Annotated in this window: 48 protein-coding genes (3 of these 48 running past the window's edge); 16 read left to right on the forward strand and 32 right to left on the reverse strand. The window is 48.1% G+C overall.

The window, feature by feature from the left end; all coding sequences use genetic code 11:
- Positions 1 to 1040 carry the 5' portion of a bifunctional 3-deoxy-7-phosphoheptulonate synthase/chorismate mutase type II gene (locus ACKU35_RS00315; RefSeq protein ID WP_319762008.1) on the reverse strand. It extends 52 nt beyond the left edge of the window, so only the first 1040 of its 1092 coding nucleotides appear in the window; it begins with the start codon at positions 1038 to 1040; its stop codon lies off the left edge, out of view.
- Between the two features lie 499 nt (positions 1041 to 1539).
- On the opposite strand from ACKU35_RS00315, the gene ACKU35_RS00320 reads away from it, so the two are divergent.
- On the forward strand, positions 1540 to 1980 hold the full coding sequence (locus ACKU35_RS00320) for a flavodoxin (RefSeq protein ID WP_319762010.1): 441 nt from the start codon (positions 1540 to 1542) through the stop codon (positions 1978 to 1980).
- 76 nt (positions 1981 to 2056) lie between these two features.
- Here ACKU35_RS00320 and ACKU35_RS00325 read toward each other — a convergent pair whose 3' ends face one another.
- Entirely contained in the window at positions 2057 to 2458 is a 402-nt protein-coding gene (locus ACKU35_RS00325) for an Hpt domain-containing protein (RefSeq protein ID WP_319762012.1), read from the reverse strand.
- 275 nt (positions 2459 to 2733) lie between these two features.
- On the opposite strand from ACKU35_RS00325, the gene ACKU35_RS00330 reads away from it, so the two are divergent.
- The 3 genes from ACKU35_RS00330 to ACKU35_RS00340 all read left to right on the forward strand — a co-directional run bounded on the left by ACKU35_RS00330 (position 2734) and on the right by ACKU35_RS00340 (position 6898).
- Entirely contained in the window at positions 2734 to 4656 is a 1923-nt protein-coding gene (locus ACKU35_RS00330) for an ATP-binding cassette domain-containing protein (protein ID WP_319762014.1), read from the forward strand.
- A 61-nt stretch (positions 4657 to 4717) separates the two neighbouring features.
- A complete protein-coding gene (locus tag ACKU35_RS00335; protein WP_319762016.1) occupies positions 4718 to 6079 on the forward strand; it encodes a potassium transporter TrkG in 1362 nt (453 codons plus the stop codon).
- A 162-nt stretch (positions 6080 to 6241) separates the two neighbouring features.
- Complete coding sequence (locus ACKU35_RS00340; RefSeq protein WP_319762018.1) at positions 6242 to 6898, forward strand: TrkA family potassium uptake protein; 657 nt, start codon at positions 6242 to 6244, stop codon at positions 6896 to 6898.
- Between the two features lie 3 nt (positions 6899 to 6901).
- Here the strand turns inward: ACKU35_RS00340 and ACKU35_RS00345 are convergent, their stop codons facing one another.
- Positions 6902 to 7885: a tetratricopeptide repeat protein gene (locus ACKU35_RS00345; RefSeq protein ID WP_319762020.1), complete on the reverse strand. Its 984-nt coding sequence runs from the start codon at positions 7883 to 7885 to the stop codon at positions 6902 to 6904.
- Between the two features lie 258 nt (positions 7886 to 8143).
- Between ACKU35_RS00345 and ACKU35_RS00350 the strand changes: the two genes are divergently transcribed.
- The 4 genes from ACKU35_RS00350 to traT all read left to right on the forward strand — a co-directional run bounded on the left by ACKU35_RS00350 (position 8144) and on the right by traT (position 16172).
- The gene (locus ACKU35_RS00350; RefSeq protein ID WP_319762023.1) at positions 8144 to 8833 is read left to right on the forward strand and encodes a glutaminyl-peptide cyclotransferase; all 690 of its coding nucleotides are present in this window, start codon (positions 8144 to 8146) and stop codon (positions 8831 to 8833) included.
- On the forward strand, positions 8793 to 13043 hold the full coding sequence (locus tag ACKU35_RS00355) for an acyl-CoA dehydratase activase (RefSeq protein WP_319762024.1): 4251 nt from the start codon (positions 8793 to 8795) through the stop codon (positions 13041 to 13043). Before ACKU35_RS00350 ends, ACKU35_RS00355 begins: the two co-directional genes overlap by 41 nt.
- A 135-nt stretch (positions 13044 to 13178) precedes the next feature.
- Positions 13179 to 15419, forward strand: a complete 2241-nt coding sequence (locus ACKU35_RS00360; RefSeq protein ID WP_319762027.1) for a S1C family serine protease — start codon at positions 13179 to 13181, stop codon at positions 15417 to 15419.
- A gap of 9 nt (positions 15420 to 15428) precedes the next feature.
- Positions 15429 to 16172, forward strand: a complete 744-nt coding sequence (traT, locus tag ACKU35_RS00365; RefSeq protein WP_319762029.1) for a complement resistance protein TraT — start codon at positions 15429 to 15431, stop codon at positions 16170 to 16172.
- Positions 16173 to 16213: 41 nt separating this feature from the next.
- Here the strand turns inward: traT and ACKU35_RS00370 are convergent, their stop codons facing one another.
- The 3 genes from ACKU35_RS00370 to lgt form a co-directional block, all read right to left on the reverse strand.
- On the reverse strand, positions 16214 to 16795 hold the full coding sequence (locus ACKU35_RS00370) for a hypothetical protein (protein WP_319762031.1): 582 nt from the start codon (positions 16793 to 16795) through the stop codon (positions 16214 to 16216).
- Between the two features lie 184 nt (positions 16796 to 16979).
- Positions 16980 to 18968: a FecR domain-containing protein gene (locus ACKU35_RS00375; RefSeq protein ID WP_319762033.1), complete on the reverse strand. Its 1989-nt coding sequence runs from the start codon at positions 18966 to 18968 to the stop codon at positions 16980 to 16982.
- 289 nt (positions 18969 to 19257) lie between these two features.
- Positions 19258 to 20070, reverse strand: coding sequence for a prolipoprotein diacylglyceryl transferase (gene lgt / locus ACKU35_RS00380; protein ID WP_319762034.1), 813 nt, complete (start codon positions 20068 to 20070; stop codon positions 19258 to 19260).
- 109 nt (positions 20071 to 20179) lie between these two features.
- Here lgt and ACKU35_RS00385 point away from each other — a divergent pair, with 109 nt between their 5' ends.
- Entirely contained in the window at positions 20180 to 20926 is a 747-nt protein-coding gene (locus ACKU35_RS00385) for a hypothetical protein (protein ID WP_319762036.1), read from the forward strand.
- A gap of 54 nt (positions 20927 to 20980) precedes the next feature.
- On the opposite strand, the gene ACKU35_RS00390 is transcribed toward ACKU35_RS00385, so the two are convergent.
- The 4 genes from ACKU35_RS00390 to dsrA form a co-directional block, all read right to left on the reverse strand.
- Entirely contained in the window at positions 20981 to 22372 is a 1392-nt protein-coding gene (locus ACKU35_RS00390; protein ID WP_319762038.1) for a cobyrinate a,c-diamide synthase, read from the reverse strand.
- 175 nt (positions 22373 to 22547) lie between these two features.
- On the reverse strand, positions 22548 to 22796 hold the full coding sequence (locus ACKU35_RS00395; RefSeq protein ID WP_407944191.1) for a dissimilatory sulfite reductase D family protein: 249 nt from the start codon (positions 22794 to 22796) through the stop codon (positions 22548 to 22550).
- 66 nt (positions 22797 to 22862) lie between these two features.
- Entirely contained in the window at positions 22863 to 24008 is a 1146-nt protein-coding gene (gene dsrB, locus ACKU35_RS00400; RefSeq protein WP_319762040.1) for a dissimilatory-type sulfite reductase subunit beta, read from the reverse strand.
- Positions 24009 to 24023: 15 nt separating this feature from the next.
- Positions 24024 to 25337 (reverse strand): dissimilatory-type sulfite reductase subunit alpha, encoded by a 1314-nt coding sequence (gene dsrA, locus ACKU35_RS00405; protein ID WP_319762042.1) that lies wholly within the window; start codon positions 25335 to 25337, stop codon positions 24024 to 24026.
- A 374-nt stretch (positions 25338 to 25711) separates the two neighbouring features.
- On the opposite strand from dsrA, the gene ACKU35_RS00410 reads away from it, so the two are divergent.
- Both ACKU35_RS00410 and ACKU35_RS00415 read left to right on the forward strand, forming a co-directional pair.
- Positions 25712 to 26368, forward strand: coding sequence for a YkgJ family cysteine cluster protein (locus ACKU35_RS00410; protein WP_319762044.1), 657 nt, complete (start codon positions 25712 to 25714; stop codon positions 26366 to 26368).
- A 10-nt stretch (positions 26369 to 26378) separates the two neighbouring features.
- Positions 26379 to 26648, forward strand: a complete 270-nt coding sequence (locus ACKU35_RS00415; RefSeq protein ID WP_319762046.1) for a hypothetical protein — start codon at positions 26379 to 26381, stop codon at positions 26646 to 26648.
- A gap of 90 nt (positions 26649 to 26738) precedes the next feature.
- Here the strand turns inward: ACKU35_RS00415 and ACKU35_RS00420 are convergent, their stop codons facing one another.
- Positions 26739 to 27143, reverse strand: a complete 405-nt coding sequence (locus ACKU35_RS00420) for a DUF523 domain-containing protein (protein WP_319762048.1) — start codon at positions 27141 to 27143, stop codon at positions 26739 to 26741.
- A gap of 95 nt (positions 27144 to 27238) precedes the next feature.
- Between ACKU35_RS00420 and ACKU35_RS00425 the strand changes: the two genes are divergently transcribed.
- Complete coding sequence (locus ACKU35_RS00425) at positions 27239 to 28588, forward strand: L-serine ammonia-lyase (protein WP_319762050.1); 1350 nt, start codon at positions 27239 to 27241, stop codon at positions 28586 to 28588.
- A 115-nt stretch (positions 28589 to 28703) separates the two neighbouring features.
- On the opposite strand, the gene ACKU35_RS00430 is transcribed toward ACKU35_RS00425, so the two are convergent.
- The 6 genes from ACKU35_RS00430 to ACKU35_RS00455 form a co-directional block, all read right to left on the reverse strand.
- On the reverse strand, positions 28704 to 30446 hold the full coding sequence (locus tag ACKU35_RS00430; RefSeq protein WP_319762052.1) for a phosphoenolpyruvate carboxykinase (ATP): 1743 nt from the start codon (positions 30444 to 30446) through the stop codon (positions 28704 to 28706).
- 361 nt (positions 30447 to 30807) lie between these two features.
- Positions 30808 to 31935, reverse strand: coding sequence for a sodium ion-translocating decarboxylase subunit beta (locus ACKU35_RS00435; protein WP_319762054.1), 1128 nt, complete (start codon positions 31933 to 31935; stop codon positions 30808 to 30810).
- Positions 31936 to 31944: 9 nt separating this feature from the next.
- Positions 31945 to 32223: an OadG family protein gene (locus ACKU35_RS00440; RefSeq protein ID WP_319762056.1), complete on the reverse strand. Its 279-nt coding sequence runs from the start codon at positions 32221 to 32223 to the stop codon at positions 31945 to 31947.
- A gap of 33 nt (positions 32224 to 32256) precedes the next feature.
- On the reverse strand, positions 32257 to 34077 hold the full coding sequence (locus ACKU35_RS00445) for a biotin/lipoyl-containing protein (RefSeq protein ID WP_319762058.1): 1821 nt from the start codon (positions 34075 to 34077) through the stop codon (positions 32257 to 32259).
- 708 nt (positions 34078 to 34785) lie between these two features.
- Positions 34786 to 34962 carry a FeoB-associated Cys-rich membrane protein gene (locus ACKU35_RS00450; protein ID WP_319762060.1) on the reverse strand — a complete coding sequence of 59 codons (177 nt, stop codon included), beginning with the start codon at positions 34960 to 34962 and terminating at the stop codon, positions 34786 to 34788.
- Between the two features lie 88 nt (positions 34963 to 35050).
- Positions 35051 to 35224: a hypothetical protein gene (locus ACKU35_RS00455; RefSeq protein WP_319762062.1), complete on the reverse strand. Its 174-nt coding sequence runs from the start codon at positions 35222 to 35224 to the stop codon at positions 35051 to 35053.
- Positions 35225 to 35610: 386 nt separating this feature from the next.
- On the opposite strand from ACKU35_RS00455, the gene cbiM reads away from it, so the two are divergent.
- A complete protein-coding gene (gene cbiM / locus ACKU35_RS00460) occupies positions 35611 to 36219 on the forward strand; it encodes a cobalt transporter CbiM (RefSeq protein WP_319762064.1) in 609 nt (202 codons plus the stop codon).
- A 60-nt stretch (positions 36220 to 36279) separates the two neighbouring features.
- Here the strand turns inward: cbiM and ACKU35_RS00465 are convergent, their stop codons facing one another.
- Together ACKU35_RS00465 and ACKU35_RS00470 are read right to left on the reverse strand one after the other, a co-directional pair.
- Positions 36280 to 37650: an MATE family efflux transporter gene (locus ACKU35_RS00465; protein WP_319762066.1), complete on the reverse strand. Its 1371-nt coding sequence runs from the start codon at positions 37648 to 37650 to the stop codon at positions 36280 to 36282.
- 185 nt (positions 37651 to 37835) lie between these two features.
- A complete protein-coding gene (locus ACKU35_RS00470) occupies positions 37836 to 38108 on the reverse strand; it encodes an HU family DNA-binding protein (RefSeq protein WP_319762068.1) in 273 nt (90 codons plus the stop codon).
- A gap of 482 nt (positions 38109 to 38590) precedes the next feature.
- Here ACKU35_RS00470 and ACKU35_RS00475 point away from each other — a divergent pair, with 482 nt between their 5' ends.
- Positions 38591 to 38863, forward strand: a complete 273-nt coding sequence (locus ACKU35_RS00475; RefSeq protein WP_319762070.1) for a co-chaperone GroES — start codon at positions 38591 to 38593, stop codon at positions 38861 to 38863.
- A gap of 46 nt (positions 38864 to 38909) precedes the next feature.
- The gene (groL, locus tag ACKU35_RS00480) at positions 38910 to 40496 is read left to right on the forward strand and encodes a chaperonin GroEL (RefSeq protein WP_319762072.1); all 1587 of its coding nucleotides are present in this window, start codon (positions 38910 to 38912) and stop codon (positions 40494 to 40496) included.
- Between the two features lie 186 nt (positions 40497 to 40682).
- Here groL and ACKU35_RS00485 read toward each other — a convergent pair whose 3' ends face one another.
- The 6 genes from ACKU35_RS00485 to ACKU35_RS00510 form a co-directional block, all read right to left on the reverse strand.
- Positions 40683 to 43115, reverse strand: coding sequence for a glycosyltransferase (locus ACKU35_RS00485; RefSeq protein ID WP_319762073.1), 2433 nt, complete (start codon positions 43113 to 43115; stop codon positions 40683 to 40685).
- Positions 43116 to 43306: 191 nt separating this feature from the next.
- Positions 43307 to 46285, reverse strand: coding sequence for an AIR synthase-related protein (locus ACKU35_RS00490; RefSeq protein ID WP_319762075.1), 2979 nt, complete (start codon positions 46283 to 46285; stop codon positions 43307 to 43309).
- Positions 46286 to 46317: 32 nt separating this feature from the next.
- A complete protein-coding gene (locus tag ACKU35_RS00495; protein WP_319762077.1) occupies positions 46318 to 48804 on the reverse strand; it encodes a diguanylate cyclase in 2487 nt (828 codons plus the stop codon).
- A 28-nt stretch (positions 48805 to 48832) separates the two neighbouring features.
- Positions 48833 to 49801, reverse strand: a complete 969-nt coding sequence (locus ACKU35_RS00500) for a polyprenyl synthetase family protein (RefSeq protein WP_319762080.1) — start codon at positions 49799 to 49801, stop codon at positions 48833 to 48835.
- Between the two features lie 51 nt (positions 49802 to 49852).
- A complete protein-coding gene (gene mqnB, locus ACKU35_RS00505) occupies positions 49853 to 50551 on the reverse strand; it encodes a futalosine hydrolase (RefSeq protein ID WP_319762082.1) in 699 nt (232 codons plus the stop codon).
- Positions 50552 to 50554: 3 nt separating this feature from the next.
- Complete coding sequence (locus ACKU35_RS00510; protein WP_319762084.1) at positions 50555 to 51865, reverse strand: nucleotide sugar dehydrogenase; 1311 nt, start codon at positions 51863 to 51865, stop codon at positions 50555 to 50557.
- Positions 51866 to 52006: 141 nt separating this feature from the next.
- Between ACKU35_RS00510 and ACKU35_RS00515 the strand changes: the two genes are divergently transcribed.
- Entirely contained in the window at positions 52007 to 52216 is a 210-nt protein-coding gene (locus ACKU35_RS00515) for a DUF2065 domain-containing protein (protein ID WP_319762086.1), read from the forward strand.
- Positions 52217 to 52218: 2 nt separating this feature from the next.
- On the opposite strand, the gene ACKU35_RS00520 is transcribed toward ACKU35_RS00515, so the two are convergent.
- Positions 52219 to 52950 carry a ubiquinone/menaquinone biosynthesis methyltransferase gene (locus tag ACKU35_RS00520; protein ID WP_319762088.1) on the reverse strand — a complete coding sequence of 244 codons (732 nt, stop codon included), beginning with the start codon at positions 52948 to 52950 and terminating at the stop codon, positions 52219 to 52221.
- A complete protein-coding gene (locus ACKU35_RS00525) occupies positions 52951 to 53136 on the reverse strand; it encodes a hypothetical protein (protein WP_319762090.1) in 186 nt (61 codons plus the stop codon).
- A gap of 298 nt (positions 53137 to 53434) precedes the next feature.
- Positions 53435 to 55654, reverse strand: coding sequence for a hypothetical protein (locus tag ACKU35_RS00530; protein WP_319762093.1), 2220 nt, complete (start codon positions 55652 to 55654; stop codon positions 53435 to 53437).
- Positions 55655 to 55731: 77 nt separating this feature from the next.
- Positions 55732 to 56130 carry a cytochrome c3 family protein gene (locus ACKU35_RS00535; protein ID WP_319762095.1) on the reverse strand — a complete coding sequence of 133 codons (399 nt, stop codon included), beginning with the start codon at positions 56128 to 56130 and terminating at the stop codon, positions 55732 to 55734.
- 168 nt (positions 56131 to 56298) lie between these two features.
- Positions 56299 to 56700 carry a cytochrome c3 family protein gene (locus tag ACKU35_RS00540; RefSeq protein ID WP_319762097.1) on the reverse strand — a complete coding sequence of 134 codons (402 nt, stop codon included), beginning with the start codon at positions 56698 to 56700 and terminating at the stop codon, positions 56299 to 56301.
- 137 nt (positions 56701 to 56837) lie between these two features.
- Positions 56838 to 57671, reverse strand: the 3' portion of a protein-coding gene (gene cobJ / locus ACKU35_RS00545; protein WP_319762099.1) for a precorrin-3B C(17)-methyltransferase. The gene runs 6 nt beyond the window's last position; 834 of the gene's 840 nt are visible here — the last part of the coding sequence; the start codon falls outside the window, past its right edge; it ends in the stop codon at positions 56838 to 56840.
- Positions 57572 to 57671 carry the 3' end of a cobalt-precorrin 5A hydrolase gene (locus ACKU35_RS00550; protein ID WP_319762101.1) on the reverse strand. The gene runs 932 nt beyond the window's last position, so 100 of the gene's 1032 nt are visible here — the last part of the coding sequence; its start codon lies beyond the right edge, outside the window; the stop codon is at positions 57572 to 57574. Before ACKU35_RS00550 ends, cobJ begins: the two co-directional genes overlap by 106 nt.

Consider the following 57671-nt stretch of genomic DNA (forward strand, 5'->3'; position numbering starts at 1 on the left):
ATGTACTGGAAAATTCTGAGCATGAAATGTTCATCCATTCCGCGCGCAACACCTTCACGGGTCCTTTTTTCAACTGTTTTCTTCCACTGTGCGGGCTGCAGGAGAGCAATGCCGCGTTCACATTTCATTGCGCCGATTTTGCGGCCAAGAGCCATACGTTCAGCCAGAAGCTCAACAATGGTATCGTCGATTTCTTCAAGACGTGTACGCTTGCTTTCCATGCGCAAGGCAAACTCTTCGTCTTCCGCTACAGGATGCTTGACCTCAAGAGCGTCAAGAACCTTTCCGAGATCTTCGGGGGTAAACTGCTGTTTACTGTCACTGAGGGCTACGTCAGGATTAATGTGGGATTCAATCATCAGGCCATCGAAAAGCAGGTCGAGAGATTTCTGAGCCACACTTGGGATGAGTTCACGCTTACCGCAAAGATGGCTGGGATCGCAGATGATCGGCATACCCTCGGTACGGCGGCGCAACTCGATGAAAATTCTCCAGTTGGGAGCGTTACGGTATTCACTTGGGCGAGCGGATGAAAAACCACGATGAATTGCGCCAAGCTTGGTAACCCCAGCCTTATTGATGCGTTCCAGAGCGCCGAGCCAGAGCTCCACATCCGGGTTGATGGGATTCTTTACCAAAACGGGGATATCTGTACCCTTCAACGCATCGGCCATGGCCTGCACTGCGAAGGGGTTTACGGTTGTTCTTGCGCCGACCCAGATAAGATCCACGCCGTACTTCAGGCAGAGTTCAACATGTTCCGGAGTTGCAGTTTCACAGCAGATGGGCAGCCCGGTTTCTTCCTTGGCCTCCACCAGCCATTTCAGACCTTCTTCACCCATGCCTTCAAAACAGCCGGGACGGGTACGGGGTTTCCAGATGCCGGCACGCAGGAGATGCACACCTTTATCCTTAATACCACGAGCGGTTTCAAGGAGCTGATCCCGGGATTCCGCACTGCACGGCCCTGCGATAATAAGCGGACCATCGTTATTAAAACCCCAAGTATCCAAACCAGTTACATCAAGTTGTACGCTCATGACAATGACCTCCGTAATATTTGAAGTTGAAAAGAAGTCCGGGCCGATTTGATGGCGCTAAATGGGAGAGTACTGCAAAAGTGAAATCTGAATATAACAGATAATGCAGAAAACAGCAGGAATAACTCGGCCGGAATAAAAGGTAAGAACTGAACACGGAGAATTTGTATAAATTCCACGTAATCCAAACAAGTTGTAAATGAAGTTTGACTTTACACACTGCCGGGGAGGCAGGTCCGGCAAGACCAGAGTTAAGCGTGCCATATCCTTTATGAAGGATAAGACATCAGGCAGGCCAATCGCAGGCCGGGCCGGATTTACCGGAAAATCTAAAACTTTCCATAACACCACTGGACGGCGGCGTAAACACTCAATTTCCAACAAAGTGCTTTTTTCATTTTTCTGTAACAAATCTTTTATTGATGTTGACTTTAAATCTCAATATCAATACACATCGATTTTACGTAACAAACCTGATTACACTAAAAAGGAGGACAGCATGTCCAAATCACTGATTGTTTATGGTTCCACAACCGGTAACACGGAAACAGCCGCCGAATACATTGCCGAAGTATTTGCTGAAAAGGAATTTGAAGTGGAACTTAAAAACGTAACCGATGCAAGTGTAGACGAACTGGACAACAGCTACGACATAGTTCTTTTCGGATGCTCCACATGGGGAGAAGACGAAATTGAACTGCAGGACGACTTCATTCCACTCTATGAATCCCTTGAAGAGGCCGATCTCAAAAATAAAAAAGTATCAGTGTTCGGTTGCGGTGATTCCGACTACACCTATTTCTGCGGTGCTGTAGACGCGATTGAAGAAAAGCTTGAAAAAATGGGAGCTGTAATCGTCGGCGACAGCTTAAAAATAGACGGAGATCCGGCACGTGCGGCCATCACCGAATGGGCCAAAGAAATCGCTGAAAAAATTTAATTACCCTGAAGCCAAAAACGAGCCCCCGCGCTGTTACCAGTGCGGGGGCTTCAAAATTTTATAATTGCTGCTTATTTTAATTTTCGCCTGCGAGCGCTCGCTGGACGGAAACTTCCAGCATGGTCTTCTGCAACCGTATACTTTTAGTATTGCTGTCGAGCACGTCTTCGGTCAAGGACCGCAACTTATCTACGGACTCCAAAGAAGCCGTAATAATAAGTTCTGTAGGGACCAAACCGTCAGACCGGATCAGTTCCAGAACATTTTCCAGTTTATGGGAAAGCTCCTCAATGACGGTCAATTTCAGAAGATTTGAGCCGGCCTTGATGGAGTGCGCATCCCTGAAAATGGAATTGATCAGCTCAGGTGTTAGCTCTGCTGTACTGTTTTCCAACTGCAAAAGACCGGTCTCGATATTATCGAGCCGTTCCAAAGTTTCTTCCTGAAAAATATCAAGTAATCTGTCGCCGGTACTCATTATATTTATCTGTCCCACCCGTAGTGAAAGCTGAGCCTCAAGTCTGTATGAAAATACGCCATAAAGTCAACGTTACGGGTTATCTGCCTTAAGCTTAGACTTTCGTCAACAAATTGCAATGCTAAAACATCAAATTTAAACATCCCTGAACAGACTTCCCTTTTTGACGGCAAAATTCTACACTGCCGCCCTCAAGCTTTGAATCCAAATAAAAAAAGTCACACATATTTTAAACAATATTATATTTTTATCAAGTATAGCGTGGAGTTAACACAATGGCTTTGATGAGTGTAAGTGATGTTTCCATGACCTTCGGCGGGCCTCAACTGCTCGATAAAGTTTCCTTTCAAGTAGAGGAAGGCCAACGTATATGTATTGTCGGCCGTAACGGAGAGGGGAAATCCACCCTGCTCCGACTCATGAGCGGAGATCTGATACCTGACGACGGAAACATCTCTTATCAGAAAGGAGTCAGCGTAGCCCGCCTTTCACAAAAAGTTCCGGAAAAGCTCGAAGGGTCCATCTTTGAAATCGTGGCAGGAGGCCTCGGTGAACTGGGTGAAGCTCTTACCGGCTACCACACGGTCAGCCTTGAAGTGGCTAACGGCGGGGATGTTTCAAAACTTTCCGAAGTTGAAGAAATAATGGAGAAGCACGGCGGCTGGGAAGCTCTGACGACTATTGAGATGGTGATATCAAGACTTTCCCTCAGTGCTGAAATGCGCTTTGAGACCCTTTCCGGCGGTCTGAAAAGACGCGCCCTGCTGGCCCGAGCGCTTGCCTCAAAACCGGATATTCTGCTGCTCGATGAACCCACCAACCATCTGGATATCGACTCCATTGCATGGCTTGAAGAATTTATTGTAAAAAACATCCGCACTCTGATTTTCATTACTCATGACCGCATGTTCCTGCGCAAAATAGCCACCCGCATCATTGAACTGGACCGCGGCAATCTCGCGGACTGGTCCTGCGATTACGACACCTTCCTCAAACGTAAGGAAGAACTGCTGGACGCAGAAGAAAAAAACTGGTCCGAATTCGACAAAAAACTGGCCCGTGAAGAAACATGGATCAGACAGGGCATCAAGGCCCGCCGCACCCGCAACGAAGGCCGTGTGCGCGCCTTGAAAAAATTGCGGGAAGAACGTCGGCAACGCCGTGAAAGAACCGGTAAGGCCACCATCGAAATTCAGGAGGCGAACCGCTCCGGCAAGGTCGTGGCAGAAACAATCAACGCTTCCTACTCATGGGACGACAAACCGATTTTCAAAAACCTGAATGCGACCATCATGCGAGGAGACCGCATCGGCATCATCGGCCCTAACGGGGCGGGCAAGACCACGCTCATTCAGGTACTGCTGGGTAAACTCAAACCGGATTCGGGCACGGTAAAACTCGGCACCAAGCTGGAAATATCCTATTTTGACCAGCATCGTGAACAGCTTGACCCTGATAAATCCGTACGTGACTCAGTAGCAGACGGTAACGATACCGTTACTATCAACGGCCGCGCCAAACACATAATGGGTTATCTCAAGGATTTCCTGTTTTCCCCGGACCGTGCGAATTCGCCGGTGCGTGTACTTTCAGGCGGAGAACGCAACCGTTTGCTTCTGGCCCGACTTTTCACCCGTCCTTCCAATCTGCTGGTCATGGACGAACCTACAAACGATCTCGACGCCGAAACCCTTGAACTGCTCGAAGACAGGATTATGGAATACCCCGGTACTGTGATCATCGTAAGCCATGACCGTGCCTTTCTGAACAATGTGGTCAGCGGAACTCTGGCCTTTGAAGGTAATGCACAGGTCAACGACTACGTGGGCGGCTATGATGACTGGGCGCGGCAGCGACCGCAGCCGGAGCTGGAAAGCAAACCCAAGGCTCCAAAGTCCAAGCCGAAAAAAACACCTGACGCCCGGCCTGAAAAACTGAGCTACAAAGAGCAGCGGGAATTTGAATCCCTTGAAGTGGAAATAGTGGAGCTTCCCGGCAAGATAGAAAAACTCGAAGCTGCAATCGAAGATATGCAAAACCGCATGGCCGATCCGGAATTCTACAAAAAATCCGGTGAGGAAATGGCAGCCGCACAATCAGAACTTGAAGCCCTCGAAGCCGAACACGAAACCACCTTTGAACGCTGGGAAGAAGTGGAAGGGAAATTAGCCGATTACAAAAAAAGAACCGGAAAGTAAAAAATCATCAGAAAAGACACTTTACTTGCCATCATCAGCCTCCGGGCGTAAATAAAACGACATGAAATCCAAAGCGACTTCTCCTTTCTGGGTGCCGATTTACGCATTCTTTGCCACTATTATGCTGGGCGGACTCCTGCTTAAGCTGGATATATGCCACCCGGGAAAGGAACTTTCATTTATTGATGCCATTTTCACTGCCACTTCAGCGGTCTGTGTTACAGGTCTGGCTGTATTGGATACAGGCACATTCTTCAGCCGTACCGGCCAAAGTATTATTTTAGCGCTGATCCAACTGGGCGGACTCGGCATCATGACCTATGCGAGTCTTGTTATTTACCTGCTGGGCAAAAAAGTCAGTGCTTCAGACCGTATCGCGGTCAGCCAGACTTTAATTCACGACCCTTCATTTAATATAGGTAAATTCGTCGTCGGTGTGGTCACAGCGGTGCTGTCCATTGAAGGATTGGGCGCCCTGCTGCTCAATCGATTGGACCCGGTGGGATTCTACTGGTTTTCGGCTGTTTTCCACTCCATATCGGCATTCTGCAATGCTGGTTTTTCCCTTTATTCGGACAGTCTTACCACTTGGAAAAACAACCTTGGCGTCAATGCGGTTTTCATGACCCTGATTGTCATGGGCGGACTAGGTTTTTATGTTATGTCCGAGGTATGGCAGAAGTTTATAAATCTTTTCCGCAAGCGTAAGACGAAGATGTCAGCCCATTTCATAAGCTGGCATACCCGCACGGTTCTGGAAACCAGCCTTTTCCTGATCATCGCCGGAGGGCTGGCTGTTTTTTTTGCAGAAAGCTTTAAGATACACATCGTGAAAGGTGCGGAGATCAATAAAATATCGGCTCTTTTTCAATCCGTGAGCTGCCGTACCGCAGGATTCAACACCGTAAATATTTCCGGGCTGACCAATATTTCCCTGCTGGTCATGATCGGATTGATGCTCATCGGCGGATCGCCGGGATCATGTGCAGGAGGGTTGAAGACAACTACTTTCCGTACATGGATCGGTTTTATCATCTCCAAGATCAAAGGCCATTCACAGGTCCGGGTGGGCTGGTATGCACTAACTAAGGAGAGCGTGAACCGCGCATTGACCCTTTTGACCCTCGCCAGTGTCATCCTCGGCTCGGCTATCATCCTGCTCAGTATAACCGAAGGAAGCCACCTGCCGCACATAGAAGCTCGCGGTCATTTCATTGAAATCACTTTCGAGGCAGTTTCAGCCTTCGCTACAGTGGGCCTTTCCACCGGGGTCACGCCGGACTTGAGCGGTCCCGGAAAATCAATCATAATAATGTTGATGTTCGTGGGAAGGCTAGGCCCGGTCTGGCTCTTGACTGCAATCAACAGCTGGCAGAAGGAACCCCGCTACAGATTACCGGAAGATGACTTACCCTTGGGATAGCTTGAGGGTTGGTGTGTCTTTACAAAGCGTTTGCGAAAATAAAAATATTTAATTATTTCATCCAACAACTACGAAATAATTTGCATTTGAAAGCATCTTCATTAAATTCCTTGGCGAAAGCTTATTGAATTGTATTGAAGAAGGGCCCCCGGAGGCAGCAGTATGTCAGGAAAGTCAATAGAAGTAGGCGTTATCGGTCTTGGAAAATTCGGTCTGGAATTGGCCTTGAACCTGCGCAGACTAGGAAATAATGTCGTTGGAATTGATACCAGTGAAGAACGGGTCAAGGCTGCCAAGCCATACCTTGCACAGGTATTTCAAGCCGACGGAACCGATCAGCAGACACTGGAGCAGCTGAGCTTTCAGGATTTCAATTATGTTGTAGTCTCCACCGGTGACTCCATGGAAGCTAGCATTCTGGTCGTGCTTAATCTACAGGAAATCGGCGTCAATAAAATCTGGGTCAAGGCCATCAGCTCCGCACATCAGAAGGTGCTCAGCAGAATGGGTGTGGATTTTGTTGTTTTTCCCGAACATTTCGCGGCTAAACAACTGGCCCACAAACTTTCCACCCCGGGCATGATCGATTACCTTTCCCTAGGTAACGATATTCTGATTAAGGAAAGAAATGCCGGAGACTGGGCAGGAAAAACACTCATTGATCTGGACCTGACCAATAACTATCACGCTCAGGTCGTCGCCATCCGCAAAAACGGTTCCGAAGAACTTAACTTTGTGCCAAAGGCTAATGAACCGCTGGACGAAAGCGATGTACTGATTATGATCGGGACAAGGGAAAATCTGCTCAAGGTGCCTTAGAAGCTACAAATCCCCATCCACATTGTAGAGTTCTTTTTCCATCTCCTTCAGCTGTATATCCTCCTCTTCAAGTGCAATCATGCGGTCCCTTATCTCGTGGGTCTTTTCGATGGCATCGTCAAGCTCCACCCCGGCTGCAATCTGCATCTTGCGCAATAGATTGAGGATATCACTACGCAGGGTTTTCCCGTTATTGCCGCCTCCCAGCTCACGAAGCATGCTTTCGTCATCCTCGGCCTTTTTGATCAGGTAATGGCAGAATTTATGCGCTTCCTGCACTCCACGGTTCTTTTCCAGACACATGGTCAGGTAGCGAAAACAATTTTCCCAGTCACCGGCCTCGTAGTGGGTGCGGGCAATGTTGAAATAAAGATTTTCATCGGTACTGTCGAGATCGACCCCGCGATTGTAATATTGAAGGGCTTCGCGATACATACCGTTCTTGCGCATAGAAATGCCGAAATCATTAAACATGTGTTTGTGCTCAGTTCTAAAGGCGGACTTGAGCTGCAGGACTTTTGCAAAGACCTCCTGCGCCCGTTCCACATCGCCCTTTTCAAGATAGGTCATGCCCAGCCCAAAAGTGGCGCGTACATTCCCCTCATCCACGGCCAACGCATCGGAATATTCCATCTCTGCGCTGTAGAGCTCACCCTGTTCACGATGAACCTCGCCTCTTTTAAGCCGGAAATCCTGCTGCTCCATGGCCGGACGGACATGCTGCAGGTAGTAATCGGGCTCAAGGGCATAATATGCGGCAAATTCGCCATCGCTGACGACCTGCGGATCACCGCCGGGAATACGGTTTTCATTCAGAAGCAGTAATTCAAAGCGGTCATCATCAACCTTCGTGGCCAGCCAGTATCTTTTGCCCTTTATTTTATGCGATTCAGAACGTAGAGAAACAACCGTTACAAGGCTTGTTTCCTCTTCCTTTTCCTGATCGCCGGAAGGAGTATAATCAAATAAGGATGAGTCAGCGCCCATTGTTCAGCCTCCAAAAAACCTGGTTAAACCCCTCACACATATTTTATCGGCACTTTCAACCTTCCGGTATAGATTGCCGCCACCCGAAAAATGAATCTTACTACATCTGGAACTTCAAAAAGAAATTGGCTACTCTGCTGCGTGATGAAAACACACCGCTTAATTTTATTCTTCATATGCGCCCTTTTTATTTTGCACTTTTTCGGGCTAAAAAGCTATGCCCGTGAAAATGGAACCGCTCCGACCATAAAGTGCAAAATGATAAACCATTTTCCACATGATGATCAGGCCTTTACGCAAGGATTTATATATCACGACGGCTACTTATACGAAAGTACGGGTAAACGCGGACGTTCTTCACTGCGCAAGGTGGAACTGGAAAACGGCAAGGTACGTACACTGATAAAAAATGATAAAAACATATTCAGCGAAGGGATCTGTTACAGGAACAATAAAATCTATCAACTTACATGGCGCTCGGGTAAATGTTATATATATGATGCCGCATCCCTTGCCCGCAAAAGAATCTTCCAATACAAGGGGCAGGGATGGGGCCTGACCGCTGATGATAACTTCATCTATCAAAGCAACGGATCTTCGGAGATTACCTTCAGGGACCCTTACGATTTTGCGCGTATAAAAAGACTGCGGGTAACGGACGGCCTCGCCAATATCCAAAGACTAAACGAACTTGAACTCATAAACGGACTGATTTTCAGCAATATCTGGAAAGAGGACCGCATAGCGGCCATTGATCCCCAAACCGGCAAAGTAAAATTCTGGCTGGATATATCTTCATTGCGCCCCCTCGCCGGGAAAAAAGCCGAAGCCGCCAACGGCATTGCATGGGACGGTGCAGGGAAACATTTTTTCGTGACCGGGAAATTCTGGAATAAGGTTTTTGAAATTGAACTACCAAAACTTGAACACAAGCCCTCTTCAAACTGACCAGGTGACCATTTCTCTGGGCATCTGTGCCGGGGCGTCTACTGTCAGCATAGTCCTGACTGATAACGTTGACGGGAAAATTGAAGTCCTGAAATCAATTTCACTGAACCACGAAGGCAACCCCGCGCAAGCCGTTATCAAAGGTCTTCAGGAACTCAAACTGCCTAAAAATACCCCCGCGGCGGTAACCGGACGTAAGTTCCGGCACTTACTGGACCTGCCCACCCTATCTGAACCGCTGGCACTTGAAACCGCGCTCAAACATGAAAACTTCGTTAAAGACGGCTACCGTACCGTGCTCAGCGCAGGTGGGGAAACTTTTATGGCCTACCTGATCGACAGTGCAGGTAAAGTGGAAACCGTACATACCGGTAATAAATGCGCATCCGGCACGGGAGAATTTCTAGCCCAGCAGCTTGGCCGCATGGGTCTGACTCTCGATGATATGTCCACCATGCAGGAATGCGAAGCTCACAAGGTTTCAGGCCGGTGTTCCGTGTTCTGCAAAAGCGACTGCACTCACGCGCTTAACAAAGGAGTACCCAAAGAAGCCGTCGTCGCAGGACTGGCCCGCATGATGAGCGCCAAATGTATGGAACTGCTGCGCAAATTACCGGCGGAAAAAGTAGCCCTGATAGGTAATTGTTCGCAGAATAAATTTATGGTCACGGAGCTGCGCCGGGAAATTCCGCAGCTGCTTATGCCGCAGCACGGTCATTGCTTTGAAGCGCTGGGAGCTGCAATATGGGCGGCTGAAAACGGAAGCTGCCTACCACAGGATATCGAGACTGTTATTCGTAAGGGCGACACGGCATTTACATTTTTACCACCGCTTGAAAATTATATCGATTCCGTAAAGTTTCACGAGAGCACGCAAGCTGAATACATTCCCGGAAACAGGCTGGCCCTCGGTCTTGATGTAGGCTCGACAACTACCAAAGGAGTCCTTTTGGATTTGGAGCGGACCGAAATTGTCGCATCCTGCTATCTACGCACGGACGGTGATCCTATCGGAGCTTCACGCCGGGTTTATACCGAACTGGCCGAGCAGGTCCCTGCCGGAACCGTGGCCGAAATAATGGGCGTGACCGGATCAGGACGCAATATCGCAGGATTACATGCTGGTACGGACGGCATCATCAACGAAATTACCGCTCACGCCACTGCCGCAGTACATTATGATCCACAGGTGGATACAATTTTCGAAATCGGCGGTCAGGACGCCAAATATACATGGCTGAAAAATTCCGTTCCCTGTGACTACGCCATGAACGAAGCATGCAGCGCCGGAACCGGATCATTTCTGGAAGAAAGCGCCAAGGAAACGCTGGGCATCGATGTAACCGACATAGCCGCTGTTGCCTTCAAAGGTTGTAATCCTCCGAACTTCAACGACCAGTGCGCGGCCTTTATCGGTTCGGACCTTAAGCTGGCGGCGCAGGAAGGGGTTCCGCTTGAGGATATGGTTGCGGGATTAGTCTATTCCATCTGCATCAACTACTCCAACCGGGTTAAAGGCAACCGCGCAGTAGGACAGAAAATTTTCATGCAGGGCGGCGTCTGCTACAACAAAGCCGTGCCCGCCGCCATGGCCGCACTGACCGGCAAAGAGATAATCGTTCCGCCCCATCCGGGACTCACCGGGGCCTTCGGGGTCGCTCTTGAAGCCGCAAAACGTGCCGAACTGGGAACAATAGGAAAAGGCAGCTACAACCCGGCTGAACTGGCGCAGCGCGAAGTCACGTACAAATCTCCCTTTACCTGCAACGGGGCCGGGAGAGAATGCGATCTCGGATGCACAATTGCCCGCATAGAAGTACAAGGTAAGATCTTTCCGTTCGGAGGCATCTGCAATCGCTTTGATAATTCCAAAATCGCCAAGAAAACAGAAACCGCTGAAGATCTGGTTCTCTGGCGGGAGAAGCGTGTTTTCCGCGATCTTAATGAACCGGAGGAAGGCCGGCCAGTAATCGGCATGAACCGTTCATTGCTCATGAATACATGGTTTCCGCTCTTCAATACTTTTTTCACGGAAATGGGCTTCGGGGTCAGGCTGCCGGAAAAAGTGGACCCGGACGCAATAGGTCAAAAAGGCGCCCCCTTCTGCCATCCTGTGGAACTTGCCCACGGCGGACTAGGCGAACTTCTCAAGCTGGAAACCGATCATATTTTCCTGCCCCACCTGCGCTCCATGCCACTCAAAACCGGGGACCGCTCCTGCACCTGCGTGTTGGTTCAGGGAGAACCATACTACCTGAAATCAGCATTCCCGGAACTGGAAAAACGCTCCCTGCTGACTCCGGTCATCCATATGCAGGCCGGAAAACAATTATTACGCAAAGCCCTGCTCCAGACGGCATCCGAGCTGAAGGTGGACAAAGAACGGGCCGCAAAGGCGTATGAGGCAGCCATTGCCGCGCAAAAAACATTCTTCGCCGACCTGCAAAGCAAAGGCGAAAAATTTATAGCCGGACTGGGTGAAAAAAAAGGGATGGTCCTTTTTGGAAGGCCCTACAATGCATTCAGTTCATGGGCCAATAAATCAATCCCCGCCAAGTTCGCAACACGCGGCGTGGAAATAATCCCCTGTGATATGCTGCCCCGCAGCGGTAAATGTTCAAAAGATCTGAACATGTACTGGGCAACAGGGGAACAGATCATGGACAGTGCCGCTCTAGTAGCGGAAAACCCTGATCTTTTCGGAACCTACATCACCAATTTTTCCTGCGGGCCGGACTCCTTTCTGCTCGGTTATTTCCGTAAGGCCATGGGCCGAAAGCCCTCGCTGACCCTTGAGCTGGACAGTCATACCGCCGATGCCGGAATCGAAACACGTATTGAAGCCTTTCTCGATATAGTTGACGGATTCAGCCGTCTTGGACAATCAGAAGAAAAGACGATTTCCTTCCATCCCGCACGCAGCGAAGTACGGGACGGAGTGACCGGAATTACCGATTCCGAAGGTAAATGGCATGCGGTTAATGATCCGAAAGTCACCCTGCTGATTCCAAGCCTCGGCGAGATCAGCACCGATTTTCTAGCCGCATCCATGCAGCGCGATAACATCCGTTACAAGGTACTCGGCCATGCAAGCGAAGCCGCCTTGAAAATGGGCCGCAATAATTCATCATGCAAGGAATGCCTGCCACTGCAATTGACCGCGGGAGCGTTGCTGGAATATCTGAACAACCGGCCTGAAGGCGAACTGGCCCTTTTTCTAATGCCCAAGGCCAAAGGGCCATGCCGTTTCGGTCAGTATTCAGTATTCATGAATGACCTTATCGAGCGGATGGAAATCCCCGATCTAGCCATATTCGCGCCCAGCTCCACAGACGGATACGGCGGACTTAGCACATCGGTAACCCTCGGCATGTGGCAGGGTATCGTAACAGGATCGATACTTGAGGATATTCACGCCGTGATTTCCACCGCGGCTGAAAACAAAGACTCAGCACTAAAACTTTTCCGGGAAGTACGAGAAGAATTATTAGACGCAATGTCCAGCTGGAAAAAATTTTCCAAAGCCCTGCAAAAAGCGGCCGAAGACCTTTCCTTCATCAAACTGGAAAAACCGGCACACGATTATCCGGTAATCTCACTGCTGGGAGAAATATACGTGCGCCACGATCCATTGGCCCGCCGCAACCTACCGGAAAAACTTACCGAACAGGGATTCATTGTCCGTGTGGCACCGGTGCTGGAATGGATGAAATACACCGACTGGCTGAACCGCAACAACATAGAAGGTAGAGCCGGCCTGAAAACCATGATCACGCAGGGAGTGAAATCCTATTTTGAACGGCGCATCCGGCATATACTCGCAAAAAGCGGCCTTCTTTTTTATCCCGGACCGGACGTACGCAAAGTGGTCAAGCACGGTAAAAAGCATATCTCCGAACAGCTTACCGGAGAAGCTATCCTCACTGTGGGAGCATCTCTGCACGAAATAATGTCCCCTTCCTGCGGAGTTATATCCATCGGTCCGTTCGGGTGCATGCCCTCACGAGTTGCCGAAGCTGTGCTCAGTGAAAAATTCCGGGCCTCTTCGGCAGGTCCCAAAGCGACTTCCATACTTGATGCAGATTCTCGACTGCCCTTTCTTGCCATTGAAACTGACGGCAATCCTTTTCCACAACTTATCGAAGCCCGGCTGGAAGCATTCTGCCTGCAGGCCAAACGACTGCACAGACAGACACGCGAAAGGGCATAACGTTGTAACTCTAAGTTATAATTATCTTATTAATAACCATTATATTTTCTAAAAACACACTATATGGCTTGATATAGCTTATACTATCGTGATATCACCTCTCTGGATTTTTAATCATACATTATCGGGGTAAGGATGAGACCAACACAGAAGATACTATTAATATTATTAATTTTGCTTACCGCGGCCTTACATGGCTGCAACGCAGGCAGAAGATCTACCGGCAGCATTGACTTGGGTAATGACAATTCTCCCATGGGCCGTCTTGCACAGGCGCTGCATAAAAAAGATCTCCCCAGTGCGGAAAAAATATGGCTGGACAACCAGACTATATTTTTGGAAACACCTGACGCACTGACGGATATTGAAAAAATGGCTGCCAAAATTGAAGAAGAATTTGAGCCCGAAATTAAAGCAGCCACAATCAACGTAGACTCTGTCACCTGGCCGGCCCCGAAGGCGCAATGGCCGCTCATGCGCATGAAGCTCAGCAAGGCCCAGATTCTGGTTGATAAGCTTCAATCCAGCGTTTTCCTGCAGGATCTGGGAAAAGTTCCCCAGTCTTTAGGACCACTCGCAACTAAACTTGCGGCTAAAAATAAGGAAATTGCGGCAGACGCCGCGTCTTATTTCCATAAGCACCCTGTCCTTACCGGCCCAAATTTCTTCAAGACATATCCCGCAAGGCTCGATGAAAAAGAATTCCTGCTTTCGCAGTCAAAATTTCTTTTAGAAAAGGTCGCATCGGCAACAGGCACCGGCATTCCGCACCTGCTTAAAACATACGGCAAAAGCATCCCGGATCAAACCATGCACGCCATGGAGAACCAATACTTCCGAAATATACTGCGCCGCAATTCAGGGAACAAAACCCCATCGCTGCGTGCAATTGTCAAAGCCATAAATGATGCCCGTGCTATGGGTTTTCCCATCACCGAGGTACCGGACTGCAAGATTGCCTTTGTGCGGGTAACAAGCAAAACAATGCTGAATGACGAAGGTATAGAATTCGGATTAGGCTTCGATGTGGACCTGCCCGTCAAGACAGAACAGAGTAAATCAGCCGGGATGTTCAGTTCATCAACAGCGAAAGACGCGGATGTGGTTATTCTAATCAATGAGACCGTATCCAAACTGGACAGAAAATCACGCCAGTATACACCAAAAACAAGCCGCTACCTTTCCGGTTACCGGGAAATTTACAACCCGGAATACGACAAGGCCAGATTAGAACTGGACAATCTGCGTAACAGGCGCAGTGACGCCATGGGCACGGTCAATACGAGCATGCTGCTGGGAGTTGCCGGGATATTTACCGGTTTAGCCGCCGCTAGTGAAGCGGACCACCTTGAGGCACAGATTAATGAACTTTCGGCAAATGCTACCAACATACCGCGCATGATCGATAAACCGGTCTATACGGATTACAAGTACCGGGTGATCGGAATCAAAGACACAAAGGTAGCCTCGGTGCAATACTTCATAATTGACCGCAGAGCCGGGACCTACTTTGAAGATGTTTTTGATATAGTACATCAGAAGGATTTCAAAGTAGCCTACGGGGTAAAAGAAAAAGACCCCAAGGCAGCGGAGATTCTGACCTCTTTCATGACTGAAAAAGATCTGCGTAACTGGGAAAAACAGCCTGTAGAAGTTAAACTCTCGGACCTGCTTACCCATTACCTCAAGCACAAAGAACTAGACAAAAAATACCGCAGCATGGCTGAAGTTCGCAAAAAAATAATGAATAAGCGAAACGAGGCCCTCAAGCAGTTTTACGCCAATAAATATTCTTCCGACACCGGCAATGATCCCCGTTTCGATTCCGTTGTTGTCATACAAAGCCCGTCCGGGAGTCTGGGAAGCGGTTTCTTTGTAACCGACAACATCGTGATCACAAATATGCATGTGGTTGAAGGCAGTGATTACGCTGAAATGAAAATGCATAACGGAATGGAAACCTTCGGCAAGGTTCTGGCAACTGATCCCTTCCGTGATCTTGCGCTGGTCAAGATGAGCACCCGTGGCAAGCCGGTCCGTTTCTATAATAAAAATTCAATTCCTTCGGGTGTAACCCTTGAAGCCATCGGCCACCCCCATGGCTACCAATACACCATCACCCGCGGGGTATTCAGTGCCTATAGGCAGCTTCGCAGTCATATGGTGGCATCGAAGGATAGGAAAATTCGCTATATTCAAACCGATGCTGCTATCAACCCGGGGAACTCGGGCGGTCCGCTTTTCTATAAAGACAGACTCGTCGGTGTAAACTCATGGGGACGTGTCGATCCCGGTACTGCAAACCTCAACTTCGCAGTTCACTATTCAGAAGTCATAGACTTTCTCAAACAATACGGAATCCACTACCGCAATTAGGAGCTGAAAATGAATAAAAAAATATACATGAAAATGGCAGTGCTGGTCATTGTTCTGGGAATTACCATGCTCGCCGGTTGCCGGACCACGCAGCGCATGGGCATGGTACGTGATCAAAAAACCGGACTTCTCTACGGTTCCATGATGAACGGTAACATGCTTCTGGACCCTTCCCAGTTTGAGAACCCCACGATCAAACTGACCATCCGCAATACTTCCGGCGATCCAGCTGTGAACCTGAAGGCCCTGCGGTCGACTCTTGAACGGGCTTACCGTGATAAAGGATACGAAGTGGTCAAGGGTAAAAAATACAGCATCCATCTGGATATCAACCTCCGCTATTCAGGCCAGATCTCGGAAGACATGGCAGAGGAAGTCGCTATGTACGGTGCTGTCGGCGGTGCTTACGCCGGTGCAAGGACTGGTAAGAATCTAGATTCCACAGTTGCCGGTGCGGTTTCAGGAGCTACGGTAGGAGCCATTGTAGGCCAATATGCCACACAGGACACCTATATAATGTTTGCGGACGTTACTATCGGACTGGTAGACAAAAACGCTTCTAAAAAGAAGTATATCGTATCGTTCGGCGATACTCAGGTAAAATACCACGATGAAGATACCGGGTACAATCCCTACCGGGTACGGGAGACTGCCCGTGTGGCCGTATACGCCGGCGGAGACAACACCGAGCAAAGCCGGATAGTCGGTGGAGTTACCGCCCGCTTCAGGCGCATTCTGCAAGATGTAATTTAATCAGAAAGCCCGGACAGTTTACCTGTCCGGGCTTTCTCTTTTTATACATCATCAAATCTGTTACGAACTTCGCTCAAGCCATCACGATACCCTTGCGCATCGCCGTAAGGGAAAAAATAGCGGTAACGGCTATGGACTGATTTTACAGGACGAGCGTGCCGGATAGGGCACCAGTACTGCTCAGTTCGGGCTGCCACCTCGCGCACAAAACCGATCAATCCATTAAAGTACCCGCAATAGTAGCAATTAACCTTTTCAATCATATTCAGATATTTCAGGCTGTGCCTGTCAATTACGATATAATCACGCCTGCGAACCCGGGGGATACCATACACAGGAAAACACATCAGCTGGTATAGCCATGTTGCAACATCCAGCATCAGGGCCGGAACAATAGGCATCCAGATAAATGGGATGGTCAGAATAACCCACACCCCGGAATCATACACATAGTCTCTCCATTTAGCGGCAAGCTCGCGATGTTTTACGCGTACCTCTGAGCTGAAACGGACTTTTTTCTTCTGTACGGTGTAGAGAAATTCGTTTGTCATATCACGTAATTCTACGCGAAGTTCCTTTTCCAGAACATCCATCTTGCCGAGAATTTCATCTATTCTATTCATGTGGCACCTTCCTTAATTCAGTATGAGGTTCAATTGCTATGCAGGGCAAAGCCCGGTTTCAGGTGTCATTAAATACAATTAGATAAAAAAATGTTGGGATTGGCAAGTAAATTTGGAAGGAGAATAGATAAGCAGCCAAGGTTGCTGACCAGCCCGGACTGCTTATTTAAGAAATTATTTATTACTAAACTACTTCAATATCGCCGTGGGCAGAGTCTACAGCTTCACAGCTTGCGTCCAAGGTAGCAATAAGCTCTCCGCTTTGTGTTGAAGAGATTCCATCTGGATCATAATACAGTTGTCTGGAAGCCGTATCGTAAATAAATTGTGCTCCAGCTGCGGAGCCAGTTGAACCGTCATACCCTGACACAGAGACAAAGCTCCAAGAAGAATTAAACCCTCCGCTACTGTTGAAAACAAACTTGTCCTCACCGGAATCAAAATTAGCAACGAAGTCTCCTCCTTCACTGCGTGCATTGTAAAATAAGAAATCCCCATCATTATCAGAACCGGGGTCTAAAGAGTCGCCCCCTGTTCCGCCATACAATGTATCGGCTCCTATTCCACCTAGAAGAGTATCGCCGCCTATACCTCCGGAAAGGCTATCGTTACCGCCTTCGCCATACAACCCATCATCCCCTGATCCGCCGGATAAGTCATTATGCAAGCTATTACCATAGATTGAATCATTGTAGTCAGACCCTATAACCGCTTCTATTCCCACAAAAGAAGATTCGTAACTTTCTTCACCCGTATATAATGAAGAGAAACCGGCTCCGGAATCATCCATGCTCACATATACCCCGAAAGTAGCGGTAGAATCGGAAAAAGAAATTGTGTCATACCCATTACCACCGTCAATAAAATTGACGCCTTCACCACCTAAGATGGTATCATCATCGTCACCACCTGCAATGGTGTCATCGCCGGCGCCGCCGTAGATAGTGTCACTCCCGACATCACCGTAGAGGACATCGTTACCGTCCATACCATTGATGTAGTCATTTCCAGCCAGCCCATCATAGTAATCCACACCGCTGGAACCAACCCAGCTATCGTTACCGCTGGTACCGTAGATAAAGTTGGAGCCGTCACTGGAAGTATATGTCTGGCCTTCGGTTTCGTCCGTTGCTTCAGGTATGCTCTCTAGCAACTCATCGATAATATCATCAGTAACCTCTTGTAGATTATTAAGCAGATTCTGAACGGAATTAATATCACCGGAAGTCACGGCGCCAAGGATATCCCCGGCAAGATCTTCCAGTTCGGAAAGAGCTTCACCGGAGACTAAATCAGCAACGTTAAAGTCTCCCAGTTCCCCCTGAAGAGCAGCACCGGCAGCCAGTACACTACCTGGATCAAGCACTCCCGTTCCGGCAGCTAAAGCACCTCCGGCTGCACCGCCGTCGACGTTACCTTCCTGTCCTTCGCCTTCCTGTCCTTCGCCTTCCTGTCCTTCACCTTCCTGGCCTTCACCTTCCTGGCCCTGCGCATCCTGCTCTTGATTATCCGGATTCTGATTATCAGGATCTTCCTGCTGTTCTTCTTCCTGACGCTGCTGCTGAATTTCCTGCTCCTGCCGGATAGCCGCAGGGGCAATTTCCCTGAAGGAATTGAACTCCTGAACGCTCATGGGACGCACCGAACCCAGCTGTCCGGACATGGCGATGTCTATAAGTTCACGGGGATTGGCAATCATCCTGATTTCGCCGCTTATGGACTGGACCAGCAGAGCCTTACCGGCATGAATCTCTTCAACACCGATTTTCTCCCCGCCACCGGGATTAATTTCACTGATTATGGTGGTGCCGCGAATACCGATAGTCGCAAGAGGTGTTCCTACCTGAAAACGGTCAGGATTCTGTTCGGCTATTTTTCCGGTCACTAAACGGAAAGTGCCCTGACTCATTTTAAAAAGTAGTTCCGCGTCCGAAGCAGAATCATCATAGACATAATCGTCCAAAGAAATGCTGGAATCCGCTCCCTGAGACAGCAACGTGTCGTCCGCAAAACGGACTTCCGCTGCGCTACCTTCTCCGGTAACAAGTTCCTCACCCCTGAAGACTTCGGCTCCGGCCTCAACTTGCCGTATGCCAGAGTCTGAACGCAAAAAAACTTCTCCATTTGCGGAAAGGACTACACCGATTGATTCCAAACCTGCTTCGGGAGGCATAATAACCCCTCACTATTTAAAATTAGACTACTCTAAATAGATAATAATCTATTATTTAAATTCAAGTCAATGCGGAGAAAAAAATTCTTAAAACATTTCGACACAACACAAACAATTAGCAATGTATCTTAACAAACAGATTCAAAGTTTCCGTTTTATGGATCATAGTTAAATGAAATAGACTGGCGGTTACACATGATTAATCCGTAATATATGACAATACGACACAAAAAAATCCCGCATTTCCTTATTCAGAAATGCGGGATTAATGACCGGGTAGTAAAATAAATCAGCTTTCGTCTGCTGCTGGCGGGATGGGACCTTTTTTCAGCCCCCATACGAAAAGAGCCAATCCGGCGAGAATCATGGGTACGCAAAGTAGCTGCCCCATAGTCAGCCAGCCAAAAGCGATGAATCCGAGTTGCGGGTCCGGCTGACGGAAAAATTCTACAAAGGCCCGGAAAAAGCCGTAACCAATCAGGAATAAGCCTGTTGTAGTTCCCCGCTGACGGGGTTTTGATGACCAAAACCAAAGGATCAGAAAAAGCAAAACACCTTCCAGCGCCCCTTCGTACAGTTGCGAGGGATGTCTGGGCAGATTTCCGGCTCGTCTGCTCGGGAATACCATGCCCCATGGCATATTAGTCACCCGGCCCCAGAGTTCACCATTGATAAAGTTACCCATGCGGCCGCAAAATAATCCGAGGGGCGCCAGCGGAACGAGAAAATCGCCCACATCAAGAGTGGTCCGCTTAGTGGATTTGGCAAAGCGCCAAGCCACAATCGCAACACCTATGGCTCCTCCGTGAAAAGACATACCACCTTTCCAGACCGCAAAAATATCTACCGGATGGGCCATGAAATAACCCGGCTCGTAAATCAGGCAATACCCCAATCGGGCGCCGACAACCAAACCGACGATGAGCCATGTGATGAGATCATCCACCTGCTGGCCGGTCCAGTTGTTGGTAGGTTTTGAGGCTCGGTAGCGCCCAAGGAACCATGCGATGGCGAAACCGATCATATACATCAGGCCATACCAATTGGCCTTAAGGGGACCTATTCTGAAAGCTATCGTGTCGAATTCCGGCAATACAATCATATTCTTTACCTAGTTAAAAGGTTCCATAAACAAAAAAACTCGCCGGGCGGACTATGTTTCCCGGACAAATTCAGTTACAATCTGTGCCTAGGAATTACAAGGAAATCCCATGGAAGAACAAAAAGATTTTGATATTTTGGAAATGCCGGCCGAAGGACTCGCCGCCTACTGGCTTTCTATAAAAAAACTCATTGATGTCAAGCGCAGCAGAAAAGTCCTTGAAGAAGAGATTCGTTATACCCGCGAACCATACATCAAATTCTTACTGGAAACGGCCTTCTCTGAGCTTGAGGAATCTACTGTGCGACGGCTGGCAGAGGCCAAGTCCCAGACCCTCGCCGGAGAATATGCGCGTAAACTTTCTACGATGCAGATAGCTTTGCTGGCGATGTCTGCACAGGAAAATCCACGCATCAGTTTTGTACGCATGGCTTCACAGTATCCTGTCTCCATCATTTCAGAAAAAAAAGCATTCACCCTCGCTCACGGATTGCTGGACGGCCTCTTCGATAAACAATCAGATCCTGCCGTGCTCCTGGAATTTGATCACAAGCTGCAACCGGACCGCATGCTCGTCAAAATGCTTTTCCATATCATTCTCAGCCGCAAGGAAGGGAAGCAGCAACTTGAGCAGGTAGTGCCGCACATCAAGACCCCTTTTTATGCAAACGGCATAACTCAGGTTATTGATGGTTTTGATCACCGAATCCTTAAGTCAAACCTTAAAGTTCAATCCGACCAGATCTTGGAATATTCCAAAACAAAAATGAATATGGCAGCTGAAATGTGTCTGGGCATCAGGTCTAAGCTCAGTTATGACGATATCTTCCGCATAGCCCGCGCATTTATGCCCTGATATTCAGGAGATCCCGCCGTAAAAAAACGCTCATTCCGGCAGAATAAGAATCGATCAGCCTTTCTTTTTCTTAAAGGCAGCAGCAGCTTTGACAAAATTATTTGCCCAGCAAGGCATGCTCAATGCGTGAATATGATTGTATCCGGCATAGATATTATCACGGATAAGTCCATCAAACCCTTCAGCCATGCCTTTTCCACGCGACATATCAAGAGCGTATTTTGGATCGGATTCATTGTTATTTACGCAGAGTGAATAATGGAATTCATGCCCGATTATTTCGGTTCCTACCGGGAAAAAGGGATTTTCATGTACTATAGTTCCGGAAGTATACCCCAGTCCCTGCGGACGCGGACACAAACAGGTTGAAAGGTCCAACACGCCGGACATAGGATACTTCCGCCCCTCAAATTCAACATCTCGCCCAAGATACATGAATCCGCCGCATTCAGCGAATACAGGCAGCCCTTCATGCGTGAGCCTGCGGACGTGATCACGAATTAATTTGTTAGCGGATATTTCCGGAGCCAATGTTTCAGGGAATCCGCCGCCGAGATAAAGACCATGAATTTCAGGCCACGGGTCGGGTGAAAATATGGAAACTTCCTTTACTTCCGCCCCGGCACGGTGCAGAGCCTCAAGATTTTCTTCGTAGTAAAACCAAAGAGCTTCATCGCGAACAACACCAATAACAGGTTTGGTCTCGCTGGAAAGTTCTATCCCGTCCCATGCATTATGTTCAGCGCTGATTTCAGCAGGATACTTTTTTGAAATTTGGTAGATCGCATCGAGATCAAGACAATCCTCGGCCATTTGACCAAGGGTATCCAAAGCTTTATTGACTTTGCCGTATTCCGTATTGGAGACAAGTCCCATATGCCGTTCAGGTATGGGATTTTCTTTCAGCTTGGGAAGCATACCCAGCACGGGGATGTCGGTATATTTTTCGATGGAGTTCCGGAGTATGTTGCGATGGCGCTCTCCGGCAGTGCGATTTAGAATGACACCGGCAAGATTAAACCCATCCTCGAAGGCCTTGCATCCGGCCACGATAGCTGCAACGGTGCGGGTCATCTTGGTGCAGTCAATTGTAAGAATCACCGGAGCCTTAATAATCCTGGCCAGTTCGGCAGTGGAGCAGGAACCTTCCACGTCCTTACCGTCAAACAGGCCGCGATTACCCTCTACAATGGAAATATCCGCACCAAGACCTTTTTCCATAAATAACGCAATGAGTTTATCATTGGACATCAGGAATGGATCAAGATTAGTGGCATAACGACCGGAGGCCAGTCCCAGCCAGCGCGCATCAATATAGTCAGGCCCTTTTTTGAACGGCTTGACCGCCCGGCCCTGATTATGAAAAGCCCGGCATAGCCCGAGGGTGACAATGGTTTTACCTGTGCCGCCACTGAGTCCGGCTAATACTATTCTTGGAAATTTCATTTCACTGCTCACGCCCTGAAGAATTCTTATCTAATGCTTACCGTACTTTGGATTCAGTAGTGTTTCAGAGTAAAAAAGACAAGAAAAATTACCGCATACTCCACATAACACCGAAGATAAAAAAAATGCCTTGTCTCAAGAGACAAGGCATTTAAGAGTCGTACTGCGCGAAGATCTAATCTTCGTGTTCAGCTCCACCCTGCTTACCAGCGCCGGTCATACCGTACATGGTAGTAGATCCGGAAGACCAGTATTCAACTTTCTCTTCTTTAACAAGAGCGGTCAGAACTTTCTTAACTTCACGGGCTTTTGCATCAGGGAAAAGCTTAGTGAAATCGTTGAAATAAAATTTACTTTTAGCGCCTGTCTTTTTTTCAAGATAGGACATGATTTCTTCCTTAGCGGAATCCATATCGATCGGCATAATAAGCCCCTTTCTTTTTAAGAAGGGTGCGGCAAAACGCCGCACCCTATATTACTCAATTCTATATTAGAACTTGAACTGAGTGGACTGACGCCAAGTGTAGTAAGCGGGATCACGGAAATCATCGATAAGATGGGGAGTAAACTCGATACCAGTCTTTTCGAAGAAACGTTCCCAGCCAATACGCTCTGCCCAGTCACCCAGACGTTCGTACTTGTTAGCTTCAGCTTTGTAGACATCCAGAATAGTACGGATAGTCTTAGTAAGTGTGGGCCAACGAGGAGGTTCGTTAGGAATAAAAGCAACAACAACTTTAGAGAACTTAGGCATGGAGATACGGTTAGAAACCTTACCACCAACCATCAGTGCGATACCGTCGCCTTCCTTATCGGAAAGAGGCAGTGAGGGGCACATGGTGTAGCAGTTACCGCAGTACATGCAGCGTTCTTCTTTAATAGCAACAGTCTTGTGGGTAGTACCGTCGATTTCGACCTTGGAAGGACGAACAGCACCGGTAGGACAAGCTGCTACTGCCAAAGGAATTTCGCAGAGGTTGTCGAGGTATTCGTGGTCAATAATGGGGGGCTTACGGTGAACACCGACAACAGCGATGTCGGAGCAGTGGCAAGCACCACACATGTTGAGGCAGCAAGCAACAGCGATGCGAACGGGTGCAGGCATGTTATGGCCGGTGAACTCTTCAAAGAGGTCATCCATGATAACTTTAACAGTACCGGAAGCATCAGTTGCGGGAGTGTGGCAATGAACCCAACCCTGAGTGTGAACGATGTTGGATACACCAGCACCGGTACCACCAACGGGGAACTTGTAGGAACCACCGTCGAACTTGCGGGAAAGCAAGTCTTCTTTCATTGCAACCATCTTGTCCTTGGAATCAACCATGAACTCGACGTTGTTACGAGTGGTGAAACGGAGGTAGCCGTCGCAGTATTTGTCTGCAACTTCACACATTTCGCGGATGAGGGTAATACTCATGAGGCGAGCAGTACCGCAGCGAACTGTGTATACTTCATCTCCGGACTCGGCAACGTGAACCAGTACGCCCGGTTCAATGATTTCGTGGTAAAGCCATTTGCCGTAGTTATTTTTGATAACCGGAGGCAGGAACTCTTTGTAGTCGCGAGGTCCAATGTCCGAGATCCGGTTTTCCATCGGTTTGTCTGGATTGTAGCCAGAAGAAACGAACGCCATGTCTGTCCTCCCGTATTATCTCTGGTGTCTTTTTCTGTATTCGTTAACGTCACGTTCCCAAGGACCATCAACATCTTCAGCTTTCCAGAAGATGTAGGGGTTATGTCTGGGTTCCTGAACGTGTCTGGGATCAGCCTTGATGCCGGTAACTTCGAGAAGCTTCTGGAAGCCCATGCGACGCATGGTTTCACCAAGACGCTCACGGTTTTTACCTTCTTCCATCCACCAGTCCCAAATGTTTTCAACAACTTCTTTGATTTCATCAAAAGGCTCTTCAACCTTGATGAAAGGAACAACGAGGGAGCTGAGCTGAGGACCGTCAAGGATAGGAGCTTTAGCACCACAAAGAATGGATGCGCCACGATCGTTACCAATCATCAGTGCGCGAGGCATGGTGTTGATGCAGTGCATGCAGTGCATACATTCTTTGTCGTTGATTTCGAGTTTGCCGTCAGCATACTTGATGCATTTGCCGGGGCAGAGATCAACAACTTCTTTCTGAATGTCGAATGCACCCCAGTCTTTGCCGGAGTGAGCACCTGCGTTAGGTCTGAACTCACCACCAACGTAAGCTGCAACAGCTTCCTGGTCGATGCGGATTTCGTCTTTCCAGATACCTACAACTGAGAAGTCAGAACGTGCGAGAGCACATACGCAGCTGTTGGGGCAAGCGTCAAATTTGAATTTGAACTTGTAAGGGAAAGCGGGACGGTGAAGTTCGTCCTGGAATTCCATGGTCATGTCGTAGCACAGAGCCTGTGCATCGTAACATGCGTATTCACAACGGGACATACCGAGACAAGCTGCGGGAGTACGCAGGTTGGAGCCGGAGCCACCGAGGTCAACGTTTGCTTCATGGGTCAGTTCGTAGAAAATTTCTTCGAGCTGCGGTGTGGTAGTACCGAGGAAAACGATATCACCGGTAGAACCGTGCATGTTGGTCAGACCGGAACCACGCATATCCCAGATATCCATTACCTGACGCAGAAAGTCGGTGGTGTAGTACTTAGCTGTGGGCTGAGCAACACGAACAGTGTGGAAGTGTGCTACGCCGGGGAACATTTCGGGCTGGTCACAGTAACGACCGATAACACCGCCGCCGTAACCGAAAACGCCAACGATACCGCCGTGCTTCCAGTGAGTTTCACCATCATTGTAAGAGAGCTCGAGTACGCCGAGAAGGTCTTCGCAGACTTCAACGGGAATCTGATAATTCACGTCCTTCTCGTTTTTTGCTCTAACTTCGGCTTCTTGTTTTACGTCGGACACAAAGCTAGGCCATGGCCCGCTTTCAAGCTCGTCCAACAAGGGAGTTTTGTGTTTCGCCATTCCCTTAAACCTCCATAAAGTTTAATAAGATATACCTACCAATACAAATTAGGCATCCGGCATGAGTCGTATTAACCGACTTCACCCGGTTGCTTTCCTCTCTTAGTACGAGACCCCTTCATCTTTTCGATGCAAGGGGAGGGAAAGATACCCTTAAGTGAAATAAAACACAACCTATGATCAGGGATAATTAACATACACGCCTATTGTCAACCAATGATTCTAGTTATCACGGGACAAAAACTCGGACTTGCCAAGCAAGCCGGATTCAGCGTATTTACACATCCCGAACGCAAGGTGCGTCAGTAGCAGATATTTCCTACAAAAATTTTTAATAACCAGCAACATAAACTTGAAAAAGTGATTGTCAAAATATGAATGAATGCAAACAATGCGGTACCTGCTGCCGTAAAGGCGGCCCGGCACTGCACACTCAGGACCTGCCTCTGCTTAAAGAGGCCGACGGCATAGATCTCACCGATATTGTTACCCTGCGCAAAGGCGAAATGGCCTACGATCAGCCTCAGGGTGCAGTACTCCCTTTGAACGAAGAAATTCTCAAAATAAAAGGTTCCGGCGGTGAATGGACCTGCAAATTTTTTGCTTTATCCAGTCAGGTCTGCAGAATTTATAAAAACCGCCCTCTTGAATGCCAGAAACTTTTCTGTGAAGATCCTGAACCGCTCATGGAAATTTACAGTAAGGATAGGATTAGCAGAAAGGATGTACTCCCCGATGGACATCCGGTTCTTGAACTCATAGAAGAGCACGACAAGAAATGCGATCCCATCAAAATAGCTGAACTTGCTGCCGCAGCTGTTGAAGACTGGACGAACAGCGATAAAATTCAGTCTGATTTGCGGGAGATGCTCATTTTTGATGCCTCTATCCGTGAACTGGTAATGGAAAAAGCCAAACTTCCAGAAGAATCAATGGATTTCTTTTTCGGCAGACCTTTGTCCATTCTGATTAAAGGCTACGGAATAATCGCCACTCAAAACGGCAAGTCTTTTTCACTGCGTAAACTTTAAGGATTATCTAATGAAAGACGAACGCGGACTTTTTTATTATCCATCCCTGCAAACCCGTGACACAAAAATGTATGTCAGGGAAAATGAAGGATCTATCGAATTCAGGCTTTGGTCCAACGATAATCCCGTTATCTGGGACAAACATGAATGGCTGCCCTACGACGTTATCATGGAAGCGGCTGAAGAATACAAAAAAAGAGGATCAGACCGCAACCCGCTCTCACTTTATGACCTTAATGTGGCGCAGCAGCTTATTAAAGAAGATAAAATAATTCATTAATTTTAATTAGGCTTCGCCTTTTCTTAAGGCTAATCTTGCTTTAGCAAAAAAATATCCCGGAAATCTCAAAGAATGATTTCCGGGATATTTTTATTCTGTTTCCAGCTCAAAGCCTTCTTTCCTGAGCATTTCGGCAAAGCAGCCATCCCCTTCAATCAGCCGCCCGCTGAATGTTCCGTCGTAAATCTTTCCGACACCGCAAGAAGGAGATCGAGCTTTGAGGATTGCTTTTTTGCTGCCGGTCAATTTTGCCAGCTTAAAGGCTTCTTCCGCTCCGCGCATAAAACTTTCAGTTACATCCGCTCCTTGATTGCTGATAACTTTACCCTCCGAGATTTCGCATGGAGGACGAGGGGTTGATAAGCCACCGAGCTGCTCTGGGCAGACAGGCACCGCCCTGCCCTCGGCAACCAGCTTCATTACCCTTTCATCAGCATTATCTCCGCCGTCATAGCGACAGCAGAGCCCGGCAAGACAGCCGCTTACAATATACATTCTTGTAACCTCCGAAAACAAATCTGCGTTGTTAGCTCTAACTCATTGTGTTAGTAATAGATTTCATAAACGATATTCACGGTCAAGGAGCAGTTATGACAGCCATCACCACTTCTGTTTTTGAATTATTTAAAATCGGCCCCGGACCTTCCAGCTCTCACACAATCGGCCCCATGAAAGCGGGATACAATTTCCATAAGTCTGTAGCTGATCTCTCTCTTGATATACAGCCTGATAATATTGAAATAAGACTATACGGCAGCCTTAGCGCAACCGGGAAAGGACACGGAACCGACCGAGCAGTGGTTGCCGGGCTGCTAGGTTTCAAGCCGGATAATGTCGAATGCGAATTTCTGGATTCATTAGCCGACGGCGCTCCCCGTAAATTTGAAAGCGACAAAATCTCTCTGCCGCTAAGCATAAAAGATGTCGTATATGCTGAGGTCGAAAATGATTTCCCTTATGCCAACACTTTGCTGCTGCGCTTGAGAAAGGGCGAAGAAATTCTTTTTGAGCAAGAATATTACTCCATCGGGGGAGGCTTTATAAAATGTAAAGGACAGCAGGAAGAAATTCCCCGAGTGCCCCCTCATCAATATTCAAACATGGTTGAGCTGAAAGCAATCCTGACAGATGAAGGTTTGCGTATGCATCAAGTTATTGTTGAAAACGAACAAGCACTAAAAGGTATATCAGAAACTGAAGTATACGATAAGCTTGATACAATTCTGGATACCATGAAACAAGCGGTAATGAACGGCCTTGCGGCTGAAGGCACTCTACCCGGCCCGATAGGCCTGCACCGAAAGGCCAAACGACTCTTTGAAAACAGCTCCCAACCGAACGCTGCTGATAAATTTTTACTACGCCTGAATGCCTACGGATTCGCAGCGTCTGAGGAAAATGCAGCAGGACGCATCGTTGTCACAGCTCCTACGTCCGGTTCCGCAGGGGTTATCCCCGCAGTGGTCTATGCCCTTGAAGAAGAGCTGAAAATCAGCAGGGAAAAAATTCGTGAAGGTATGCTTGTAGCCGCGGCACTGGGATTCATAGCTAAACACAATGCCAGCATTGCCGGAGCTGAAGTCGGCTGTCAGGGGGAAATCGGAGTAGCCTCGGCTATGGCTGCGGGCTTAATAAGCTATGCCTGCGGACATCGCTTCTGGCGCACTGAAAACGCCGCTGAATCAGCACTGGAGCATCATCTGGGAATCACCTGTGACCCCGTTGGCGGTTACGTTCAGATTCCTTGTATTGAACGTAACGCAATGGGCGCGGTCCGGGCCTACAATGCTTACCTCATCGCCTCTGTGGAAAATGAGAAGTTTCATAAAGTTAACTATGATGAAGTTGTCCGTGCCATGGCCGAAACAGGTAAGGATATGAACAATAAATATAAGGAAACTTCACTTGGCGGGCTGGCTGTCTCTGTGCCGAATTGTTAGCTTAGCTGTTTTACCATCAACACAAAACTGGCCAAAATTAAGCCCGCAATATCATATAGATATTGCGGGCTTAATTTGAAAGTAATCTAATTTAATTACGCACTAACCATGCGAATTAAAACCACCCTCTGATATGGAGAGCCTTGGTCAATTTTGTGAGCAGTTCAGGCCTGCAGTTGAGATCTTCTGTCTGCTCAAGAAAATGTCTGCGCTGGGCAAAACGATCCTTGAGGGTCTGGAAGTATTCGGCACGATTTTCAACATTGGCAGGATTATACGTATCGTAGAATCCGGGCAACACCTTTTCCATGCAATTCCGTTTAGGAATCTGTGCTCCGGGCAGCAGATCCCAGTCTTCCCACTCCAGCTTATCGGTCAGAATCAAACTCTGAAGGGTAAGCGAAGTCTGCAGGGGAATAGCATTCAGGTCAGTATCCGAAGAACGCCAGAAACCGATGGAGTTAAAGCTGTATCCTTTTGCGCCGCAGTCAAAGACATGGGCAAAAGCTTCCACGTCCTTCCAGAGTTCATATACGCGGAAGGGGTTGGCGTAAGGGATAAAGACCAGCTTTTTCAGTTCTTCCTCGGAAACATTTTCCGCAAGATTGCGCTTGGTCATCAGCGCTGCTCCCATCGCCACCGCCAGATAGGTATCGGTAAAGCGGATAATCGGAGGCAGGCAGGTATCCTTCATAAGCCAGCACAAAGAATTGGGAAAGGTACAGCGGTTAACATAATCGCCCAGCACATCGCGGTCGATCAATGCACGGCCGTTAGGGTTACGGATATCTTCACCCAGCGGCATCACTTTACCGTCAATTTCCAGCATTGCATGGTTCATAACGGAGACCATATATTTCCAGTCAGGATGTCCCAACGGGCGGGAGTCGGTTTTATCAAAAAGGGTCGGTTCCCATGCGCGGCAGACACGGTTCTCCGTATCGATCTGGAAAGCGTCATCGTGAAGCACTTTCTTGGTGAACCCTTTGGGGAGGGTTCCGCCGTTGTCATGTGAGTTTGTGTGGGAGGATTTCCCGGTACCGGACAGTCCGAAAAATGCAATGGATTTCTTACCCATCTTTTTAATTTGAGCATCAGGACATTCAGAAAAATCAATTTCCTTGATACCGCCGTGACAGGCAGCCATTCCCACACGGATTCCCGACGTCCAGGCTAGGGTCAGAGTTCCTTTTTTGCGCTCGCCAAAATAACGCATGCCGAAATTATAAATAACGTTACATTCTTCATCCACAAGGGCCAGCTGTGGAAAGCCCTGATTATGATAGAATGAGTCTTCGTTGCGCCAGAGATTATCACCGATAATGATAATGTCTTGAATAGGCAGTTTAGCACTTTCGGCATATTCTTCGGCCAATTCATCAAAGGGGGTGAAATTAACCAGCCAGTTGAAAATATTGGCAGCATCATCTTCGCCGCCCAGAATAGTGGCCTTGATCATCAGATCCTGATCCAAACCGACAATGGCCTCGGCTTTGATCAATGGGCGTTCCTGCATATCGGAGATTGCTTCCCTCAAATCTCCCAGGACCTTACGCTGGTCCGGACCGTTTAGGCCATTGTAGAAACGGCGGGCCATGGCAGTACGGCCAACAATCTTTCCGTGGCAATGATTAAGCAGCTTTGCTCCCTCGGGCAAACCGAGTCTTGCGGCTGCTTCAGGATAAATCAGGTGGTCTGTTTCCATAACATCCCACTGCTTACGGGCAAGCTCGTATGCTTCGGCCGCATTAACTTTCTTAACCCTTTTATCAGCAAGCAAAGTTTCCGCAATCGCCCTTAAAGGCGGTATTTTGGAAAGGTCATCTTTGTAAAATTCATAGGTTGACTGACTAGCCACTGTTTTTTTCCTCCAAAGAAAATGTAAGTCTCAACAACTTCTGAAGTCGCCCATTAACGCCATTTGCGATAAAATGCCACTGTTCATTTACTTAAAATAAATAAGTTTCCCTTATGAACAGTTCCCTGTTCGGCTTCGCAAACTTTTTCCACATATCACGATCAATAGTGTTCACACTTCCCCCTGCCGGGGTATCATAAATGAAAGGGCGCATCCCCTATCCGGGAATGCGCCCTATTCGATCATTTTCGATTTTTTCTTTCCATCTTGCCTTCCTTTTTTCCGGGATTCGCCGCCGCGACAAGGCGGTTGCGTTTTGTCATCTCGGATTGGGCGGAAAGCTTCTTCATACTTATTGCTCCTAAAGCGCCAGAACAGACCAAAGGATACCTGCTGCAACCGCAGAGCCGAGAACCCCGGCTACGTTGGGAGCCATGGCGTGCATGAGCAGGAAGTTATGAGGGTCTTCATCACGGGCTACTGTCTGAACGACTCGCGCGGAGTCAGGAACAGCGGATACGCCTGCAGCTCCGATCAGAGGATTGATCTTTTCCTTGAGGAACACATTCATCAGTTTGGCAAAAGCCAAACCGCTTGCTGTTGCCACGCAGAAGGAGGCTGCACCCAGCCCGAAAATGAGCAGACTGTCCGGTGTCAGAAAGGTCTGCGCCTGAGTGGATGCACCAACGGAGAAACCAAGCAGAATGGTGACCGAGTCGATGAGCGAAGTACGCGCAGTCTCAGCCAGACGCTCAGTAACGCCGGATTCTTTAAGAAGGTTACCAAAGAAGAGCATACCCACGAGGGCAAGTGACCCCGGAGCAATGAGCGCTGTGATGATAAAACCGCCCACAGGAAAAAGGATCTTTTCCCGGGTGGAAACTTCACGGGGGGCACTCATGCGGATGAGACGTTCTTTTTTGGAGGTCATCAGCTTCATAATAGGGGGCTGGATGACCGGAACCAGTGCCATGTACGAGTACGCGGCGATAGCGATGGCTCCTAATAGGTGAGGTGCCAGCTTTGAAGAGAGGAAGATAGCCGTTGGCCCGTCCGCCCCTCCGATAATGCCGATAGCACCGGCCTCACTGGGAGTGAAGCCCAGATACAAAGCGCCGATAAGGGTTGCAAAAATACCCATCTGAGCTGCTGCGCCGAGCAGGATCAGCTTCGGATTGGAGAGCATGCACGAAAAGTCGGTCATAGCTCCGATACCGAGGAAGATCAGGGGTGGGAATATCCCTTTGCTAACCCCGAAGTAGATATAATAGAGCACGCTGCCGTTGTCGTAAACGCTGAGCGGCATTCCGGCGATAGACGGAATGTTACCCACAATTGCGCCGAACCCGATGGGCAGGAGCAACAGCGGCTCGTAGTCCTTAATAATGGCAAGGGCAATGAATATGGCTCCGATGACGATCATCATGAAGTTACCGGGAGTCATTTCCGCAAAGCCCGTTGTGCTTAAGAAATGCAGAAGAATATCCATAACGTCCGTCTAGCCCTTGTTTTTATGCAGGTACGCCACTGCAGCAGCCACAATTTCCGCTTCTGAAGGACCGGTTTTCATATCCGGTGCAGGAGCATTGGCCACAGGACCGCTGTGGTGAGCTGCAGGAGGTAGTATTTTATTGAATAACGCCGCAATCTTAGGCAGCAGAGCGATATAACAGCTTACCAAAATCAAGGCCAGAAACACAATGCTCATGCCTGTGACTGAAAGCGCGACTCCGTTACCTGAGACCACATTGTCCCAGCTGAACAACATCTGTTGCATTTGGATCTCCTTTTTAGCTTATCTGTCAGGAGACTAGACTGTCATTTGAGCGAGAGGCTGTCCCTGCTGCACCTGATCCCCGGCAGTAACGGAGAAGGAAGAAACAGTTCCGGCTTTATGAGCCTTAACTTCCATTTCCATCTTCATGGCTTCCATAACAACGATGGTCTGCCCTTCCTGAACCTGTGTTCCGGGCTCAACATCCAGCCGGATAATAAGGCCCGGCATGGGAGCTGCGACAGGCTCTGTAACACCTGCCGGAGCGGCTGCGCCTTCGGAAGCGGAAGCATCGCCGGCACTGAAGTTGAAAGACTTACCGTTGATGGTCGCGGTGGAACCTTCCACATTGACGGTGTAGGATTTGCCGTCCACACTGACGTTCACAGCGCCTGAACCGGAGCCGCCACCGACAGAAGCGCCGAGCTTTTTAAGCTGCTCTGCTTCAACATCTTTTTTGTAACGGATACCGACACGGGCATTGCCTTTAAGATAGCTGACACCCTTATCTTTACAGGTAGCCACAATGAAAACATTCTCATCGGTGAGCTCAAAGCCCTCTTTCTCACAGACTTTACGTGCGGGTTCAAGACCCTTTTCAGGATCAGCATCGTTGATCTCAAGAGGAGTTTTCTTGGTCGGCTCAAGCTCAAGCTGCTGGGATGCAAGCTTAACGATTTCCGGATCAGGTTCAACCGGAGTCTTACCGAAATATCCGAGAACCATTTTGCCGTAACCGTCAGCAAACTTTTCCCAAGGTCCGAACATTACATTATTGAAGGCCTGCTGGAAGTAGAACTGGGAAACCGGGGTAACCGAAGTACCGAATCCGCCCTTGCGTACCACTTCACTCATAGCCCTGATGATTTCGGGATATTTGTCCATGAGGCCGTTATCGCGCAACATCTGGGTGTTTGCGGTCAGAGCGCCTCCGGGCATCGGGCTGAAAGGAATCATGGGATCGACCTGAGTTGCTTCCGGTGGCAGGAAGTAATCTTTCATACAGTCGCGGAAAACGTCTTCAGCCGTGATAATTTTATCGATATCAATATCGAGGGTGTAATCTGTTCCACGCAGGATATGCCACATGGTAATGATATCGGTCTGGCAGGTTCCGCCGGAAGCAGGAGCCATGGAAAGATCGATAGCGTCAGCACCGGCTTCGATAGCAGAATGATAGCAGAGTCCGCCGATACCTGCTGTCTCATGAGTATGGAAGTGAAGCATGACATCTTCTGGCAACATTTTTTTAGCAGCCTGAATGGTCTCGTAGACCTTGGCCGGAGTAGAAGTACCGGAAGCATCTTTAAAACATACTGAATCAAAGGGAATTTCCGCATCAAGAATCTGACGCAGAGTTTTCTCGTAAAAAGCGGCATCATGAGCTCCGGAGCATCCCGGGGGGAGTTCCATCATGGAAACAACTACCTGATGTTTCAGACCGGCATCGGCAATGCACTGTCCGCTATAGATCAGATTGTTAACATCGTTGAGAGCATCAAAGTTTCGGATTGTTGTAATGCCGTGCTTAGCGAAAAGATCGGCATGAGCCTTGATGACGTCACTGGACTGGGATTCGAGTCCTACTACGTTAACTCCCCTTGCAAGAGTCTGTAAGTCGGCATCGGGACCCGCGGTATCCCTGAACCTGTCCATCATATCAAAGGCACATTCATTGGAATAAAAGTAGAGGGCCTGGAACCGTGCGCCCCCGCCAGCTTCAAACCAGTTGATTCCGGCCTCTTTTGCTGCTGCAACAGCAGGCAGGAAATCATCGGTTTTTACCCTGGCACCGTAAACGGACTGAAAACCGTCACGAAAGGCAGTACACATGAACCTAATTTTCTTCTTGGCCACTTCTCCTCCCTATGGTCTGAGAATGAAATAGAGAACCGCAGACAGAGAGTCTGCAGGTAGACATTCTTGTTAAACCCAAATTTTAATAGGAAACCAGTAGTTTACGAGAGCTTATTCGTCTAGCCTGAAATATACGTGGCAATGAGACGAGCTGAAAGTATCCATTCTTTATCACAATCCTCTGACAATTTCAGCAAAAAAGAGTAGCTAAAAAAAATTTTAATAGTTAAGTTATAAACTTGTACTTTTTAATTGATGAGTTTTAAATAAACAATCATCTTTTGACACTCTTATATTAAAGCAAACTACTATTTTAATTGATTTTTATTATCTGAAGAACAAAACCCTTCCCGCACAGATATAATTGATTTTCTTTCCTTATTATTGACTCAGTGTTACTTAAAAAATCTTTAAGGTTCGATATTGAACCCCATTTCGGGCTAGAAACAACACAATTGAACATTTTATCACAAAATGTTTTACATTTTTGTTTTTTATTCCCTTTTTACTTTACATTTAAACTGGAACAGACCTTAAAAGTAGTCATTTACGAAAATTTAAAAGATTTTCGGACAAACCTAAAACGAACAAAAAAACGCCGCCCACTTTACATGGGCGACGTTGCCATCAGATCATATTTAACTATTGTTCATCAAAAGAACGAAAATTACATAACTATTTTAAAAAATTTAACTTATTTTAATTTTACTACTTTTGTCGAAGATCATTAATACCATTTTCAGGATTTTTGCAACTGCCTGCTTTGTCCTTTGCTGCTGTGCAATCACATCCGCAACCGCACGATCCTCGACCTTTACCGAACCATCTTCGAACCAGATAAATGACCGCAACAGCGATGATTCCAAAAACTATTACATTTTCCATCAGGGGCTCCAGCGAAAAAGAGTTTCATTATCACTATATTAATTTTAACCCTGAATCATATTAAGTCAAGTTTTGGAGAGTAAATTCATCAAGCCATAAAACTCTGAACCAATCCTATCAGCTTATGAACCGGTTCGGAAAACCTTTCCGCAAAAGTACTGTATGCAACGTAGCTGGCAACCAGAAATGCTGCAAAGCCGCTCCAGACAACAAAATCAAACAATATAGGGATAACTTTTTCCGACAATCTCTTCTTTTGCATATTTTACCTCCTTACCACTTTGTAGCAACAAGCATACCAGCGGTTCTCCTCCCCCATTGCCTGCACAACACTCTAAAGAAAAAGACTTTTAATGACAGATAATGCTGGTCATAAAAATGACGTGCGAAACCTTAATGGGAAAAGGTGAACATCTCCGAGAACGAAAAACAGCTTTCCGCTATAATTAATGATAGCAACCATGCCGAACTTTCTGACAGGAACACCCTGCGACTAGGCAGGCAAAAGATGACTTCAAAGGGATCAAAACCTCCGGACACATTGCCATCCTTAAGCCTTTCTCCTGCTTGACACCCAACATCCTGTGCTATACTTTCTAAAAAAGTATGCAGACACAACCTCACAAATCTAAAAGTAGGAACAATAGAATGCACATATCTGAAGGAGTACTCTCCCTTCCGGTTCTGGCTGGAGGGGCTATTGTGGCGGCAACAGGAACCGTGATCGGCCTGAAAAAATTGGATTCGGAAAAACTTATTTCCGTTGCCCTGCTATCTTCAGTCTTTTTTATAGCGTCGCTGATTCACATTCCGATAGGACCTTCAAGTGCACATCTGATCCTAAACGGCCTCATGGGCTTACTGCTGGGGTGGGCAGCCTTTCCGGCAATCCTGACCGCTCTGCTGTTGCAAGCTGTTTTATTCCAGTACGGGGGGCTGACTGTTCTAGGAGTTAATACAGTCACAATGGCCCTGCCTGCGGTAGTATGCTATTACTTTTTCCGCCCTCTGCTCAAAAAGAACTTTTTCAGCATGAGCGTAGGAGCCTTTCTCTGCGGGGCTGTATCCATCGCCCTTTCCGCAACTCTGACTGCTCTTGCCCTTTCCTTTACTGATGAAAGCTTTACTTCTGTAGCTCAGATGATCATCTACGGGCACATCCCCATCATGATTATCGAAGGCTTTATCTGCGCCTCGGCTTACGGATTTCTGCAAAAAGTAAGACCTGAAATGCTGCTCACCATGCAAGAGACATAAAATACGCTGACAACTAAAAAACAAGGCCGGGTTGATTCATAATCAACCCGGCCTTGTTTTTTACTCAATAACTTTCATGCTCGCCCATTTACCGCCGTGGAAACGCCAGTAAAAGGCCCCGCATAAAACAACCACATAGAGCGTAAAAACACCCCACAGGAAATACGGCCCGGAAGGGAAGACCTCCACACCCAGATAGCAGGGGACAACCATCACCGCGATGCAGCATAAGCCAACGCTTTTCATGACGAACACAACATCACCGGCACCTTTCAAAGCACCTGAATAAACAAGGGCTGTTCCGTCAAAAAGGATATAGGCTGCCGTGAAAAAAAGAAAATGCGTCCCGTAGTCGAGAATCTCCGTAAACTGAAGATCAGTGATGTCGCCCGGACGGAACAGCGATAAAAGCGCTTCCGGGAAGACAAGGTAAATGACGCCCATAAACAGCATCCAGATCATCGTAATATGCAAGGCGCATTTAGTCGCCCGCCGGGCATAATCCGGCCTGCTCTGCCCCACTGCCTGTCCGACAAGGGTACTTACCCCTACGGAAATACCGTAGGCCGGAAAAAAAGAGACACCGTCAATGGAAAGAACAATATTACTGGCGGCAAGAATAACCGTACCCAGCCTGCCGACCATATATACAAAGAAAGTAACCGCAAAAATATCCAGAAAGAACTGAACACCGTTGGAAAGACCGTACCCGATAAACCTTCTGAACAAACGCGGATTAAAGCTGCGGTTACTGCGCGTTTTGAAGACCTTTTCATTCTCTCGGCTGAAAATTAGCGGGATATAAATGGATACGATTACAGCCATAGCTGAGATGGTGGCTATCCCAGCACCTCTAATACCCATTTCCGGGAAGATCCAGACTCCGTTTATAAGTGCATAGTCGAGCGGGATATTAACAGCCGCACCGATCATATTGATAACCATGACCGTACGTGTCAGTCCGCGTCCTGCAAAAAAACCGGAAAGAGCGGTATCAAGTACGGGGAGTCCTGCCCCCAGCATTAAAATACGGAAGTACTGTATCTCCAGCTCCAGAACTTCGGGAGGATGCCCTCCGCTTTCCAGAAGCGGTGTCAGCCAGAAGCCCAGCACCCCCAGAATCAACCATGACCCCAGAGCGAAATATATACCCTGCCAGAGGCTCAAGGCCACCTTTTCAGGCTTAGCTGCCCCGGTATACTGAGCGATAAAGACATTCACATAGCTGGACACACCCATAAAAAAGGATATGAACATAAAAGACAGAATTCCGGCAGGCAATGCCGCGCCGATGGCTTCGATGGAGTAACGCCCCAGAAAGATACGGTCAGTGACCTGCATGATAGTGGTGGAGGCCATACTCACCGCAAGCGGGATGCTTATATCGAGCACATGTTTATACCCGAAAGGTTTATTCCATAAAGATTTCATGCATTACTCCCAAAGCTCGTAGCCGGACTGCGCACAGTATTAAAATGAAAGAGATCCAAAAGTCAGATAGTTCGAAACACGAGAGAAAAGCCATAAATGGATATATTTTTTAAGTACACATAAAAAAAAAGCCGTTTCCGGTGTTCCCCGGAAACGGCTTTTAAAAAACTTCTTCAGAACCAGAATTATTTAACTGCGTCCTTGAGGAATTTTCCGGGAGTGAATTTGACGCCACGGGAAGCAGGGATCTGAATAGCTTCTCCGGTCTGGGGATTGCGGCCTGTACGAGCGGAACGCTCTACAGTTTTAAATGTACCGAAACCTGTAAGGGTGACATTACCTTCTTCTTTAAGGCCGTCTTCGATTGCACTGAGGATTCCGTCCAACGCGGTGGAAGCGTCTTTTGCACTCATATCCAGTTTTTCCCGGATTTTCTTAACAAGAACAGTTTTACTCATAATTAACTCCTTCAAAAGTATTTTGCCTACGCTTAAGGCGGCGAATATCCGTACCCCTTTAAGCCCACTACACCAGATAGTCTTAAAAAGCCATAGTGAAAAGTATATCTTAACTTTGTGCGGCTTCTTTTTACAAAAAAATCATAAAAAAGATAACATCTCACACAACGGTGCCGGGCGGCGCGATAGAGGCGGAAGAGGCGAATTACAGGTAATAACGGGCTTATGTCAAGCGAATTAACCTTAAAACAGACTTCATGCTGAAAACAGATGAACCGCTGATGTAATCGGGATCAAAAAAAGCGTGAGTTTTTTGTGCTTGCGGTGTTGACATATACGCAGGCTGTCTTAGTTTATGTGAGCTTCTTCGGAAGCATCCGGCCTGCTGAGATACGCAGGCTTTGAAATTTAAAAGTAAAATCCGCTTTAATCAATCGGATTACTTAATCTTATCTAAAAAGTTTATTTATTTTGGAGGAAACATGAATCTCAAGCCGTTACAAGACCGTGTACTTATCAAGCGTCTGGAAACCGAGCAGAAAACAGCTGGCGGCATCATCATCCCCGATTCCGCAAAAGAAAAACCCATGAAAGGTGAAGTTGTTGCTGCCGGTCCCGGTAAAGACAACAACCCCATGACAGTTAAAGCAGGCGATGTAGTTCTCTTCGCCAAATATGCCGGTAACGAACTGAAAATCGACGCTGACGAGTTCATCATCATGCGTGAAGACGAAATTCTCGCAATTGTCGAGTAATATCCCCTTAATAAAATAATTTTTCCAGATCAGGAGAATCATAAACATGGCTAAAACTATTGAATTTGACGTAACAGCACGTGAACGCCTGAAAATCGGCGTAGACACTCTTGCTGAAGCTGTAAAGGTTACCCTCGGCCCCAAAGGCCGTAACGTTGTCATCGAAAAATCCTGGGGCGCACCCACCATCACTAAAGACGGTGTTACCGTTGCCAAGGAAATCGACCTTGAAGACAAATTCGAGAACATGGGCGCACAGATGGTTAAGGAAGTTGCTTCCAAAACCAACGACATCGCCGGTGACGGTACTACTACCGCTACTGTTCTGGCTCAGTCCATCTTTGAAGAAGGTGTAAAGCTCGTTGCTGCCGGACGTAATCCCATGTCCATCAAACGTGGTATCGACTCTGCTGTTGAAGCAATTGTCGAAGAACTCGGCAAACTGGCCAAGCCCACCCGTGATAAAGCTGAAATCGCACAGGTCGGAACCATCTCCGCTAACAGCGATTCCACCATCGGTGAAATTCTCGCCGAAGCCATGGATAAAGTAGGTAAAGAAGGCGTTATCACCGTTGAGGAAGCCAAATCCATGAAAACCGAACTGGATGTTGTTGAAGGCATGCAGTTTGACCGCGGATACCTCTCCCCCTACTTCGCAACCGACACTGATAAAATGGTCTGCGAATTTGAAGATCCCATGATTCTTCTTGTTGAAAAGAAAGTTTCCAACATGAAAGATCTGCTGCCCATTCTTGAGCAGGTTCTGAAAATGTCCCGTCCCCTGCTCATCGTGGCAGAAGACGTGGACGGCGAAGCTCTGGCTACTCTCGTAGTAAACAGACTGCGCGCCAACCTCAATGTCTGCGCTATTAAGGCTCCCGGTTTCGGTGACCGCCGCAAGGAAATGCTCAAAGACATCGCTACCCTCACCGGTGCAACTGTTGTTTCCGAAGACATCGGTCTCTCCCTTGATGCTATGACCGTTGAAGGTCTTGGTACCGCAAAACGTGTACGTATCGACAAAGAAAACACCGTAATTGTTGACGGTGCAGGTAATGTTGATGACATCAAAGGCCGCGTAAAGCAGATCGAAGCACAGATCGCTGATTCTTCTTCCGACTATGACCGTGATAAACTTCAGGAACGCCTCGCCAAGCTGGTCGGCGGTGTTGCTGTAATCAAAGTCGGCGCTGCTACCGAAGTTGAAATGAAAGAAAAGAAAGCACGCGTTGAAGATGCTCTGAACGCAACCCGCGCTGCTGTTGAAGAAGGCATCGTAGCAGGTGGCGGAACCGCTCTTGTTCGTTGCGCCAAAGTCCTCGACGACCTCAAAGCCGGCAACGACGACGAACTCGCCGGTATCAACATCATCCGCCGCGCCGCCCAGCAGCCTCTGCGTATGATCGCAGCTAACGCTGGCTTCGAAGGCTCCGTTGTTGTTGAAAAAGTTGCCGCTGGCAAAGACGGTTTCGGCTTCAACGCAGGAACCGGCGAATACGAAGACCTCATCAAGGCCGGTGTTATCGACCCCAAAAAGGTTACCCGTATCGCTCTCCAGAACTCTGCTTCCGTGTCCAGCCTGCTGCTGACCACCGAATGCGCCATCACTGACGCAGTTGAAGACGAAGAATAGTTCTGTAGCTACAGATTATTAATAGAAAGGCCCGGAAGCTTTACGCTTTCGGGCCTTTTTTGTTCTTTCCGGCGGCTTAAACCATTTTTGAAAATAGATTTATTCCACTGTCGTCAGCCTTAAAGGGACTAAAGCAAGAATGCCAAAACTTTTCATTAGGGCTTCGCGCTTTGCCTTCTCAAACTTTTATTGCACTGCTGATCTCTTGGATAAGTCTTCGTACATGGTCCAGGTCTTGAGAAATTCGGCATCAAAAGAGCGTTTCTCTGTGTAGGTTCTTGCGCTTTTTTTCATGTATTGAAGCAGCTCAGGATGATCCGCAAGCCTCACAATCGCCCGTGACAGGGCATCTGAATTCCCGGCCTCTACAATCAGCCCTGTTGTGTCCTCAATAAGGTTCTCGCAAGGACCGCCGGAGTCGGTAACAATAACCGGAAGACCGGACGCCTGTGCTTCAAGAACAACATTCCCGAACGTATCTGTAGCGGAAGGAAAGACAAAAACATCCGAACTGGCGTAGCATGCAGAAAGTTCATCACCTGAAAGGTAACCTGTAAATGTTACCGGAAACCCTTCCAGCCGTCCTTTCATTTCTTCAAGATAGGGGCCGTCTCCGACCACAACCAGATGCAATTCCGGCCTCATGCTTGAAACCGTGATAAAAGCATCGGTCAGCACATCCAGATTTTTTTCTCTGGAAACGCGGCCTACGTATAGAAGTTTCACCGATTCCTTAACCTTAAATCTGCTATTGTAAAACCCGTTGCGCTTTTCCGGTGTAAAGCGATTAATATCCACTCCCCGGGGATAGACCTTGACTTTGTGAGGTTTAACACCCTTTTCGATCAGCTCATCGCCTGTTGATTCCGAGGGCACGAAAACCGTATCCATCTGGTTGTAAAACCAGATCATATATTTCCATGCCATATCTTCCAGACCGGTATCATCGGTAAAGGCACGCACATATTGAGGGAACGCGGTATGATACGTACCGTGAACGGGCAGCTTCAGCAGCTTTGCCACAGCAAGCCCGGCCAGCCCGACTGGGCCGGGTGTAGCCAGATGCAGCAGGGTGTAATTACTTTCAAGGCAATGTGAGAGTATCCGAAGGAATGGTGGATACTTAAAGGAAAGTTCCGGATATTCAGAAAATTCAAAATCACCCGCCGGTGTAAAATTCACAACCTGATCACTGGACCCCTCTGAACCGCAGGTAATTACCGTCAGTTTTTTATCGTGCTTTCGGGCCACATCGAGCTGGTGCTGCAGAGTCAGGGCCACACCGTTCACATCACTGAAGGTATCAGTGAAATGAGCGATTTTAGTCTCCCCTTCAAGCGGATCACTGTGTCCGAATGCATTGAGACAATCCCTAGCCAACTCCCGTTCGCTGGCAAAAAGTCCATACGAAACAAAATACGGAGCCAGCAGTGTATACAGTGATCCGGCTGCGCCGATTGTATGAAAAACGTCAAAAAGATTCGCACCCAGCGCGCTATTGATGATCTTATCTCCCAAACCGGAAAGGACCTTATCGGTGGCGTTGCCCACGAAACGGAACCATTCATTCTCCAATTCTTCGGGGCTGTACCTGAATCCGCAACTTATATTTCGTGCACGTTCATCGCTTTCCACAATGCGGTTGGCTTCACGTAACAAAGCGGCCTGTACGGAATCCGAAGTCCTGAAATATTTTTTGGAACGCTGACGGTAGATGAACTCCTGCAATTTATCGAGTATGGAGGGGCTTTCCTTGTCACCCGGGTCGAGTACATTATCTATATACCGAAAACATTCAACAGATCGCTTGAGTTTGGTGCAGTCAAAATGACTTTTGTAAAACTGATAGGCAATGCCGTACAGATTATGGGCCATGGTGTGCGGGGTGGCTGCTTTACCCTGAACCATTCCTTTACATTCGGTCACAGCTTTCAGCATTTCCTGCGGAGTGTTCACACCCACACACTCTGTATAAACCCGCGCGATATTAATGCCTGAATGGTCGTCAGAACCACCGGTAAGCCCTTTGACCCACGGAGTTTTTCCGTAGGGCGCAAGACCATGTTTATCAGCAAGGAAGTCAATTCTTTCAGGAGTCAGGTTATCGACAATTGTCCGTAGCGCCTGATTCTGCATTTCATCACGGGTACCGTTAAGCTCCAGAGTATTGAACAGCAAAAGAGCCTGTTCAAAATGCTCCGGGGTCAGCCTTTCATTGACCGCAAAGAGAGGATGGGCGAGCACATGAACGATGCCCTGCTCGCGCAGATAAGGCACCAATTCAAAAACATTTTCGCGTACTTTCTGAAATTCACGATGTTGTTTTTCGGTAATATCATAGGCAAGAACATGCAGCTTGCAGCCGTCTTCCGGGAAATATGTCGTAATTTCTTCGCTTACAAAAGCGTTATCAAGATGGGCTATTTCCAGACTGCCGTTGATAGTGTTGTGATCAGTAATCGTGACCATATTCATGGACCGGGCAATAGCTCTGTCATAAATTTTCAACGGTTCGGTGAAGCTCTCCGGACAGTCCAGTTTCTGCAGAATCCACTGGGACGGGCGGGTTGAATATTTAGAGTGTACATGCAGGTCCACCCTCACATTAGAACCTTTCATGGCAAAATCCTCCTGAAGTTCACGCGGCTCCCGCGCAAAGACATGCAGTTATTTTTGCCTATGTTAATAAGGGCTGGATGCTGTAACAGTCCCACGGTTCGGTTACGGTTTCAGGTTTTTTCAGAGAACAATAAAAAAAGGTCGCGCCCCTCATGGGACGCGACCTTACATTTTATATTATTTGCTTTCTGCTACCAGTTCAAGGTTTCCTTGAAAGCTGTGGCAAGATCTTCAACCTTGCTGCGTACAATACCTTCAGAACCTTCCATGAGGCCGAAGGAGTTGCCGCCCATGGTCATACCGATGCGCTGGCAGATCTGTCCTGCGAAGAGCTCTTCAAACTTACCGGCATTCTCAGGAGCTACAGTCACCGCAAAACGGGAAGCAGACTCACTGTAAAGCACGCCCAAGGTGGACATACCGTATTCAGTAGGAACAGAGCGAAGATCGACCTCACAACCGATACGGCCACCGAGGGACATCTCGGCAAGGGCAACACCCAGACCGCCGTCTGAAAGGTCATGACAGGAGGTCACAAGACGCTGACGCATGGCCTGATTAAGAGTCATGTACCTAGTTTTGGCGGTAAGCGCTTCTACATGAGGAACCTTATCATGCACAAAACCGAGCTGGGATGTGATTTCAGCCCCACCCATTTCGTCGCGGGTCATACCCAGCACGTAGATGAATTCACCGGGCTTCTTGAAATCGGAAGTAACGCACATATTGATGTCCGGGACAATTCCCACTGCGGAGAAGAGCACAGTCGGCGGAATGGAGATTTTCACGCCACCGCCTTTGTAATCGTTCTTCATGGAATCCTTACCGGAAATGCAGGGAACACCGAAAGCACGGCAGAAGTGAGACAGAGCCTGATTTGCGCGCACCAACTGGGCCAGCTTGTAGTGACCGTCCGGGGTTGATTCGGACTGAACCGGATCGCACCAGCAGAAGTTATCGATACCGGCCATATGGTTAATGTCACCGCCAACAGCCACTGCGTTACGGATAGCTTCGTCAACTGCGTTGGCCATCATCCAGTAGGTATCGAGATCAGAGAATTTGGGGCAGATACCGTGAGAAACAACAAGACCTTTATCATCATCGAAGTCAGGGCGGAGCACACCGGCATCGGCGGGACCATCTTCCTTCTCACCGACCAGAGGCTTGACGACACTGCGTCCCTGCACTTCATGGTCGTACTGACGGATAACATATTCTTTGCTGCAAATGTTGAGACGGCCAAGCATATCCTTGAGCAAGGCGGTATGGTCAGCAACTTCAGGTTCTCCGGTAAATTCAATTTCAGGACGCTCCCAGACAGCCTTGAGCTTCATCTGGGGAACTCCGTCATGCAGGAAATCCATGCGCACGCTGGCAACGGGTTTATCGCCGTAGCGGATATTGTACAAGCCGCTATCGGTATAGGTTCCGAGAGCAGTAGCTTCAACGTCCATTTCATCGGCCAGAGCCATGAACTCGTCCAATTTTTCCGGCGGAACAGCCAGAGTCATGCGTTCCTGAGCTTCAGAAACAAGGATTTCCCAAGGCTTGAGGCCATCGTATTTAAGCGGAGCTTTAGCGAGATCAAGATCACAACCGCCGCTATCCTCGGCCATTTCACCAACAGAAGAGGACAGGCCGCCGGCACCGTTATCGGTAATGGCGTTGTACAGTCCCAGATCGCGGGCACGCATCAGGCAGTCATACATTTTGCGCTGTGTGATGGGGTCGCCGATCTGCACCGCTGTTGCGGGGGAACCTTCATGCAGTTCTTCGGATGAAAAAGTAGCGCCGTGAATACCGTCCTTACCGATGCGACCTCCGGTCATGACAATTACGTCACCGGGCATGGCCTTCTTTTCGTAGCTTAAACGGCCAGCGGATTCAATCGGCATGGTGCCTACAGTACCGCAATAAACCAGCGGTTTACCGAGATACCTTTCGTCAAAAACAATGGAACCGTTCACGGTAGGAATACCGGACTTGTTACCACCGTGCTCAACGCCTTCACGCACACCCTCAAACACACGACGGGGATGCAGCAGACGGGGCGGCAGCTCACCTTCGTGAAAAGGTGATGCGAAACAGAAAACATCAGTATTGCAAAGCAGGTTCGCGCCCAGCCCGGTTCCCATGGGGTCGCGGTTAACACCGACAATACCGGTCAGTGCTCCACCGTAAGGGTCAAGGGCGGAAGGACTGTTGTGAGTCTCCATTTTAACGCAGACATTGAGCTTATCATTGAACTTGATAACACCGGCATTGTCTTTAAATACAGACAGGCAGAAATCATCATCGCCTTTTTCAGCGCGGATTTCCTTGGTGGTGTTCATGATGCAGGTTTTGTAAAGGCTGTCTACGGTAGAGGAAACACCGGTTTCCTTATTCTCGTAGCTGATTTTGGAGCTGAAAATCTTATGTTTGCAGTGCTCGGACCAAGTCTGAGCCAGAGCTTCAAGCTCGGCATCGGTAGGTTTAGCACCGAGTCCGATTTCTTCGCGCTGCTTGATTACTTCCGGATCGGTATAGTAATCACGAATGCAATGGAATTCTTCCAGACTCAAGGCAAGAGTGTTTGCACGGCTGAAGGCGACCATCTCGTCATCGGACATGGCTGCGATATCAATAACCGCAACTTCGTCACTGGCCTTGCCGGTAACCCGAGCTGCCTTGGCTTCAAAACCCGGAGATTTAACCCATTCTTCAGCAGAACGGATTTCGTATCTCTGGATAAGTTCGTTAGCCAGCAGGTCCTTAGCAATATGGCTGACCTTGTCCAGACCGAGATCTTCGGCAAAAAGGTACTGGGTGGAGGTGTAAACTTTCACTGCTTCCACATCAGCAGGCTCGGTAACCAGAATGACCGATTCCTTGGCTGTGCGGCCTTCGTTATCGGTAACACCGGGCCGGAACCCAACTTCAAGGTTCCATGCGAAATCCCCGGCCAAAGGCTCCAAAGAAGGATTATGCAAAACCGGGTCGTGCAGCACACCCTGATCCAGAACTTTTTGTATTTCGTCTTTTTCAAGACCTTCTACAGTATATACTTTGATGGTCCGGACTTCCCCGGCCTCTATACCGAGTTCTTCCCTGATCTTATTGGAAACTTTGTGGCCGTGAACATCACGGACATGGTCTTTAAGTGCGACCTCGACACGCCAGAGCATGGCTATCTCCTCTTGATGATTAAAGTCCGGGCCTATTTGGCCCAAACCAGTATATTTCCGCCTAAATCCTTGGCTTCATAAGTCGCTTTATCAGCGCGGTTCAGTATACTTGCGGAAGTATCACCTTCCTTGAGCAGAGTGAGACCACCGCTGATAGTGACTTTGCCGGAAAATTTTTTCTCAACCTGGAGCCGAATCCTGTTGCCTATCTTTTCCAAGGCTTCAGCACGGACTTCAGTAACAATAATCCCGAATTCATCTCCCCCGTAACGACAGGGGAAATCCATACCGGAGCGTAATTCAGTACGTAAAATATCGCCAACACCTTTAAGGACTTCGTCACCGACCTGATGCCCTTCAGTATCATTGACCGCCTTGAAGCCGTCCAGATCAAAAAACAACAGCCCTACCGGACGCCCAGTTCTCCTGCTGCGCTTAATTTCACGGGCAATTAGCGTGTTGAACTGAGTATGATTGAAAAGATCGGTCAAACCGTCAAAAACAGCCTGTCGCTTGAGCTTATCTTCCAATCTGCGGATGGCGGTAAGGTCACGGGCTACGATTAAACTTTTTTCTCCGGGGCCGGTCAGCTTACTTATAACGAATTCAAAGGGACGACCGGCAGTATCGGTCCTTTTCAACAGGACTTCCACAATGCTTTTTTCCCTTTCAAACATCTCCGGCCCCCAGAGTCCGGTATAAGTTTCGCAGGGGGTCGCTATTTCAAAAATATTGCGGCCCAGAAATATTTTGGAAAAACGCGATGAGGCGTAGGATATATTTCCCCTCTTATCAACGGTGAGCACAACATCACGCATGGAGTCTACCAGACCTTCGAGAAAATCCCGTTGCTTGAGAGCCTGAATCTGACTTTCAGACATCTCCCTGATATCCTCCATGATCAATGATATCAACTGCTCTCCACCTCGGTCCTGCTTGTATGCTGAGACATAAAGACAGGCCTCGCGGGGCATACCGCCGGTACGCAAGTTGACGCAGATAATTTTGCTGAATGATTTTCTGGATTCATCGCCCAGAAAATCACCCCAGCTGGAGCCCATACCTGCACCGAGTCCCATCTGGAAAAGTTCGCGGAAATTTTTCGTGCCGGAGACGGAAGCCCCGCCCAGTAAACGGGACATGGCTTCATTCATATCAATCAAGTCGCCATGAGCGTCCAGACTGGCTACACCTAGCGGTAAATTTTCCAAAATTTGGGCGCGATCCTCCATGAGGTGCTGCTTGGCACAATAGTGCTCGTAGGCTTGACCTATGAAACGAAAATAAAGGTGTAATCCTTTGCGATCCTTAGCGCTAAGACTTTTGGAATCATAGCGGACCCTGCCCAAAATGACATTTCTGCTTAAAATTTCCTCACCGAAACCGCGTTTCTGCCAGGGGATATTTTCAATAGAAAAAGCTTCGGGGGCAATATCCACGCCTTCACCTTCTATCCCCCTATAAAATTTGTATTTGTCTGTATGGGGAGATTTGAGTGCCAATTCCCAGTCGGTAATATCCCAACTCAATTTAAGGTGTCTGCCGATAATCCGGGCTATTGAAGCCACTCCTCCTTCCGCGGTCAACAGCTCAAGACTTAAGAAATAGCTTGATTGTAGACTCTTGATGGAATGGCTATAGAAATTTGTATCCTCTTCTTTATCAGACATGCCGAGGATGTTGAGCATGGATTGGAATTTAGTACGGCAGACTTCACGGAATGCTTCAATGTCTTCCTCATCCATATCCAAAATACGCTGAAGCTGAACCTCGAACTGCAAAACATTGAAAGGTGCGGCGTCATTGCCAAGTTCCATTTCAGCCCATTTAGTGGCAAGAATCACGGTCTGAGTAGGCAGCTCAAAAGAATCAATCTCATCAATGGCGTGGTGATGCTGCAGGGATGGACAGTTAAGCTGTTCCATCTTCCATTTGCTCAGTAAAAGCTGACTGAGACCACCATGATTCATCCCCCATATATCATTCTCTTCTTCCGCCTGTCCGATGCAGGATCTGGCTACCGAGTCCTTTGCAATTGTATCCGGAAGTTCTCCAGGGGCGGCGCAACGCAGAAAAAGCAAAGAAATATCCTTAAGCAGACAGCAGAGATAGACCTTATCCGCATCATCAGGGCATATACGAGAAGCAATAAGCTGGGCGGAGATAGCACCCCAGACAGTCAGCATCCAGTCGCTGTAAATTTTGTAATCTTTATTTTGCAGATTCGTGCAGATATGCTTCTGGTAGGTGACTGTTACAGCCAGATTGAGTAATTCACGAGTACCGAGAACAACAGCAGCCCGTTTAAAATCGGTTATTTCCTGAGAAAGACCGTAGAAAGGAGAATTAACCAGATTGATAATAGTGGTCGAAAGGGCGGGGTCCATACTGATTATCTTGCCAAGCACCGCAAAATCAGGTTCCGGCTTGCAGGCCTCCTCCATCAGTTGGAGCATGACCGGAGGAAAGCTGAGTTTCATCATCAGTCGCGGTGATTCAAGAATATCTTCCAGACTCATAGCTACAGCTCCTCCTTTAAATCATCACCTACTTTTTACGGGTCAAAACAAAATCAGCGGCCTGTTCCAAAACTCGTTGCTCCCCGCTTTTCGGTAACGGTGTCAGACAGGATTTAGCTTTTTCCACGTATTCAGCAGCATAAGTTCTGGTACGGGTTCCAAAACCGTGCTTTCTGATTTCCGCCAATACATGATCGCGTTTTTCATCCGACAGAGTCCGGTTCTTGATTTCTGCAAGTAACTTCTCTGCTTCTTTTTCTTGTAACATTTCAAGGTAAAGAATCAAAGGTAAAGTAATTTTACCTTCTTTTAAATCTCCACCTTCCGGTTTTCCGGTGTCGTCAGACGGAGATTCGTAATCAAGTGCGTCATCAACAAGCTGAAAAGCAATTCCCATATTCAGGCCGAAATTACCCAGAGCATCTTCCATTGTTCGGTCATCTGAGGCAAGAATGGCTCCGAGCCTGCATGAGGTCTCAATCAAGCGGGCAGTCTTCCCGATGATGATGTCCATATAGGTATCCCGGTTCATCAGCGGTTCGGAAATATGTGCTATTTCGAGGATCTCTCCTTCAACAGTGGCCATAATACCTGAAGCGAGAACGGCACTGATACGCGGTTTGCCGTAATCCGCACCGATCCTGTTAGCCAGTGCGAGAAGCACATCCCCGGCAAGAATTGTCTCGGTAGTTCCGAAGACAAGGTGTGAAGCTTCAACGCCCCGCCGCAGATCAGCGTCATCCAAAATATCATCATGGAGCAGGGTTGCGGCGTGCAGCAGCTCCAGAGAGCCTGCCAAGGGATAAATATCATCCTTTGCATAGCCAAGCCCACGGGCGGAAAGAATGGTCAGCACAGGGCGTATTCTTTTTCCCGGAGCAAGCAGCACATGCCTTGCAACATCTTTTACCAGCCCCTCAAGTTTTCCGGTTTCCTGATCAAGGAAATCGTTAATAAGGGGCAGTTCATCTTTGAAATAGGCTAATAACTCAATCATCCGCGTATGAAGTTTCCCGGTTACGAGAGACCAAAAGAAGCTTTGAGAAATCTACTTCACGAGAACCTGACAGACCCGTCCCAGTTCAGTGAGCGCACCGCGCAAATCCCAATCTTTACTATCTCTTGATCCCACAAGGTTTGAAACAGTCCGCACCTGACATAGCCCCACCCCGACGAGGGCGCACACATAAGCAGCCGCAAAACCTTCCATATTTTCTATATCCGCCGCATATTCATTTCTGTATACAGCAGCACCTTCCGCTGTGGCGGTCACTCCGCTCACAGTCAATGACACAGCTTCAGGCAGATTCTCAAATCGGTCAAGTCCAGAATCAAAAAGCCTTTTTCCAGAACAGAGTCTGAGAGCATTCCAGACAGGCTGACCGTCAATCTCAGCGAGGCTGAATCCCAGCCCTTTTGGATCGACAAGCCCGTCTTTTTTTAATCCGAATTCAGGCCAGATTTCTTTCCTCACCACACATGCGGAGCAAAGCGGAAACTGCTCGGCGTTAAATGTTCCGGCAATACCTGCCAGCACAACAATACCAACATCATTTCCGGCCAAGGCCCGGGTGATGGCGAAAGATGTATTTATAATCCCGATTCCGGTCACCAACAACAGCGCGGGACGACTGCCGAGCATGAACTCTACAACACTGCCCTGCTCCAGAGCAGGCAGCTTGCAGAAACCGCCAAGTGCGGCCTTCATCTCCTTGGCTGTTGCTGTGACAAAAAGAATCGGTTTCAAAAACTAAAGTCTCCAGTGTCTGATGCCGGCTTCTTTCAATTCCTCACGGTCAAAGAAGCATTTAACATCAATGATCAGCGCATTCTCAGGATTTCTGAACCAGCTTTTGATGGTATCAAGGCTGAGCTCACGGTATTTATCGTGGGATACAGCCAGAATAACGGCTTCAAGATCTTTAAATTCATCAAAAGAGGAGGTGGTGATGTTGTATTCTTCAACAGCTTCTTCAGGATCGGCATATGCATCATGGATAAGCACATCTACGCCGAACGACGACAGTTCCTCAACAACATCAACAACCTTGGTATTGCGCAGATCGGGAACATTTTCCTTAAAGGTCAAACCGAGAATACCTACTTTGGCGCCTTTGACCTTGCTATCGCCATTGATCATCTGCTTTACGGTGGTGTCGGCAATGAACTTACCTACAGAGTCGTTAATCTTGCGACCTGCAAGTATTACCTGCGGATGATGACCGATCTCCTCCGCCTTGGTGGTCAGGTAATACGGATCGACACCGATGCAGTGCCCACCGACCAGACCGGGACGGAAAGGAAGAAAATTCCACTTGGTTCCTGCTGCTTCGAGAACATCAAGAGTATCGATTCCCATTTTATCGAAAATCATGGAAAGTTCATTCATCAGCGAAATATTCAGGTCACGCTGGGTATTTTCTATGACTTTTGCAGCTTCTGCAACCTTGATGCTTGATGCGCGATGGGTTCCGGCGGTAACGATGGATGAATAGAGCTGATCCAGCAGTTCGGCCACTTCGTCATTATTACCGGCCACAACTTTGACGATGGTCTGTAAAGTATGCTCGCGGTCACCGGGATTGATGCGCTCAGGAGAATAGCCAACACCGAAATCATCACCATATTTGAGGCCGGATTTGTCTTCAAGAAGGGGCACACAAATATCTTCGGTGAGTCCGGGGTAAACCGTTGATTCGTAGACAACAATTGAACCGGCCGCCATGTTTTCGCCAACCATCGTGGTAGCACCGACTACAGGACGCAGGTCCGGGTTACGTGCTTCATCGATTGGAGTGGGAACGGCGACAATGATTACACTGCATTCTTTAAGGCGGGATGCATTGGTGCTGAATTCCACATAGTTGTGAAAATCATTTTCCAACACTTCGGCGGTGCGGTCATAACCTTCGCGAAGTTCTTTCACACGTTGCTCGGAGATATCAATCCCCAGAACATTGAATTTTCGTCCGAGAGCGACTGCCAGGGGCAGCCCTACATATCCCAGACCGACGACTGCGATAGATGTGTTCTTCTTTTCGATATCAAAAAATTTAATCATAACCTGTTGTCCTTTATTGCTTAGATAATCTGACAAGTCCCTAAAACACTTGCATAATAATCCAGGACTTAAAATTTAATAAAGTAACTTTGTTCAGTAAGGGTAGACAGAATCAGCCTGCACATATACATAGCACTTATTATGCACATTGATTGGACATTTTTGCTGTCAGCCCTTGGACTGGCCTTCATTATTGAAGGGATTCCTTATTTTATCTTTTCTGAGCGCATGCCCAGAATACTTATATCCATTATCGAACGAGGCCCGCGACAATTGCGTATCCTCGGACTTATTGCCATGATTTTCGGCTTGCTGCTGATCTCGCTAGGACAGTCGCTTGGCGAAATGTAGCGCTACTCTTCCGTTTTTTCAGCCACATGTATGTAGACTATCCCTGAAAGCAAAGGGATAAACATCACACGTCCAAAACCAGCTTCACGCAATTCCTCAGCAAGAGCCCTCTCATTCGGAAAAGCCCGAATCGTATCCGCCAGATAGGAATAAGCCCCGGAATCACCGGAAACGACCTTACCCAGCAGAGGTAGAACCTTGTTGAGGTAAAAATTATAAAAACCCTTCCATATACGCTTGCTTCCGGAACCGAACTCAAGAATACAGAAACGTGCGCCTGGTTTAAGAGTTCGCAGGACTTCTCTATAGCAATCCTCACGCGGGAGGATATTTCTAATGCCAAAAGATATCGTGGCCCCGTCAAGGCATTCATCAGGTAAAGGTAAAAGCCTGCCGTCAGCCTGAACTGTCGCAATGCTTTCGCGCCGGACGGCATGTTTGCCATCAAGCTTCTTGGCCTTGCCGCAGGCCAGCATCTGATGCGTAAAATCCATAGCCAGAACTTTCACATCCGGATACTGCCGCAGAGTTTCCACAGAAACGTCCAGAGTGCCGGCTGCGAGATCAAGCACACGCCCGCCCTTTCCCGGACGGACCAGTTTGACCAGACGGTAGCGCCAGTAGATATCCTGCCCGGCACTTAAAAAATGGTTCAAGAAGTCGTACCACCCGGCAATTCTACCGAACATGTCCCTGACTTTCCGGCCATGTTCCTGATGCGAGACCTGCGTCATCTACTGAGCTTCTCCCTTACCATCAGCGGAAAACTTATTTTCCTGCTCCACGATGGATGCAACAACATCGGCATGAATGGCATTAAAATGCTCGGAAAAATTAGAGGGGGAAATTCTTCCGATCTCTATAAATTTAACTACTATTTCCTTAGCGACCTGCAAAGCCTGCTTCTGAATCTTATCCATGGTACATATCCTTGATTAGGCTTGAAAACCCCGCCCGGTGGGAAATGGCCACGACCTCCACAGGTAGGGCGCCGGGCGGGTAAAAAGAAGAAAACCTGTTAAGCACCCTTCTTTTGTGAGGCTCTTTAGCATGAGACCTCCAAATAGTCGACCTGCTTTTTTGCACTGTCACTGATATTATGAGTCAGTAACAGAGCTTATTTCTTCATTTCCCCGTTCTGAATATCCAAACTAAATCGGTCCGGTAGACTTTTGTCCGCCGGACCGATCTTCAGGATCAATATAAATAAATTCAAAGTTAATCTTCGATTTCCCGAGCGAGAGCCGCGATTTCTTCACGAATAATTCTGGCAGCCTCAGCAGGAACAGCCCGCTCAAGCTTTTCAGCCAGCATTTCGTCAACCGAAGCCTTAAAGGATTCTTCCAGCTCGCCCTTCATATTCTCAATCTTTTCAACCAGCCTCGGAGCAAGATAATCTTCTATATCCTCGGTCAAACGGCCTTTAATTCGATAAAAAGCCGGAGAGTCCGGGTCTAGTTCTTTTTCCAGAGACTTGGCTACAACCTCTTCCACGTCCGGCAAGGAATCAATTCTTGCCTGAATTTCATCAAGACGAGGAGAGTGATCAGGAAGTTCATTGAGTTTAGACTCAACGGCCGTAATTCGCGGTTCATGATCGGGCAGCTCTCCCAGTTTGGACTCAACGGCTGCAATTCGCGGTTCATGATCGGGAAGCTCTCCCAGTTTGGACTCAACGGCCGCAATTCGCGGATCATGGTCTGGAATTTGATCCAGACGGGACTCAAGATCACTTAAACGCGGCTCAAGGTCCGGACTTTCATCCAACTTACCTTCAATGGAAGCAATACGTTCATCTGAATCAGCGCGGACTTCTCGCAGACCAAGCTGAACCTGATCGGCAACCTTTTCGCCAACTTCCTCCGCGGCTGCTGCGGCAATTGCTATCACTGCTGCAGAGTCGGGTCTCAAAGCTTCGCTTAACTGCTGACTGACAATTTCCACGACGCCGTTACCCTGAACGGTCTTTTCTTCGAGCAGACGCATATTTTCCGCAAAAGCGGCCATGCTGGCTTCGATGTTATCAAGTCGGGAAAGACTGCCGGTAGCAGATTCTAGAGCCTGCTCAAGAACCGCAATCCGTTCAGTTGCATCGGACAGAGAAATTTCAAGAGTTTCGGAACGCTTGGCTGCGGTGGCGTACTTCTCTTCAAGCTCTTCAATCGCAGCGGCCTGCTCACCGGTATCAGCAGATGTTTCGCATTCACCGATTTCCAGATCCGCATCGAGATCAGAAAAATCTATTTCGGTATCTTCAAGTAATTCACCTAGGTCCAGATCGTCATCCCCGGCATCAAGGTCCTCATCGTCAACTAAATCAAGGTCAGCACCAAGATTGACATCTCCGGCCACAAGCTCAGTATCAACAGCTTCACATACTTCCGGACTCACCTCTTCTTCAGTCATACCGCCTGCTTCAGGTTCGGTAACTTCGGGTTCGGCAACTTCGGGTTCGGCAACTTCGGGTTCGGTAACTTCGGGTTCGGCAACTTCTGTTTCGGCAACTTCTAAAACTGCTTCAGTAACGGGTTCATCCGCTACATCTTCCAAAAGATCGAGCCCTTCTTCCTGAAGATCCAAAATGTCCTCGGATTCTTCAGACAGCAAGCCTTCGATATCTTCGTCAGCAAGGACATCATCACCAAGATCTCCAAGTTCAACTTTGTCATCAATATCATCAAGCAGCCCATCCAGCTCATCGTCTTCATCAGTTACGGCTTCATCAAGAAGAGAATCGAGATTTTCTACATCTGCATCGCCGTCAAACAATGAATCAATATCATCGATATCATCTTCGGCAACGGTCACTTCACCTCCGAGATTATCAATGAGGCCGTCAAGACCTTCGGAGTCAAGCTCTCCGCTTTCGACTCCGTCGGCAGCCAAAACCTCAGCTTCACCAAGGTCAAAATCAAGATCATCCCCGAAATCAGCTTCAGCCGTGGCTTCTACTTCCGGAGATTCAGAAATTTCTGTGGTATCTTCTGCGGGATTCTCAATGACTTCATCAACGGAAGCTTCTTCAACCACATCGTCAATAATTAAGGCATCATCCCCGGCTTCTTCGACTACATCATCAAGTTCAAGGATATCTTCTTCGCCGCCCTCAACGGAAGCCTCTTCCACCACATCGTCAAGGATTAAAGCGTCGTCCCCGGCTTCTTCGACTACATCATCAAGTTCAAGGATATCTTCTTCGCCATCCTCGACGACATCGTCAAGCTCAAGGACATCATCACCGGGAGCCTCTTCCACAACGTCATCAAGCACCAGAAGATCGTCTGAATCATCCATGGTCAACTCTGGCTCTTCAATATCAAGGTCTTCTGAAAAAAGGTCTTCGAGTTCCTGTTCAAAGCTGGCATCAACTTCTTCAGCAACATCATTAAGATCGAGAACTTCTTCCGTACCTTTTTTATCCGGTGAATCCGGGGTCATAAACTACCCTCGTAAAAAAATTAATAAAGGGGGCGGCCCGCCTCCCTCTTGATTATACATCAAAAAACTTATTTATTTCACCTGCGGTGACAGTCGCTGCACTTAGTCGGTCCGGTTGCCTTTTCAGCTTTTCCCAGCATTTTGTGGCAGCCAACACAGCTGTTTTCAGCTTTTGCGTGGAAAGCAGAGTAAAAAGAAGTAGGTTTCTTTTTACCTTTTTGGCTACCGTCAATGTGACAGCCTTCAGCAGCACATTTTTTGATTTCACCGTTACCGTCCCACATGTGGTGACAGGTGCGGCAGTCAATAAAAGCATGACCTTTGTGAGAAAAAGAAACCGGATGCTTCGTAGCTTTAGTGCCGAGAGGTACTTTCAGAACAAGTTCATCGGGAGCATCTGCAGCGTACACATTGAAGAGTCCGACGGCACTTACCAAAGCAACTGTTACTATGCAGGTAAGTAGTGTTCTTTTCATACTCAGTTCCTCTTTCAGCCTATGTTACCTTCTCAGACTCTTCAATATCAAAGCCTTCCAAAAAAGATCCTTAAGGCCGGGAACTTATCCGGTAAATTTGGGAGCATATACTACCCTTTAGAAAAAAGGGGGGCGGGCAGCCCCCCTTTAATTACACATCAAGAAAACTTATTTCTTGGGGTGACAGTCGCCGCACTTAGTCGGGCCTGCTGCCTTTTTGGCTTTTTTCAGAGCTTTATGACAGCCCACACAGCTGTTGTCAGCTTTTGCGTGGAAAGCAGAGTAAAAAGAAGTAGGTTTCTTTTTACCTTTTTTGCTGGTGTCAATGTGACAACCTTCTACAGAACATTTCTTGATCTCACCTTTACCGTCCCATTTGTGGTGACATTTAGCACAGTCAAGGGCCGCATGGCCTTTGTGAGAGAAATCAACCGGAGATTTTTTAGTCTTCGCACCGGCAGGTGCTTTCAGAACCATGTCACCGGGAGCATCAACAGCGTACAGGCTGGGAAGCGCGAAAGCACATACCAGAGCAGCTGCTACCATACAGATAAGCAGGGTCTTTTTCATCCTCAGTTCCTCCTTAAAATAACGTTAACCTAATTACAGTCTTCTTGTGGATTTAATTTAGATAAAAAACCATGTCAAGCATGGTAAGAAAATCAGCTAACTAAAATTAGCGGTATCAAATAGTTATCACAGCTTAATCAAATATCATACTTGTTGGCGTAACCGCGCGGGGTAAGCATTTTTCCGGCAACCTCCCGAGTTGAAGAATTACCAACAATCAGAATAGTTTGCATGTCCACTTCGTTCACGTCCAGACTATCCAGAGTGACAACCTGCACTTTCTGCCCGTCACGATAGGCCCGGTTTACAATGCCCAGCGGGGTGGAGCCTTCGCGATATTTTTTTAAAATTTCAACGGCTTCACCGAGATGGCCGGCCCTTTTCTTAGAACGCGGATTGTAGATAGCAATCACAAAGTCAGCATCAGCCGCGGCCTTCAGCCTTTTCTCAATTTTTTCCCAAGGGGTGAGCAGGTCGCTGAGGCTTATGGAGGCAAAATCGTGCATGAGCGGAGCTCCTAAGATAGCTGCCGCTGCGGAAAATGCCGGAATACCCGGCACGACTTCAAAACGGACTTTGCCGAAAAGATCATCCGCTTCCAAAAGCTCCATCACCAGACCGGACATGGCGTAAATGCCGGGATCGCCACTGCAGACCATTACCACATTGCGCCCCGCCACGGCAGCTTCTACAGCCTTGCGGCAGCGTTCTACTTCCGCCATCATGCCGGTGGAAAGGATCTCTCTGCCTTCAAGTAATTCCTGTGGAACTAGCTTAATATATCCGGTGTAACCGACCACCGCGTCGGCCTCTGCAATAGCCTGCCGGGCCAAAGGAGCAAGCAGGCACTCATCACCGGGTCCTAGCCCGATTACCTTGATGCAACCTTTGCTATCGCCACTGTCACCCGCGTGCTTTTGGTCTTGGGAACAAAGATTTCCTTTACATCTGCCAGTTTCATTGCCGCCGCT

The organism is Maridesulfovibrio sp. (assembly GCF_963676065.1).
GTDB lineage: Bacteria > Desulfobacterota > Desulfovibrionia > Desulfovibrionales > Desulfovibrionaceae > Maridesulfovibrio.

Bases quoted from the DNA above. Each gene is read 5' to 3' on its own strand.
- ACKU35_RS00440 (WP_319762056.1), bottom strand. From the start codon at position 32,223: ATGCAACAGATGTTGTTCAGCTGGGACAATGTGGTCTCAGGTAACGGA.
- ACKU35_RS00320 (WP_319762010.1), top strand. From the start codon at position 1,540: ATGTCCAAATCACTGATTGTTTATGGTTCCACAACCGGTAACACGGAA.
- dsrA (WP_319762042.1), bottom strand. From the start codon at position 25,337: ATGGCGAAACACAAAACTCCCTTGTTGGACGAGCTTGAAAGCGGGCCA.
- ACKU35_RS00540 (WP_319762097.1), bottom strand. From the start codon at position 56,700: ATGAAAAAGACCCTGCTTATCTGTATGGTAGCAGCTGCTCTGGTATGT.
- ACKU35_RS00385 (WP_319762036.1), top strand. From the start codon at position 20,180: ATGGAAGAACAAAAAGATTTTGATATTTTGGAAATGCCGGCCGAAGGA.
- ACKU35_RS00360 (WP_319762027.1), top strand. From the start codon at position 13,179: ATGAGACCAACACAGAAGATACTATTAATATTATTAATTTTGCTTACC.
- ACKU35_RS00375 (WP_319762033.1), bottom strand. From the start codon at position 18,968: ATGCCTCCCGAAGCAGGTTTGGAATCAATCGGTGTAGTCCTTTCCGCA.
- traT (WP_319762029.1), top strand. From the start codon at position 15,429: ATGAATAAAAAAATATACATGAAAATGGCAGTGCTGGTCATTGTTCTG.
- ACKU35_RS00370 (WP_319762031.1), bottom strand. From the start codon at position 16,795: ATGAATAGAATAGATGAAATTCTCGGCAAGATGGATGTTCTGGAAAAG.
- ACKU35_RS00490 (WP_319762075.1), bottom strand. From the start codon at position 46,285: ATGCTCTGGCGTGTCGAGGTCGCACTTAAAGACCATGTCCGTGATGTT.
- ACKU35_RS00335 (WP_319762016.1), top strand. From the start codon at position 4,718: ATGAAATCCAAAGCGACTTCTCCTTTCTGGGTGCCGATTTACGCATTC.
- ACKU35_RS00530 (WP_319762093.1), bottom strand. From the start codon at position 55,654: ATGACCCCGGATTCACCGGATAAAAAAGGTACGGAAGAAGTTCTCGAT.
- ACKU35_RS00390 (WP_319762038.1), bottom strand. From the start codon at position 22,372: ATGAAATTTCCAAGAATAGTATTAGCCGGACTCAGTGGCGGCACAGGT.
- ACKU35_RS00475 (WP_319762070.1), top strand. From the start codon at position 38,591: ATGAATCTCAAGCCGTTACAAGACCGTGTACTTATCAAGCGTCTGGAA.
- ACKU35_RS00515 (WP_319762086.1), top strand. From the start codon at position 52,007: ATGCACATTGATTGGACATTTTTGCTGTCAGCCCTTGGACTGGCCTTC.
- lgt (WP_319762034.1), bottom strand. From the start codon at position 20,070: ATGATTGTATTGCCGGAATTCGACACGATAGCTTTCAGAATAGGTCCC.
- ACKU35_RS00455 (WP_319762062.1), bottom strand. From the start codon at position 35,224: ATGCAAAAGAAGAGATTGTCGGAAAAAGTTATCCCTATATTGTTTGAT.
- ACKU35_RS00425 (WP_319762050.1), top strand. From the start codon at position 27,239: ATGACAGCCATCACCACTTCTGTTTTTGAATTATTTAAAATCGGCCCC.
- ACKU35_RS00420 (WP_319762048.1), bottom strand. From the start codon at position 27,143: ATGTATATTGTAAGCGGCTGTCTTGCCGGGCTCTGCTGTCGCTATGAC.
- ACKU35_RS00340 (WP_319762018.1), top strand. From the start codon at position 6,242: ATGTCAGGAAAGTCAATAGAAGTAGGCGTTATCGGTCTTGGAAAATTC.
- ACKU35_RS00510 (WP_319762084.1), bottom strand. From the start codon at position 51,865: ATGATTAAATTTTTTGATATCGAAAAGAAGAACACATCTATCGCAGTC.
- cbiM (WP_319762064.1), top strand. From the start codon at position 35,611: ATGCACATATCTGAAGGAGTACTCTCCCTTCCGGTTCTGGCTGGAGGG.
- ACKU35_RS00395 (WP_407944191.1), bottom strand. From the start codon at position 22,796: ATGCCGATCGATATGGATTCCGCTAAGGAAGAAATCATGTCCTATCTT.
- ACKU35_RS00535 (WP_319762095.1), bottom strand. From the start codon at position 56,130: ATGAAAAGAACACTACTTACCTGCATAGTAACAGTTGCTTTGGTAAGT.
- ACKU35_RS00495 (WP_319762077.1), bottom strand. From the start codon at position 48,804: ATGAGTCTGGAAGATATTCTTGAATCACCGCGACTGATGATGAAACTC.
- dsrB (WP_319762040.1), bottom strand. From the start codon at position 24,008: ATGGCGTTCGTTTCTTCTGGCTACAATCCAGACAAACCGATGGAAAAC.
- ACKU35_RS00450 (WP_319762060.1), bottom strand. From the start codon at position 34,962: ATGGAAAATGTAATAGTTTTTGGAATCATCGCTGTTGCGGTCATTTAT.
- ACKU35_RS00520 (WP_319762088.1), bottom strand. From the start codon at position 52,950: ATGACGCAGGTCTCGCATCAGGAACATGGCCGGAAAGTCAGGGACATG.
- ACKU35_RS00350 (WP_319762023.1), top strand. From the start codon at position 8,144: ATGATAAACCATTTTCCACATGATGATCAGGCCTTTACGCAAGGATTT.
- ACKU35_RS00465 (WP_319762066.1), bottom strand. From the start codon at position 37,650: ATGAAATCTTTATGGAATAAACCTTTCGGGTATAAACATGTGCTCGAT.
- ACKU35_RS00470 (WP_319762068.1), bottom strand. From the start codon at position 38,108: ATGAGTAAAACTGTTCTTGTTAAGAAAATCCGGGAAAAACTGGATATG.
- ACKU35_RS00500 (WP_319762080.1), bottom strand. From the start codon at position 49,801: ATGATTGAGTTATTAGCCTATTTCAAAGATGAACTGCCCCTTATTAAC.
- ACKU35_RS00485 (WP_319762073.1), bottom strand. From the start codon at position 43,115: ATGAAAGGTTCTAATGTGAGGGTGGACCTGCATGTACACTCTAAATAT.
- ACKU35_RS00325 (WP_319762012.1), bottom strand. From the start codon at position 2,458: ATGAGTACCGGCGACAGATTACTTGATATTTTTCAGGAAGAAACTTTG.
- ACKU35_RS00435 (WP_319762054.1), bottom strand. From the start codon at position 31,935: ATGGATATTCTTCTGCATTTCTTAAGCACAACGGGCTTTGCGGAAATG.
- groL (WP_319762072.1), top strand. From the start codon at position 38,910: ATGGCTAAAACTATTGAATTTGACGTAACAGCACGTGAACGCCTGAAA.
- ACKU35_RS00525 (WP_319762090.1), bottom strand. From the start codon at position 53,136: ATGGATAAGATTCAGAAGCAGGCTTTGCAGGTCGCTAAGGAAATAGTA.
- ACKU35_RS00345 (WP_319762020.1), bottom strand. From the start codon at position 7,885: ATGGGCGCTGACTCATCCTTATTTGATTATACTCCTTCCGGCGATCAG.
- ACKU35_RS00415 (WP_319762046.1), top strand. From the start codon at position 26,379: ATGAAAGACGAACGCGGACTTTTTTATTATCCATCCCTGCAAACCCGT.
- ACKU35_RS00410 (WP_319762044.1), top strand. From the start codon at position 25,712: ATGAATGAATGCAAACAATGCGGTACCTGCTGCCGTAAAGGCGGCCCG.
- ACKU35_RS00330 (WP_319762014.1), top strand. From the start codon at position 2,734: ATGGCTTTGATGAGTGTAAGTGATGTTTCCATGACCTTCGGCGGGCCT.